Annotated in this window: 48 protein-coding genes (2 of these 48 running past the window's edge); 23 read left to right on the top strand and 25 right to left on the bottom strand. The window is 61.0% G+C overall.

Annotation, left to right across the window (positions count from 1 at the left end):
- A protein-coding gene (locus VL130_RS07585) for a carboxylesterase/lipase family protein (RefSeq protein WP_325362152.1) crosses the window boundary here: on the bottom strand, window positions 1–624 show its start. It extends 1,062 nt beyond the left edge of the window; 624 of the gene's 1,686 nt are visible here — the first part of the coding sequence; the start codon lies at window positions 622–624; its stop codon lies beyond the left edge, outside the window.
- Between the two features lies 1 nt (window position 625).
- Window positions 626–1,546, bottom strand: coding sequence for an ROK family protein (locus VL130_RS07580; protein WP_325362151.1), 921 nt, complete (start codon window positions 1,544–1,546; stop codon window positions 626–628).
- On the opposite strand from VL130_RS07580, the gene VL130_RS07575 reads away from it, so the two are divergent.
- Window positions 1,545–1,673, top strand: coding sequence for a hypothetical protein (locus tag VL130_RS07575; protein WP_325362150.1), 129 nt, complete (start codon window positions 1,545–1,547; stop codon window positions 1,671–1,673). The genes VL130_RS07580 and VL130_RS07575 overlap by 2 nt on opposite strands.
- Here the strand turns inward: VL130_RS07575 and VL130_RS07570 are convergent.
- Window positions 1,657–3,021 carry a sugar MFS transporter gene (locus tag VL130_RS07570; RefSeq protein WP_325362149.1) on the bottom strand — a complete coding sequence of 455 codons (1,365 nt, stop codon included), beginning with the start codon at window positions 3,019–3,021 and terminating at the stop codon, window positions 1,657–1,659. The genes VL130_RS07575 and VL130_RS07570 overlap by 17 nt on opposite strands.
- Window positions 3,022–3,488: 467 nt before the next feature.
- On the opposite strand from VL130_RS07570, the gene pyk reads away from it, so the two are divergent.
- Window positions 3,489–4,952, top strand: a complete 1,464-nt coding sequence (gene pyk, locus VL130_RS07565) for a pyruvate kinase (RefSeq protein ID WP_325362148.1) — start codon at window positions 3,489–3,491, stop codon at window positions 4,950–4,952.
- Between the two features lie 66 nt (window positions 4,953–5,018).
- The gene (locus VL130_RS07560; protein WP_325362147.1) at window positions 5,019–6,299 is read left to right on the top strand and encodes a glycosyltransferase family 87 protein; all 1,281 of its coding nucleotides are present in this window, start codon (window positions 5,019–5,021) and stop codon (window positions 6,297–6,299) included.
- A 12-nt stretch (window positions 6,300–6,311) separates the two neighbouring features.
- Here VL130_RS07560 and VL130_RS07555 read toward each other — a convergent pair whose 3' ends face one another.
- Window positions 6,312–7,256 (bottom strand): Gfo/Idh/MocA family oxidoreductase, encoded by a 945-nt coding sequence (locus VL130_RS07555; protein WP_325362146.1) that lies wholly within the window; start codon window positions 7,254–7,256, stop codon window positions 6,312–6,314.
- Between the two features lie 66 nt (window positions 7,257–7,322).
- A complete protein-coding gene (locus tag VL130_RS07550) occupies window positions 7,323–7,676 on the bottom strand; it encodes an L-rhamnose mutarotase (protein WP_325362145.1) in 354 nt (117 codons plus the stop codon).
- A 237-nt stretch (window positions 7,677–7,913) separates the two neighbouring features.
- Here VL130_RS07550 and fucP point away from each other — a divergent pair, with 237 nt between their 5' ends.
- The 7 genes from fucP to VL130_RS07515 all read left to right on the top strand — a co-directional run bounded on the left by fucP (window position 7,914) and on the right by VL130_RS07515 (window position 14,249).
- Complete coding sequence (gene fucP / locus VL130_RS07545; protein ID WP_325362144.1) at window positions 7,914–9,176, top strand: L-fucose:H+ symporter permease; 1,263 nt, start codon at window positions 7,914–7,916, stop codon at window positions 9,174–9,176.
- Window positions 9,173–10,000, top strand: a complete 828-nt coding sequence (locus VL130_RS07540; protein WP_325362143.1) for an amidohydrolase family protein — start codon at window positions 9,173–9,175, stop codon at window positions 9,998–10,000. Before fucP ends, VL130_RS07540 begins: the two co-directional genes overlap by 4 nt.
- 9 nt (window positions 10,001–10,009) lie before the next feature.
- Window positions 10,010–10,765: an IclR family transcriptional regulator gene (locus tag VL130_RS07535; RefSeq protein WP_325362142.1), complete on the top strand. Its 756-nt coding sequence runs from the start codon at window positions 10,010–10,012 to the stop codon at window positions 10,763–10,765.
- 85 nt (window positions 10,766–10,850) lie between these two features.
- Window positions 10,851–11,879, top strand: a complete 1,029-nt coding sequence (locus VL130_RS07530) for an aldo/keto reductase (protein ID WP_325362140.1) — start codon at window positions 10,851–10,853, stop codon at window positions 11,877–11,879.
- The gene (locus tag VL130_RS07525; protein ID WP_325362139.1) at window positions 11,876–12,178 is read left to right on the top strand and encodes a UxaA family hydrolase; all 303 of its coding nucleotides are present in this window, start codon (window positions 11,876–11,878) and stop codon (window positions 12,176–12,178) included. Before VL130_RS07530 ends, VL130_RS07525 begins: the two co-directional genes overlap by 4 nt.
- A gap of 10 nt (window positions 12,179–12,188) precedes the next feature.
- Window positions 12,189–13,406: a UxaA family hydrolase gene (locus VL130_RS07520; RefSeq protein WP_325362138.1), complete on the top strand. Its 1,218-nt coding sequence runs from the start codon at window positions 12,189–12,191 to the stop codon at window positions 13,404–13,406.
- 114 nt (window positions 13,407–13,520) lie between these two features.
- A complete protein-coding gene (locus VL130_RS07515; RefSeq protein ID WP_325362137.1) occupies window positions 13,521–14,249 on the top strand; it encodes an SDR family oxidoreductase in 729 nt (242 codons plus the stop codon).
- A 115-nt stretch (window positions 14,250–14,364) separates the two neighbouring features.
- Here the strand turns inward: VL130_RS07515 and VL130_RS07510 are convergent, their stop codons facing one another.
- The 7 genes from VL130_RS07510 to VL130_RS07480 all read right to left on the bottom strand — a co-directional run bounded on the left by VL130_RS07510 (window position 14,365) and on the right by VL130_RS07480 (window position 23,213).
- A complete protein-coding gene (locus tag VL130_RS07510) occupies window positions 14,365–15,216 on the bottom strand; it encodes an aldose 1-epimerase (protein WP_325362136.1) in 852 nt (283 codons plus the stop codon).
- 114 nt (window positions 15,217–15,330) lie between these two features.
- Window positions 15,331–16,773, bottom strand: coding sequence for a sugar porter family MFS transporter (locus tag VL130_RS07505; RefSeq protein ID WP_325362135.1), 1,443 nt, complete (start codon window positions 16,771–16,773; stop codon window positions 15,331–15,333).
- 334 nt (window positions 16,774–17,107) lie between these two features.
- Entirely contained in the window at window positions 17,108–18,916 is a 1,809-nt protein-coding gene (locus VL130_RS07500) for an IlvD/Edd family dehydratase (RefSeq protein WP_325362134.1), read from the bottom strand.
- Window positions 18,909–19,853, bottom strand: coding sequence for an SMP-30/gluconolactonase/LRE family protein (locus tag VL130_RS07495; RefSeq protein WP_325362133.1), 945 nt, complete (start codon window positions 19,851–19,853; stop codon window positions 18,909–18,911). The genes VL130_RS07500 and VL130_RS07495 overlap by 8 nt, the downstream gene beginning before the upstream one ends.
- Window positions 19,854–19,965: 112 nt before the next feature.
- Window positions 19,966–20,727, bottom strand: a complete 762-nt coding sequence (locus VL130_RS07490) for an SDR family oxidoreductase (RefSeq protein ID WP_325362132.1) — start codon at window positions 20,725–20,727, stop codon at window positions 19,966–19,968.
- Between the two features lie 44 nt (window positions 20,728–20,771).
- Window positions 20,772–21,965, bottom strand: a complete 1,194-nt coding sequence (locus tag VL130_RS07485; RefSeq protein WP_325362131.1) for a fumarylacetoacetate hydrolase family protein — start codon at window positions 21,963–21,965, stop codon at window positions 20,772–20,774.
- A 183-nt stretch (window positions 21,966–22,148) separates the two neighbouring features.
- A complete protein-coding gene (locus tag VL130_RS07480; RefSeq protein WP_325362130.1) occupies window positions 22,149–23,213 on the bottom strand; it encodes a LacI family DNA-binding transcriptional regulator in 1,065 nt (354 codons plus the stop codon).
- Between the two features lie 247 nt (window positions 23,214–23,460).
- Here VL130_RS07480 and VL130_RS07475 point away from each other — a divergent pair, with 247 nt between their 5' ends.
- On the top strand, window positions 23,461–25,431 hold the full coding sequence (locus VL130_RS07475; RefSeq protein ID WP_325362129.1) for a sialate O-acetylesterase: 1,971 nt from the start codon (window positions 23,461–23,463) through the stop codon (window positions 25,429–25,431).
- On the top strand, window positions 25,428–27,062 hold the full coding sequence (locus tag VL130_RS07470; protein WP_325362128.1) for an alpha-L-fucosidase: 1,635 nt from the start codon (window positions 25,428–25,430) through the stop codon (window positions 27,060–27,062). The genes VL130_RS07475 and VL130_RS07470 overlap by 4 nt, the downstream gene beginning before the upstream one ends.
- Window positions 27,063–27,300: 238 nt before the next feature.
- Here VL130_RS07470 and pstS read toward each other — a convergent pair whose 3' ends face one another.
- The gene (gene pstS / locus VL130_RS07465; RefSeq protein WP_325362127.1) at window positions 27,301–28,368 is read right to left on the bottom strand and encodes a phosphate ABC transporter substrate-binding protein PstS; all 1,068 of its coding nucleotides are present in this window, start codon (window positions 28,366–28,368) and stop codon (window positions 27,301–27,303) included.
- A gap of 128 nt (window positions 28,369–28,496) precedes the next feature.
- Here pstS and VL130_RS07460 point away from each other — a divergent pair, with 128 nt between their 5' ends.
- On the top strand, window positions 28,497–28,967 hold the full coding sequence (locus VL130_RS07460) for a hypothetical protein (protein ID WP_325362126.1): 471 nt from the start codon (window positions 28,497–28,499) through the stop codon (window positions 28,965–28,967).
- On the opposite strand, the gene VL130_RS07455 is transcribed toward VL130_RS07460, so the two are convergent.
- The 3 genes from VL130_RS07455 to VL130_RS07445 all read right to left on the bottom strand — a co-directional run bounded on the left by VL130_RS07455 (window position 28,964) and on the right by VL130_RS07445 (window position 34,963).
- Window positions 28,964–30,442 (bottom strand): hypothetical protein, encoded by a 1,479-nt coding sequence (locus tag VL130_RS07455; RefSeq protein WP_325362125.1) that lies wholly within the window; start codon window positions 30,440–30,442, stop codon window positions 28,964–28,966. The genes VL130_RS07460 and VL130_RS07455 overlap by 4 nt on opposite strands.
- An 89-nt stretch (window positions 30,443–30,531) precedes the next feature.
- Complete coding sequence (locus VL130_RS07450) at window positions 30,532–31,377, bottom strand: sulfite exporter TauE/SafE family protein (protein ID WP_325362124.1); 846 nt, start codon at window positions 31,375–31,377, stop codon at window positions 30,532–30,534.
- Window positions 31,378–31,711: 334 nt separating this feature from the next.
- A complete protein-coding gene (locus VL130_RS07445; protein ID WP_325362123.1) occupies window positions 31,712–34,963 on the bottom strand; it encodes a PAS domain S-box protein in 3,252 nt (1,083 codons plus the stop codon).
- Between the two features lie 234 nt (window positions 34,964–35,197).
- Between VL130_RS07445 and VL130_RS07440 the strand changes: the two genes are divergently transcribed.
- Window positions 35,198–35,635, top strand: coding sequence for a hypothetical protein (locus tag VL130_RS07440; protein WP_325362122.1), 438 nt, complete (start codon window positions 35,198–35,200; stop codon window positions 35,633–35,635).
- 123 nt (window positions 35,636–35,758) lie between these two features.
- On the opposite strand, the gene rpoD is transcribed toward VL130_RS07440, so the two are convergent.
- Both rpoD and dnaG read right to left on the bottom strand, forming a co-directional pair.
- The gene (gene rpoD / locus VL130_RS07435; RefSeq protein ID WP_325362121.1) at window positions 35,759–37,858 is read right to left on the bottom strand and encodes an RNA polymerase sigma factor RpoD; all 2,100 of its coding nucleotides are present in this window, start codon (window positions 37,856–37,858) and stop codon (window positions 35,759–35,761) included.
- A 112-nt stretch (window positions 37,859–37,970) separates the two neighbouring features.
- Complete coding sequence (dnaG, locus tag VL130_RS07430) at window positions 37,971–39,863, bottom strand: DNA primase (RefSeq protein WP_325362120.1); 1,893 nt, start codon at window positions 39,861–39,863, stop codon at window positions 37,971–37,973.
- Window positions 39,864–39,952: 89 nt separating this feature from the next.
- Between dnaG and VL130_RS07425 the strand changes: the two genes are divergently transcribed.
- Window positions 39,953–40,960, top strand: coding sequence for a cellulase family glycosylhydrolase (locus tag VL130_RS07425; RefSeq protein ID WP_325362118.1), 1,008 nt, complete (start codon window positions 39,953–39,955; stop codon window positions 40,958–40,960).
- A gap of 104 nt (window positions 40,961–41,064) precedes the next feature.
- Window positions 41,065–41,406, top strand: a complete 342-nt coding sequence (locus VL130_RS07420) for a hypothetical protein (protein WP_325362117.1) — start codon at window positions 41,065–41,067, stop codon at window positions 41,404–41,406.
- Window positions 41,407–41,412: 6 nt separating this feature from the next.
- On the opposite strand, the gene VL130_RS07415 is transcribed toward VL130_RS07420, so the two are convergent.
- Together VL130_RS07415 and otsB are read right to left on the bottom strand one after the other, a co-directional pair.
- The gene (locus tag VL130_RS07415) at window positions 41,413–42,810 is read right to left on the bottom strand and encodes an alpha,alpha-trehalose-phosphate synthase (UDP-forming) (RefSeq protein ID WP_325362116.1); all 1,398 of its coding nucleotides are present in this window, start codon (window positions 42,808–42,810) and stop codon (window positions 41,413–41,415) included.
- Window positions 42,785–43,564 (bottom strand): trehalose-phosphatase, encoded by a 780-nt coding sequence (otsB, locus tag VL130_RS07410; RefSeq protein WP_325362115.1) that lies wholly within the window; start codon window positions 43,562–43,564, stop codon window positions 42,785–42,787. The genes VL130_RS07415 and otsB overlap by 26 nt, the downstream gene beginning before the upstream one ends.
- A 359-nt stretch (window positions 43,565–43,923) precedes the next feature.
- On the opposite strand from otsB, the gene VL130_RS07405 reads away from it, so the two are divergent.
- The 3 genes from VL130_RS07405 to VL130_RS07395 all read left to right on the top strand — a co-directional run bounded on the left by VL130_RS07405 (window position 43,924) and on the right by VL130_RS07395 (window position 46,758).
- Window positions 43,924–45,723: a glycoside hydrolase family 15 protein gene (locus VL130_RS07405; RefSeq protein ID WP_325362114.1), complete on the top strand. Its 1,800-nt coding sequence runs from the start codon at window positions 43,924–43,926 to the stop codon at window positions 45,721–45,723.
- Between the two features lie 206 nt (window positions 45,724–45,929).
- Window positions 45,930–46,289 carry a metalloregulator ArsR/SmtB family transcription factor gene (locus VL130_RS07400; RefSeq protein ID WP_325362113.1) on the top strand — a complete coding sequence of 120 codons (360 nt, stop codon included), beginning with the start codon at window positions 45,930–45,932 and terminating at the stop codon, window positions 46,287–46,289.
- Window positions 46,270–46,758: an SRPBCC family protein gene (locus VL130_RS07395; RefSeq protein ID WP_325362111.1), complete on the top strand. Its 489-nt coding sequence runs from the start codon at window positions 46,270–46,272 to the stop codon at window positions 46,756–46,758. Before VL130_RS07400 ends, VL130_RS07395 begins: the two co-directional genes overlap by 20 nt.
- 20 nt (window positions 46,759–46,778) lie before the next feature.
- Here VL130_RS07395 and VL130_RS07390 read toward each other — a convergent pair whose 3' ends face one another.
- Window positions 46,779–48,419, bottom strand: coding sequence for a Na+/H+ antiporter (locus VL130_RS07390; RefSeq protein ID WP_325362109.1), 1,641 nt, complete (start codon window positions 48,417–48,419; stop codon window positions 46,779–46,781).
- A gap of 357 nt (window positions 48,420–48,776) precedes the next feature.
- Between VL130_RS07390 and carA the strand changes: the two genes are divergently transcribed.
- Window positions 48,777–49,952 carry a glutamine-hydrolyzing carbamoyl-phosphate synthase small subunit gene (gene carA, locus VL130_RS07385; RefSeq protein ID WP_325362108.1) on the top strand — a complete coding sequence of 392 codons (1,176 nt, stop codon included), beginning with the start codon at window positions 48,777–48,779 and terminating at the stop codon, window positions 49,950–49,952.
- A 45-nt stretch (window positions 49,953–49,997) separates the two neighbouring features.
- On the opposite strand, the gene ispG is transcribed toward carA, so the two are convergent.
- Together ispG and VL130_RS07375 are read right to left on the bottom strand one after the other, a co-directional pair.
- Window positions 49,998–51,113: a flavodoxin-dependent (E)-4-hydroxy-3-methylbut-2-enyl-diphosphate synthase gene (ispG, locus tag VL130_RS07380; protein WP_325362107.1), complete on the bottom strand. Its 1,116-nt coding sequence runs from the start codon at window positions 51,111–51,113 to the stop codon at window positions 49,998–50,000.
- Between the two features lie 77 nt (window positions 51,114–51,190).
- Window positions 51,191–52,384, bottom strand: coding sequence for a helix-turn-helix domain-containing protein (locus tag VL130_RS07375; RefSeq protein ID WP_325362105.1), 1,194 nt, complete (start codon window positions 52,382–52,384; stop codon window positions 51,191–51,193).
- A gap of 165 nt (window positions 52,385–52,549) precedes the next feature.
- On the opposite strand from VL130_RS07375, the gene VL130_RS07370 reads away from it, so the two are divergent.
- A complete protein-coding gene (locus VL130_RS07370) occupies window positions 52,550–52,963 on the top strand; it encodes an acyl dehydratase (RefSeq protein WP_325362104.1) in 414 nt (137 codons plus the stop codon).
- Window positions 52,964–53,023: 60 nt separating this feature from the next.
- Here VL130_RS07370 and VL130_RS07365 read toward each other — a convergent pair whose 3' ends face one another.
- Both VL130_RS07365 and VL130_RS07360 read right to left on the bottom strand, forming a co-directional pair.
- Window positions 53,024–53,818, bottom strand: a complete 795-nt coding sequence (locus tag VL130_RS07365; protein WP_325362103.1) for a SapC family protein — start codon at window positions 53,816–53,818, stop codon at window positions 53,024–53,026.
- A gap of 213 nt (window positions 53,819–54,031) precedes the next feature.
- The gene (locus VL130_RS07360; protein ID WP_325362102.1) at window positions 54,032–56,029 is read right to left on the bottom strand and encodes a TonB-dependent receptor; all 1,998 of its coding nucleotides are present in this window, start codon (window positions 56,027–56,029) and stop codon (window positions 54,032–54,034) included.
- Window positions 56,030–56,229: 200 nt separating this feature from the next.
- Between VL130_RS07360 and VL130_RS07355 the strand changes: the two genes are divergently transcribed.
- Together VL130_RS07355 and VL130_RS07350 are read left to right on the top strand one after the other, a co-directional pair.
- Window positions 56,230–56,727, top strand: coding sequence for a Fur family transcriptional regulator (locus VL130_RS07355; protein ID WP_325362100.1), 498 nt, complete (start codon window positions 56,230–56,232; stop codon window positions 56,725–56,727).
- Window positions 56,728–56,883: 156 nt separating this feature from the next.
- A protein-coding gene (locus VL130_RS07350) for a pentapeptide repeat-containing protein (RefSeq protein ID WP_325362099.1) crosses the window boundary here: on the top strand, window positions 56,884–57,671 show its 5' portion. The gene runs 409 nt beyond the window's last position; only the first 788 of its 1,197 coding nucleotides appear in the window; its start codon is at window positions 56,884–56,886; its stop codon lies beyond the right edge, outside the window.

Raw genomic sequence — 57,671 nt, 5'->3', positions numbered from 1 at the left:
CCGGTATTGCAGGGTGACGATGACGACATCGCGCCTGCCGAGGTCGGAAGAGATGGTGCCCTCGCCCGAACCGGCGCGATTGGCCCCGCCATGGAAGAAAACCATGACCGGCTTTTTCGCGCCATGATTCAGCGATGGCGTGCGGATTTCGAGATAGAGGCAGTCTTCCGAACTGGCCTGAGAGATTTTCGTCTGCCAGCCGTAATCGGCCTGCAAACAGCCCGGCGCGCTGTCTTTGCTGAAACGGACACCCTCCCATGCCGGCACATCCTGCGGCGGGATCCAGCGCAGGTCACCGAGCGGCGGGCGGGCAAAAGGCACGGCCTTGAAGGCGAAGGTGCCGTCGCTCCAGGCCTCGCCGCCGATCTGGCCGCCGGAAACCGGCACGATGACGTCGGGCTTTGGCCCCGTTGGTAAGGGAGCGTCAATCTGCGGCATAGCCGGTGATATATAGGGCTGCATATCGGGTTGGGCGGCTGGCGCTGGCACCGGTTTCGGTGGCGTCTTTCCCGGCAGCACCATGCGGTAGCGGCCATCCGGCCCGCGCATCGGTTCCTGAGCGGTAGCCGGCAGGGCGGTAGCGATCAACGCCAGCAGACAAAAACCGGCCAGCCCCGCTTTCATCCTAGTGGCCCTGCGTCCAGAGATAGGCCGCGCCGCGCACGCCGGACGAATCGCCCCATTTCGCCGGCACAAATCGCGCTTCCCAGCGATCGGTGAAAACCAGCGGTTCGATGCGCGGCGCCAGACGATCATACATTTCGGGAATATTGGACATGCCGCCGCCAAAAACAAAGACGTCCGGATCGAGAATATTGACAACGACCGCCAGCGCCTGCGCCAGGCGGCGCACCCAGCGGTCGAAACAGGCTTCGGCCTCGGCGTCACCGGCGCGCATGGCGGTGATAATCTCTTCGCCCTTGAGCGACCGGCCCGTCACGGCATGAAAATCACGGGCGAAGCCGGAGCCGGATATCCAGGTTTCGAGGCAGCCGTGCAGGCCGCACCAGCATTTCGGGCCGGGGTTCTCTTCCGGCAGGGGCCACGGCAGGGGAATATGGCCCCATTCGCCGGCCAGGCCGTTGGCGCCCTCGACCAGATGGCCATTGATCACCACCCCGCCGCCGCATCCCGTACCAATGATGACGGCGAAGACATTGGCCGCGCCGGCGGCGGCGCCATCCTTGGCCTCGCTGAGCGCCAGGCAGTTGGCGTCATTGGCCAGGCGTATCGGCTGGCCGAGCGCGGCTTCGAGGTCCGTCTTGAAAGGACGGCCATTGAGATAGGTGGAATTGGAGTTGCGCATCAGGCCGTGACGCGGCGAGGCGGAGCCGGGCGAACCGATGCCGATCGTCATTTCACCGAGGTTGGGGTTCTTGCTGCGGGCCTCGGCCTCCGCGCGCGCAATCAGATCGCGGACCAAAATCAGGGCGGCGTCATAATTGCCGGGATTTGGCTCTCTGTGCCGGGAGAGGAATTCGCCAGACGGCGACAGCGCCGCCGCCTCGATCTTCGTTCCGCCAAAATCCACACCGATATTCAACATGCTGCCTCATCCCCGTCATTTTCTTATTTTTATTTTATTTAATCCCAAAAAGCAAACCCCTGAAAACGCCGGGCAGGCATTTTCAGGGGCTTTTTTTGAAGCCTTGGTCTTTAGTGACCGCCGCTGACGCCTTCTTCGATGGCATGGACCTTCGCCTTGCGACAGGCGAACGAGAACCACAGCACGTAGACGTAGCAGATCAGCGGGGCGATAAAGCCCATCGACATGGAACCGGTCATTTCCTGGATCTTGGCGAAGGCCAGTGGCAGAACCGCGCCCCCCGCAATAGCCATGCACAGCAGGCCCGACGTAGCCGAGGTCGGCGCGGTCGAACGTTGCAGCGTCAGGGTGAAGATGGTCGGGAACATGATCGAGTTGAACAGGCCGATCAGCAGGGCGGCGGCGGCCGGGATCAGACCCGATGTCACCGGCACCGACGTCAGGATAACGTTGATGATACCGGTCGGCTCGGTAGGCACCATGTCCTTGGTGAAGATGACGACCAGCGACAGGGCGATGGCGCCGATGGCCACCAGGGTCAGCATGATGTAGTCGCGGACGAACTTCAGCAGGGCCGAACCGGCGAAGCGGCCGATCATGGCGAACAGCATGTAGAAGGTGGTCAGGTGACCCGCCGACTGGGCTTCGAGGTTCAGAATCTTGGCTTGTTCGAGGAACAACAACAGGTTCAGCGAGATAGCCACTTCGGCGCCGACATAGAGGAAGATGCCGATGGAGCCGAGATTGGCCCACTTGGAACCCAGGGCGCTGAACGGCGACACCAGATGGCCGGTCTTCGGCGCGGCGTCTGTGATCCGCTGACGAACGAGGTAGATCAGCAGGATGAAGATAACCAGGGCGATGCCGATAGCGAGATAGACATTGGTGACGAAACCGAGGGCCTGCTGCTTCATTTCCTCAGTGATAACGATATCTTTCTTGAAAATGTCGCCATTGAGCAGGAAGGAAGCGCCGAAGAACAGACCACAGGCCGCGCCCAGCGAGTTGAACGATTGCGACAGGTTCAGGCGGAATGCCGAATCCTCAGGCTTGCCCATCGAAGCGATCAGCGGATTGGCGGCCACCTGCAACAGGGTCACACCCGACGCCATGGTGAACAGGGCGACCAGGAAGACCGTATAGATGTGGAGATTGGCCGCCGCGATGGCGATGAAGCAACCCGCGGCGATGCCGCCCAGCCCCACCATGACCGACTTGGCGTAGCCAACGCGCGACAGGAAGGCCGCCGATGGCAGGGACATGACAAAATAAGCGATGAAAAAGGCGAAGCCGGTCAGCATGGACTGAACCGGTGTCAGGGTGAAAACCGTTTTCATGGTCTTCACGAGCGGGTCGAGGAGATTGGTGACCACCGCCCAGATAAAGAAGAGTATGGTGACATAGACAATCGCCAACACGAGGCCACTGCCTCCCGGCTTGCTTGCCTCTTGGGGCGCTGTTGAAGTTTCGGACATATAACCTGCCTGTTGCGTTGTTATGGTGAAGTGCGCGCAAGCTGCCTTCACGAATTAAATAAATCAAATTGCAAAAAACGTGTTTTTGCGCTGTTGGCAAATGAAAACCGTTGCGCAGTGCAGCAATTCTGCATTCAGCCAGCCGCCAGAGGTATATCCAATTTAATTGTCTGACAAGTCCCCACACCTCTCCGGCGAACGATCCGCCTTGCCGCAACAGGGAAAATTTACAAATGCGCGTAAAACAAGCCTTACCGCGCATTAAGTATGACAATTTCTTAACAAAAAAATAAATTTAGACAGCGCTGTCACACCTTGCAGCGCAGCATAAAATTAAACTTGACCCGGCCGGAGAATAAAGGCTTTGTCGCACGCGAAACGCACCAGATATAAGCGCACAAAGGCACACTGTCTCAAGTCACTGACCAAGCCGTTGAAATGCCTTTCTAAATCCGTGAGAACCTGAATTGAAAATCCTTCGCCGCCGTAAAACCAAGATCGTCGCCACCTTAGGGCCTGCGAGTTCCAACGCCGATATGCTGGCGCAACTGTTCCAGGCCGGCGCCGACGTTTTCCGGCTCAATTTCTCGCACGGCAGCCACGAGGATCACGGCCGCAATATCGACCTGATCCGCGAACTGGAAGCCAAATCCAGGCACCCGATCGGCATCCTGGCCGATGTGCAGGGCCCAAAACTGCGCGTCGGCCGCTTCATGGGCGGCGCCGTGGTGCTGACCAATGGCAATCCCTTCCGCCTCGACCTCAACCCGACGCCGGGTGATTCGCGCCGCGCCAACCTGCCCCACCCCGAAATCATCGCCGCCGCCCAGATCGGCTCGCACCTGCTGCTCGATGACGGCAAGCTGAAACTGCGCGTCACCCATGTGCGCGAGGACCATCTCGAAACCATCGTCATCAATGGCGGCCGGCTATCGGATCGCAAGGGCGTCAACGTGCCGGACGTGGTGCTGCCCATCCCGGCCCTGACGAAGAAGGACCGCGAGGACATGGCGTTCGCACTGGAACGCGGCGTCGAATATATCGGCCTGTCGTTCGTGCAGCGTCCGGAAGACGTGCTTGAAGCGCGCGAAATCATCAAGGGCCGCGCCTGGGTGCTGTCCAAACTTGAAAAGCCGCAGGCGCTCGATAATCTCGAAGAAATCATCCGCCTGTCCGACGCCGTAATGGTCGCCCGCGGCGATCTCGGCGTCGAATTGCCGCCGGAAGAAGTGCCGCTGGCGCAGAAGCGCATCGTGAATGCGTCGCGCGCCGCCGGCAAGCCGGTCATCGTGGCCACGCAAATGCTGGAATCGATGATCTCGGCCCCGACGCCGACCCGCGCCGAAGCCTCCGATGTCGCCACCGCCGTCTTCGATGGCGCCGACGCCGTTATGCTGTCGGCCGAAACCGCCGCCGGCCAGTTTCCGGTCGAGGCCGTCACCATCATGGACCGCATCGTCGCCCGCGTCGAAACCGACGATGGCTGGCGCAACATGACCGACCGTCGTCGTCCTGAACCGGAAAAGACGACCAACGGCGCCATCGCCGCCGCCGCCCGCCAGGTGGCCCAGACCATCGACGCCGTGGCCATCGCCGCCATGACCAATTCGGCCAGTTCGGCCCTGCGCGTCGCCCGCGAACGCCCGACCGCGCCGATCATGGGCCTGACGCCCAACATGGAAACCGCCCGCCGCCTGGCGCTGTGCTGGGGCGTCCATCCGATCCTGACGCCGATCACCCACTCCATGACCGAAACGGTCGCCGTCGCCACCAAACTGGCGCGTTCGGAAGGGATCGCCGAACCCGGCCAGGATATCGTCATCGTCGCCGGGATGCCATTCGGCAAGTCGGGCAGCACCAATTCGCTCCGCGTCGCCCGCGTGTCGCGCACCAATGCGCAGGAAGCCGAATTCGACGACGGCGAGAAGTAAGCGCGGGTAACGTTAAATCAAAGCTTTCTATTTAAGCTCCGGTAGTCAGACCTCCGGAGCTTTTTCATGCCGCCTGCTCGCCTTATATTGGGCCGCCTTATCGATGCGCTTCGCCGCGCCGACTGGCTGAACGCTGAGCGCGGCCGCGTCTACAGCCTGATGGGCGTCGTCGCCTTCATCATCATGGCCCTGTGGTTCTGGCTGCGTTTCGATGTTTTTGCGACCGGACCGGAACCCCTTGGCGGCGATTTCATCAGCTTCTATGCCGCCTCGAAGCTGGCTCTGTCCGGCCATGCCGCCGACGCGTGGAATCCCGCCGCGCACGCGATTGCCGAAGACAGCCTGTTTCGCGGCACGCACGGCTATCTCGCCTTCTTTTATCCGCCGCCCTATCTGCTGCTGTGCTGGCCGCTGGCCCTCCTGCCGTACGGCTGGTCGGCCCTCGTCTGGATGGCCGGCACAACCGCCGCCGCCCTCGGCCTGCTGCGCGCTTATTTCCGCCACCTGCGACCGGAAGGGGCGATCCCGCTGGTGGTGCTGCTGGCCTTCCCGGCGGTATGGATCAATATCGGCTGCGGCCAGAACGGCGCCCTGACCCTGGCAATAATGGCTGGCGGTTTCCTTCTGATGGACCGCCGCCCGATCGTGGCCGGCCTGATCCTCGGCCTGATGGTCATCAAGCCGCAACTGGCCATCGGCCTGCCGTTCGTGCTCGGCGCGGCGGCGCTGGCCGATCCGAAGCGCTGGCGTGTGTTTTTTGCGACCGGCTTCAGTGCACTGGCTATGTGCGGCATCGCTTATCTGGCCGTGGGACCGGCGGGCTACATGGCCTTTTTCGCCAACAGCACCTATGCCCGCGAGGTGCTCAACCAGGGCCTGGTCGATCCCGCCCTGATGCAGAGCTTTTACGCCGGCCTGCGCGTGTGGAACATACCCATGACGGCCGCCTATGCCGCGCAAGGCCTGCTGTCCGCCGGTGCACTCTCGACCGCCGCCTATGTCGCATTCAGATACCGCCCGTCTGGACTGGCGCTCGGCGCGCTGACGATTTCGGCCACCGTGCTGGCCACGCCCTTCCTGCTCGATTACGACCTGCTGGTGACGGCCCTGCCGCTCGGCTGGCTGGTGCTGACCGGCGCGAAAGACGGTTTCCGCAACTGGGAAAAACTTCTGCTGCTGGCCGCCTTCCTGCTGCCGCTGGCCTCACGCAAACTGGCCGTCCTGCTGCATCTGCCCATCGCGCCGCTAGTCCTGCTGATCGTATTTGCGTTCGTCGTCCGCCGCATCATGACCGCAGAAACCGCGTCGACAACACTGCATAAGGGCTGGGCGCCCGCTCAGACCTGATTACTCAATATATTACTCTATGTACTCTGGGGCGGCGATGCGCTTGCCGAGCAGCATGGCGTCGGCAACGATGCGCAGGGGCGAGAAATCGGCGTCAGACTTGCCGGCGCGAATCAGGTCGTGGAAGTGTGCATAAAGACCGGCATATTCGGCCTCCTTCTGCTTGATCACGGTATGGCCGTCGATTTCCAGCTCGGTGCCGCCCATCGAAAGCGTCAGCTTTTCGTAGGACGTGGACTCTATATAGATGCTCCAGGTCTGGACGCCGGTTTGCAGGAAGTCATACTCGGCGCGGATCGGGAAACCGACCTCGGTCATCATGTCCATCTCGACCTGGATCGGCGCGTCGCAATTGACCGGAATATGCAGGTCTGCGCTTTTCACCATCACCGAATCGGCCAGGATGCGAGTCAGGATCGACAGCGAATTGATGCCGGGATCGAAGACCCCCATGCCGCCGGCCTCGAAGATCCACTTCTGGCCGGGGTGCCACTGACGGACATTTTCCTTCCAGTGGATGGTGATGCTCTTGATCTGGCGCTCGGAAACCCACTTGCGCGTCGCCTCTACGGCGGGCGCGAAACGCGAGTGCCACGAGGCCAGCAGCGAAACCCCCTTGGCTTCGGCCAGCATTTTGATCGCCTCGGCCTCACCAAGCGTGGCGGCGGGCGGCTTTTCCAGGAACACGTGGCGGCCGATCGAAATGACCTGTTTGGCGATTTCATGGCGGATCTGCGGCGGCGTGCAGATGGCGATGGCCTCGATCTCCGGGTGCGCCGTCATCATGGCGTCCATGTCGGGGTAGGCGTTGACGCCTTCGGGGCGGGTATGCGGCGAACAGCCAGCCACCAGTTCCAGACGCTTGTTACCGCGAATCGACGGGATATGCTGATCGACGGCGATCTTGCCAAGCCCGATCAGGCCGATTTTCAAAGGCTTCTTACCAAATAATCCCATCGTCACGTTTCCTTGCCGTTCTTTAAGCCGCAGCTTTTGCACTCGTAATTGTATTATAATTAAAAATCAAGCCTGCTCGGCAAGACTATATATCCGTTCCATCGGCAGCCACTTCTGACCGGGTTCGGCTAAAGGTAGCGCCTGCTGGAATTCCCACATCAGGGTTTCCCATTTCTGTACCTCAACGCTTGCCGCATCGGCCGCCGCCTTGGCGACGGGATCGAAGTCCGGCCCCGGCGTCAGGATCATGAACATCCGGTTGCCGACCAGATAGATTTCCAGCGCTGCGATGCCTGCCGCACGGATCGAGTCGTTGATGGCCACCGGCACCTGTCCCGGTGCGTGCCATTGCTTGTAGCGGTCGATCAGCGCCGGATCATCTTTCAGATCCAGGGCATAGACGCGTTTTTCCGTAGGCATCCGTATTTCCCGTTATTCCAAATCGTGCTTGTCACGATTTGGCCAGGGCAAGCGCCCGCCGCCACGCGTGCGGCGAGCCTGCCCGGCCTCTGAGGGCCATATGTCTGAGTATATATTGAAGTTTTCGCGGGAGCGCAAATGGTTCAGAAAATTTCATATTTGACGTTCTGATTCATATGTGATGCTAATGTCCCGACACAAAACAAGGTCTTCGAGACTCAAAACAGGGACAAATGAATGACGCCGACTCCTGCGCCCGCCAAGGGCTTCGCCGCCATCTGGCCGATCATATTGATTACCGCCCTGTTTTTCTTCTGGGGCATGGCCAATAATCTCAACGACATCCTGATTCCGCAATTCAAGAAAACCTTCACCCTGACCGATTTCCAGTCCGGTCTGGTGCAGTCGGCTTTTTATATGGGGTATTTCCTGCTGGCCCTGCCCGCCGGCTTTTTCATGCGCAAATATGGTTATAAAGCGGTGGTCATCACCGGCTTGTGCCTGTTCGCCCTCGGCGCCCTGCTGTTCTATCCGGCGGCGGAAATCCGCCAATATAACTGGTTCCTCGCCGCCTTGTTCGTCATCGCCGCCGGGCTGGCTTTCCTCGAAACCTCGGCCAATCCGCTGATGACCATATTGGGCGATGAAAAACACGCCGCCTTCCGCCTCAACCTGGCGCAGGCCTTCAATCCGCTCGGCTCGCTGGTCGGGCTGTGGGTCGGCCAGACCTTTATCCTCTCCGGCATCGAAAAGCTCAACGCGGCCGATTTCGTACGTGAAGCCAGGGCGGTACAGACGCCTTACCTGATTATCGGCGGGGTCATCCTGCTGTGGGCCATCCTCGTCACCTTCACCAAATTCCCCAAAGCCGCCACCGGCAATACGCACGACGCCGACGAGGCCAGACTCACCACCGGACAAGCGCTCGGCGGCCTGTTGAAGCACAAGCATTTCCTCATGGGCGTAGTGGCACAGTTCTTCTATGTCGGCGCCCAGGTCGGCGTCTGGAGCTACACCATCCGTTACGCCCAGTCGGAAATCGGCATCACCGACAAGGCCGCCGCCAGTTATGTCATCGCCGCCCTTGTCCTGTTCGCTGTCGGGCGTTTCATCGGCACCGCCCTGCTGCGTTTCCTGCCGGCCACCAAACTGCTCGGCGTTTTCGCGGTCATCAATATCGCCCTGACCGCTTATGCAGCGACCGTCGGCGGACTCTATGGCCTCTACGCCATGGTCGCCTGCTCGCTGTTCATGTCGATCATGTTCCCGACCATCTTCGCCACCTCTGTACGCGGCCTCGGCCCGCTGACCAAGACCGGCGCGTCCTTCCTGGTCATGAGCATTATCGGCGGCGCGGTCCTTACCGCCATCATGGGCAAGGTGTCGGACATAAGCCATATCAAGACCGCGATCTTCGTGCCGTTGGTCTGTTTCGTGGTCGTGGCGCTCTACGGTCTCGGCTCGAAATCGGTGACGGTTGATATGAGCAAAAGCCATTGATCATCGACGCCCACCAGCACCTGTGGCGGATCGGCCAGAATGGCCATGAGTGGCCGACGCCGGACCTCGGCGAGATTTACCACGATTTCGGGCCGGAGGATCTCGCCGCTGCCTGCGACGGGCTGAATATCGACGGCACAATACTGGTGCAATCGCAACCCTCGGACGCCGATACAGACTGGATGCTGGCGGTCGCCGCCGCCACGCCGCTGATTCGGGGTGTTGTCGGCTGGACCGATTTCGCCGCAGCGGAGGCTTCGCAACGCATTGCTCACCTCGCGCGGCAACCCAAGCTGAAAGGTCTGCGGCCCATGTTGCAGGGCCTGCCCCAGGACGATTGGATTGTGCGTGAGGACATCCGGCCAGCGCTGGAGGCCATGACCATTCATGATCTCGCTTTCGACGCACTGGTTTATACCCGCCACCTGCCCTTTATCGACCAATTGGCGCGACATAATCCCGACCTGCGCATTGTTATCGATCACGGCGCCAAGCCGCCGCTCGGCCATCCGGAAGACATGGCGCAGTGGCAGGGTGCAATCTCCGCCGTGGCGCGGAACGCCAATGTCAGTTGCAAACTGTCCGGCCTGCTGACCGAGATGCCGGATGAACAGAATGAGGATCTTCTTACCCCCTGCGCCAATCACTTGCTGGCTGTTTTCGGTCCCGATCGCCTGATGTGGGGGTCTGACTGGCCCGTCATACTGCTGAAAGACAGCTATAGCCACTGGTTCAACTGGACATTGCGCTGGCTGACTGACAAACCAGAAACCACACAAACTGCCATAATGGGCGAAACTGCCCGCCGCTTCTACCAACTATAAGGTCGCCCAATGCCCGATAAAGCCACCAGTAAATACCGCGCGCCGGCGCTGGAAAAAGGTCTCGATGTTCTCGAACTCCTGGCCTCCGCCAAATCACCCATGACGCTTTCGCAGATATCGACGCGGCTGGAACGCTCGGTCAGTGAGCTTTTCCGCATGGTCCAGGTGCTCGAAACGCGCGGCTATGTCGGCATGTCGGCCGGCGGCGACGGTTTCGAACTGACCAACAAGCTGTTCAGCCTCGGCATTTCACGCGGCCCCAGCCAGAACCTGCTGGCCAGCGCCTTGCCGCTGATGCAGGCCCTGAGCGAACAGACGCGCCAGGCCTGCCATCTCGCCATCGCCTCCGACGACCGCATGGTGGTCATCGCCCGCATCGAGGCGCCGGGGGATGTCGGCTTCTCTGTCCGTGTCGGTTATCAGCGCCCCCTGGCCCATTCGACCTCCGGCCTGCTGATTTACGCCTTCCAGAAGCCGAAGATCCGCGAACAGTGGCGCGCCCTGTTGAAGCCCGGCCTCACACCCGACGAATGGACCACTTTCGAGGCGCAGGCGGAAAAGGCCGTGGCGCAAGGCCATATCGCCGCCGCCAGCAGCTATATCGACGGCATTACCGATATCTCCTGCCCGGTCACCAATGATGTCGGCACTATCGCCGCGCTCACCATGCCGTGGATTCACATCGAGGATGGCATCACGCTTGATGACGCCCTGGTTCGCCTGAAAGCCACAGCCAAAACTTTAAGCAAGGCCTTGGGCGGATAGCGCTTGATTCATGTTAGCGCTATCGCTATTATTTCACCTATAAGAAAATTTTTAAACTTAAACAGACCAGAGAAGACGCCCCGAAGTGACTCCCGCGTACCCCCTTCCTCGCCGTAAATTGGGCTCGACGGCTGTCGAGGTGACGGCGCTTGGCTTCGGCGCCGCCGCGCTCGGCAATCTCTATCGCGCCATTCCCGACGCCACGGCGCAAGCCTGCCTCGACGCCGCCCTTGATGCCGGAATCGGCTATGTTGACACCGCGCCGCACTATGGTCAGGGGCTTTCCGAGCGCCGGGTCGGCCAAACGCTGGGCGACCGTGCGGGCATTACTGTATCGAGCAAGGTTGGCCGCGTGCTGACACCCGTAGCGCCCTCGCCGGCGGGAACCGAACGTCACGGCTTCATCGATGGCGATCCTTTCGAGCCGCATTTCGACTATAGTTATGATGGCGTGATGCGGTCGTTCGAAAGCAGCCGAAAGCGCCTGAAGCGTGAGCATATCGACATCCTGCTGACCCACGATCTTGGCCGCCAGACTCACGGTGCGGATGCTCCGGCGCATATGAAAGCCTTTCTTGCGGGCGGCTACAAGGCCATGCGCGATCTGAAGGCTCAAGGCCTGATCGGCGCCATCGGTCTCGGCGTCAATGAATGGCAGGTCTGCGAAGAGGTGATGGCCCACGCCGACCTTGACGTCATTCTCCTCGCCGGACGCTACACCCTGCTGGAACAGGGCGCGCTGGAAAGCTTTTTACCCTTGTGCGAAGCCAAAGGCGTTTCGGTGATCGTCGGCGGACCGTTCAATTCCGGCATCCTGACAGGTGGCGACCATTATGATTACGGCCAGGTGCCGCCGGAAATCTGCACCCGTGTCACAAAACTGAAAGCCGTCTGCGCCGCGCATGATGTGCCGCTCGCAGCGGCAGCCCTACAATTTCCGCTCGCTCATCCGGCGGTGGCCTGCGTCATTCCCGGCATGGCCGACGCCGCCGAAGTGACCGCTAACGTGGCCCTGTTCGCGCGCGATATCCCGGCCGCCCTGTGGGACGACCTCAAAACCGAAGGCCTGCTGCACGACCACGCGCCCATACCTAAAGCGCGAGTGCTGACATGAATACCGGACCCTTTCTCCTGCTCCACCCGGACGACAATGTGCTGGTCTGCCGCCAGCACGCCTTCCGCGGCCAGTCGATCACACTCGACGGCGATATCGTCGTCCTGACCGATGAAATTACGGTCGGCCACAAGATCGCCCGGCGCAACCTGAAAACCGGCGACAAGATCATCAAGTACGGCGCGCCGATCGGCTCGATGAAGACCGATGCCGCCCGCGCCGCGCACGTTCACATGCACAATATGCAAAGCGACTATATCAAGAGCCATACGCGCGAGGTCACCGGTCATGGTCATTAAGATTGGGGACATGAATACGTCCTTCCAGGCCTGGCTGCGCCCTGATGGGCGCAAAGGCATCCGCAATGTCATCTGCGTCGCCTATCTCGTCGAGTGCGCCCATCATGTGGCGCGCAAAATCGTCAATACATGCGACGACGGCGAAGTCCACCTGATCGGCTTCCCCGGCTGCTATCCCAATGAATACGCCTACCAGATGATGGAGAGCCTGTGCACCCACCCCAATGTCGGCGGCGTGGTGCTGGTGTCGCTCGGCTGCGAAAGCTTCAACCGCGAGGCCCTGAAGCGCCACATCGAGGCGTCGGGCCGGCCGGTCGAAACCTATGTCATCCAGAATGAAGGCGGCACGCTGGAGACGATCCGCAAGGGCGTCGAGGCCGTCCGTCGCATCCAGGCGATCGCCCGCCAGACGCCGCGCGGCGATATGGATGTTTCCGAGCTGATCATCGGCACCATCTGCGGCGGGTCTGACGGCACATCGGGCATCACCGCCAATCCGGCGGTCGGGCGCGCCTTCGATGCGCTGGGCGCGGCCGGCGCGGCCTGCATCTTCGAGGAAACCGGCGAACTGGTCGGCTGCGAGACAATCATGGCCTCGCGCGCCATCACACCGGAACTCGGCGCCGAACTGGAAGCGGCCGTCATCAAGGCTGAGGCCTACTACACCATCATGGGTTACGGCTCGTTCGCGCCCGGCAATGCCGAGGGCGGGCTGACGACTCAGGAAGAAAAGTCGATGGGGGCCTATTCCAAGTCGGGTTCCGCGCCGATCTGCGGCGTCATCAAGCCGGGCGATATACCGCCATCCGGTGGATTGTACCTGCTCGATGTCGTGCCCGATGGCGAGCCGCGCTTCGGCTTCCCCAATATTTCCGACAATGCCGAAATCGTGGAAATGATCGCCTGCGGGGCGCACCTGACGCTGTTCACCACCGGCCGCGGTTCGGTGGTCGGCTCGGCTATTTCGCCGGTCATCAAGGTGTGCGCCAATCCGGAAACCTACCGCAAGCTGGCGGGCGACATGGATATCGACGCCGGCCGCATCATGGAAGGCCGCGCCACGCTCGATGAGGTCGGTGCGGAGATCACCGGCCTGGTGCTGCGCGTGGCGGCGGGCGAGCAGAGTCTGAGCGAGCAGATGGGCCACCAGGAATTTATCCTGACCTACAAGGCCTTCGACCCCGTAGGACCGGCTTGCTTACCCCTTCGGGGCAAGCCAGCATTTTAGCAGCTCAAACGCCGCATGGCTTACGCGCACCAGAAACGTTTTTGGGCGCGGCGTGCGGTCGCACTTGCCAATTCTCAAAAAGATTTTTGAGACTTGGAGAATATGGAGATTTTAATGGGACGTTTGACCGGCAAGACCGCTTTGATCACCGCTGCCGGACAGGGCATCGGCCGGGCGACAGCGGAGCTTTTCCTGAAGGAAGGCGCCACCGTCATCGCCACCGATATCAACGCCGATACCCTGGCGGATTTCACCGGCGCGACGACACGGGTGCTCGATGTCACCAATGCCGAAGCGGTCAAGGCGATCGCTTTAGAATTTCCGGCAGTGAACGTGCTCTATAACTGCGCCGGCTACGTCCATGCCGGCACCATTCTCGATTGTGACGAGGACGCCTGGCAATTCTCGCTGAACCTCAATGTCACGGCCATGTACCGCATGATCCGCGCCTTCCTGCCGGCCATGTTAGAGGCAGGCGGCGGCTCGATCATCAACATGTCATCGATCGCCTCTTCGGTGAAGGGCATACCCAACCGCTTCGCCTATTGCGCCACAAAAGCGGGGGTTATCGGTCTGACCAAATCCGTGGCGGCCGATTTCGTCACGCGCGGCATCCGCTGCAACGCCATCTGCCCCGGTACGGTCGAAACGCCGTCGCTGTTGCAGCGCCTGCGCGACACCGGCGATTTCGACAAGGCCTACGCCGAATTCACGGCGCGGCAAGCGATGGGCCGTTTCGGCAAGACCGACGAACTGGCCAAACTGGCCCTGTATCTGGCGTCTGACGACTCCTCGTTCACCACCGGTCAGGCCCACATCATCGACGGCGGCTGGGTGAACTAGGCTCTCCGAGAGCTAAACGCGAGGTATTTTTTCTCGTGGCCAGAAGGCTAGCGCCGCAGGTATCTCTTATACCTGCAAGCGACGCCGACGCCGCCACGGGGAAAAAGAACCGCGTTTAGCCGTGGAAAGCGATATCCATCCATATCATCGCCGTTTCGTCGTGCTTCAGGCACTTCAGCCCGGAATTCGGCTGGTTGAACGGATCGGGCATATGATTGACCGGTTCGACACAGAAATAATCGCCGTCCACCGGCACGAAAACATGCAGCCAGTGGCAATCCGGCGAGGCGCGCAGGGTATGCGTCAGGCGGTCGCCGTCATAGATTTCGGCGCGGCCCTTGAAGCCGGTATAGGCGTTATCGATGGTGATGTCGTGCGCCAGCGTATCGCCATGCGTCCAGTCTTTCTTGAACACACCGGCGTGCCAGTTGCGCGGCAGGGTTTCCTCGTCGGAAATCCACACGCCGTCCACCGCCGCCTTGAGGCGCGAGCGAGGCGTGCGGATGAAATAGGGGTGAAAGCCCAGGCCCACCGGCATGGTCGCCTTGGACAGGTTTTTCACATTGAGGAACATACGCAGGCCGCCGGCGCGCAATTCATAGATCAGGGTCGCTTCGTATTCCCACGGCCATTCATCGGCGAAATGATGATAGCCGAGAACCGCACGCGCCGCCGTCGCCTCGATCACCTGCCACGGCTTGCGCCAGCCCTGACCATGCAACGGATGCGGATGGCCGTCACCGAGATTGGGCGGCAACTGGACCTTATGGCCTTCAAAAACGAACTTGCCGTTACGGATGCGGTTGCAGAAAGGCACCAGCGGAAAACAGGCGGTCAGCAACGCGTCCATCGCCCCTTCCGGCGTCGGGCGCATGACGTCGACTCCGTTCCGCATCAGGCGCGAAATGCTTCCGGCCACATCGGGGTTGATGTCGAGGGTCGTATCGGCAGAATTTAAGCGCAGCATTTTTATCTCATTTTGTTTGCGCTGCCGCTATCGCTGCTTGAGCGCCTTTTCGTCGCTTAAAAAGTCAGGGCGAGATCCATGAAAGGACCCCGCCCCTTAATCGTATACCAAAGCTTACGACTTCTTCCAGAGGCCTTCAAGAGCTTCCAGTGTTTTGCCCTTGGTTTCCGGTACGAATTTCCAGACGAACAGCGCCGCCAGGATCGAACAGGCACCGTAAACGTAGAACGGGAAGCCATGATGGAATAACTCGGTCAGTTTCGAGTTGTCATTCAACATCGGGAAGGTTTGCGACACGATGTAATTGGCGATCCACTGCGCCGTGACGGCAATCCCCATAGCCTTGCCCTTGATCGAGTTCGGAAACATTTCCGAGAGCATGACCCAGACAATCGGTCCCCACGACAGCGAGAAGCCGGCGATATAACCCATGGCGATGAAGAGATAGATCAGGCCGGGCTGCTGGTTCGGGTCCTGGTTCTGATACAGCAGACCAAGCGCGATCAGGGTGATGGCCATGATGGCGGCGCCCCAGAACAGCAGTGGCTTGCGGCCCCAGCCATCGACCGTAAACTGGGCGATGATGGTGAAAACCACCATGACAACGCCGAGCGCAACGGTCTGGAACATCGATGAGTCGGTGCTGAAACCGAGCGATTTGAACATGGCCGGCGCATAGTAGAGCACGGCGTTGATGCCGACGACCTGCTGGAAGACCGACAGCAGAACGCCGATGATCAGCACGCCGACGCCAAAGGACAGCAGCTTGCCGCTGTGAGCAGTCAGGCTTTCCTTGATCTCGACCATGGTCTCGCGGGCCACGACTTCACCATCGAGCGCGGTCAGCAGCTTCATGGCCTTTTCATCATGGCCCTTCATCACATACCAGCGCGGCGTATCGGGCATGAACAAGGCGGCAAGGAAGAACAGTGAAGCCGGAATGGCGCACGAAGCCAGCATATAGCGCCAGCCGAGGTTATGCAGCCAACTATCGTCGCCATTGCCTTGCGAAGCGATCTTGGCGTTGACGAAGTAAACCAGGGTGATGCCGAGCACGATAGCGATCTGCTGGAGCGCCACGAGGAAGCCGCGTTGCTTGGCCGGGGCGATTTCAGCAATATACATGGGCGAAATCAGCGAAGCCATGCCGATGGCAATACCCCCGAAGGTCCGGTAAACCATGAAAGGCCACAGGGCGTCGACGCCCAGTTCACCGATCGGCTTGATGAACAGTTCGGGGAAACCCGACATGATCGACGAGACAAAAAACAGCGCGGCGGCCACCAGCATACCGGCGCGGCGGCCGAACTTCGTCGCCAGCGGACCGGCAATGGCGGCGCCGATAGCGCAGCCCAGAAGCGCGATGCCGACCGACAGGCCGTGGAAGAAATTCTGTTTGGTTTCGTCCCAATCGGTATGGGGGACGACGAAATTCAGATTAATCGATTGCTCTGCGCCGGAAATGACGGCGGTATCGTAACCGAACAGAAGACCGCCGAGAGCCGCGCCAATGGCGAGACCCGCGACCAGTCCCATATTCACTTTACTTGAGGACATCCCCAAACTCCCTTGTGAGCGAACGATATGTCCGCCTTCCCTAACCTACGCGCCTTTCGCAGGATCTTTCCCTGTGTCCGGCGTTGCCGGCGCGTTTAATAAAACCTTAATTCGCTCTTTGCCTGCGCGCAAGCATATCCATCGAAAAGAGCGATATAATCTAATAACTTAGGCGAAAACTCACCTGTTTACGCGCACAGATTGTTAACGCTAACAAGAGTGAAGGGATGACGCATTGCACCATCCCTTCGCTATCTCAGTGATTATGGACATTTTACGTTTTGGCATAATCACTGAACCCGCCTTTGGCATTTTAAAACATCCGTCTGATTTATCAGTGATTATGCCGGGGCATCTTTTCGGCAATACGCTTATATTTCAATGCCGGCTCCATGACCGCGCCGGTGTGCAGTTGCGATACCGTGGCGCGGTAGATTTCCTGCCAGGGCGTCATGCTCTCCGGAACGGGTGGTAAACCGTCTTTTTTGCGTGTTTCGATAACATCGGCCTCGACCAGCATATCGCAGGTGCCTTTATTGAGGTCGATGCGGATCATGTCGCCGGTGCGCAACCAGGCCAGTCCGCCGCCGACCGCCGATTCCGGCGAGGCGTTGAGGATGGACGGCGAATCCGAGGTCCCGGACTGGCGGCCATCGCCCAGCGTCGGCAGCGAGGTGATGCCGCGCTTCAGCAGGGCGTCGGGCGGCTGCATGTTGACCACCTCCGCCGAACCGGGCCACCCGACAACACCCGAACCACGGATGACCAGGATGGTGCGTTCGTCGATGCCCAGCGCCGGATCATTGAGGCGGTTGTGATAGTCGGTCGAGCCGTCGAAGACGACCGCCTTGCAATCGAAGACATTCTCATTGCCCGGTTCGCTGAGATAGCGGTCGCGGAATTCCTTCGAGATCACCGAGGTCTTCATGATGGCGAAATCGAACAGGTTGCCTTTCAGCACCATGAAGCCGGCGCGCTCCATGATCGGATCGGCGATTGTCCGTATCATTTCGCGGTCTTTGGTGTGCTTGCCTGCGTTGTTTTCGGCGATCGATTTACCGGTGACCGTAGCCGCCGAACCATCGATCAGGCCGGCGTCGAGCAGTTCCGCCAGGATGGCCGGCACGCCGCCGGCGCGATGGAAGCGCTCGCCAAGATACTTGCCGGAGGGCTGCATGTTGAGGATCAGCGGAATGTCATGCGCCTGCATCCAGTCGGCGTCGGTAATCTCAACGCCAGCGTGGCGCGCCATGCCGACGATGTGCGGCTGGGCATTGGTCGAACCGCCGGTGGCCGCCACCATGGCGATGGCGTTGGTGAAGGACGCCTTGGTCAGGATTTTCGATGGCTTGAGATCTTCATAGGCCATCTCGACGATGCGGACGCCGGTTTCATAAGCCATCTGGCCGCGCTCGCGATAGGGCGCCGGAATGGCCGAACAGCCGGGCAGCGAAAGGCCCATGGTTTCGGCGACGGCGTTCATGGTCGAGGCCGTGCCCATCGTGTTGCAGTGACCGGCCGAAGGCGCCGAGGCCAGGGCGGCGTCGAAAAACTCATCCTCGGTGATCTGGCCCGCCGCCAGGGCGCGGCGCGACCGCCAGATGACCGTGCCGGAACCGACCAGTTCGCCATCATTCCAGCCATCGAGCATCGGCCCGCCGCTAAGCACTATGGCCGGGATATCAACGGCGGTGGCGGCCATGATGCCGGCGGGGGTGGTCTTGTCGCAGCCGGTGGTCAGCACCACGGCGTCGATCGGATAACCATGCAGGATCTCGATCAGCGTCATCATCGACAGGTTGCGGTCGATGGCGGCGGTCGGGCGGCGGCAGTTTTCGAAGATCGGATGGACCGGAAACTCCATGCAGATGCCACCGGCGTCGCGGATGCCTTCGCGTGTACGCTTGGCCAGTTCCATATGGATGCGGTTGCATGGCGACAGGTCGCTGCCCGATTGGGCGATGCCGATGATCGGCCGGCCCGAACGCAGTTCCTGCGGCGTAAGGCCGTAGTTCATGAACCGCTCCAGATAGAGCGCCGCCATGTCGATATGACCGGGGGCCTCGAACCATTCCTGCGACCGGAAGCGGCCGTTTGGCGTGGCAGGGATGCGCTTCGGCTTGTGTTCGTCGTATTTAAACATGTGCAATCTCGTTCTGGGGCTGGCCCGCGATATCGGTCTGGAAGGTGAATAATCCGCCGGCGAGCGGTTGTTTTTGCAAATCGTCGGCGCTCAGGCCCTTGGCGGCCGTGGTGGCGTAGACGGTCTTGAGGTCCGCACCGCCAAAGGTGATCTTGGTGACGTTGGAGACAGGGAATTTGACGCGACGAATCAGGCGCCCGTCCGGCGCATAGCCATTGACGCCCCAGCCGAAGAACAGCGCGTTCCACACATTGCCGGCGCTGTCGACCACCGGCCCGTCCATATAGCCGTCACCGTGTTCGCCGCGCGGCTCGAACTCGCCGGCGTAACAGACCGGACTGGCCACATCGGCGGGTGCATCCTCGTCGAGCCGCGCGAAGATGCGCTTGCCGGAAATCTGGCCATCGAGGCTGAGATCGAAGGCGTAGATAATCTTTTTCAGGGTGTCGTTGTGGTAGAGCGTCTTGCCGTCGGGCGAAACAGCCGGGCCATTGGTGATGACGTAATCGTCATCCATCATCTTCAGGCCGCGGGCGTCATAACGGTAAAGCTTGCCGGTCGGATTGTTCTCGTCGTCGTCCATCGAGCCGAACCACAGGCGGCCCTGATGATCGACATAACCGTCATTCAGGCGGTTCCCCGGCAAGCCCGGCTCAACATGGGTCAGGAAGGTGAATTGGCCGGAAACAGGATCAAAGTCATAAAGGCCGGTCTTGCAGCCAACGATAAAGCCACCGCGCTGTTTCGGCGCGATAAAGCCGCACGGCGACGGCGCCTTGAAGGTCTGGTGGCCACCGGTACGCACATCATAACGGTGGACGTGCTGCTTTTCTATATCGACAAACCAGACAGCATGGTCCTTCGCCGACCATATAGGCCCTTCGCCGAGGGTAGCCTTCAGGTCCCAGATGCAGGTGGGTTGAAAAAGGTCGGTCATGCTTGTCTCTTTGAAAGTAAGAAACCCCACCACCACATCTTACCGCTTTTGCGGCTCGTGCGGTCCCCCTCCCCGACAAGTCGGGGAGGTACAAGTAAGAACTGCGCAGGCTTTACCGCCAGCCGGCGTCGATCCAGTAACCGTGACCGGTGCACAGCGCGGCGTCGTCCGAGGCCAGGAACATCGCCAGGGACGCGACGTTTTCAGCCACGATCCGGCCCGGCAGGCACTGCGCCTCGACGATCTGGCGCTCACCTTCGGGCGTGTACCACTTTTCCTGGCGCTTGGTCTTCACATTGCCGGGAATGATGGTGGTGACGCGGATATTGTCCGGTCCCAGTTCGCGCGCCAGAGCGCGGGTAAAGCCTTCGATGGCCGCCTTGGCGGTCTCATAAAGCACCAGGTCCGGCAGGCCGAGGTGCCATGAGATCGAACCGAAATTGAGAATGGCGCCGCCGCCGGCCGCCTTCATGCCCGGCGCGATGGCGCGGGTGCACATGGCCATATGCTTGAGGTTGACGGCGATATTGGCGTCGAAGAATTCCGAAGTGACTTCGGAGAGCGAATGACGGTCATCGCGCGCGGCATTATTGAGCAGGATATGGACCGGCCCATCGGCCAAAATCGTCGCCAGGGTCTTTTCCAGCAGGGGCGTGTCGGTCAGGTCGCACTTGTGGAAGACCGGCTTCCGGCCGATCACGCCAGTATCCAGCGTGGCGCTGACATCATCGACCAGATCGATGAAATGCACGATCGCGCCCTGACGGACAAAACCAGTGACCAGCCCCGCGCCGATGCCGGAACCGCCGCCGGTGATCAACACCTTGCGGCCCTTGAGACTAGGGTAGATGGCAGACGGCGCGGGGGTAGTCATAGGGACTTTACTCACTTTTGCAGGAGGTATCTTCTCAGTTGTTTTTAGGCAGTCTTTTTATGGGCATGGTCGGCATTGCGCGCCTTGAGCAGGCCGCGGTCGGCAAGATTTTGCATCAGGTCGGCGATGCCGAAAATCCAGTGACGGGCATCTTTCGACGTCGTTACGCGGTTTTCCAGGCAGCCGAGCTTCGGCGACGACACCTTCACGACGTCGCCCACCTTGTGAGTGAAGCCCCGGCCCGGCGTGTCACGGTCCTGGGTCGGCGCGAACAGGGTGCCGAGCATCAGCACGAAACCGTCCGGATAGTGGTGCTCGCTCATCGCCTGACCGATCAGGTCGAGCGGATCGCGGCTGATATCGGCCATGGTCGAGCGGCCGACCAGTTCGTAGCCTTCCGGTCCGTCGATTTTCAGGTCAAGCACGGCCTTGCGGACATCTTCAATGGTGAAGCTGTCGTCGAACATGCGGATAAAGGGACCGAGCGCGCACGAGGCGTTGTTGTCCTTGGCCTTGCCGAGCAGCAGGGCCGAGCGGCCTTCAAAGCAGCGCAGATTGACATCATTGCCGAGCGTGGCGCCGACCGCGCGGCCCGTCGGCGTGACCACCATGACGACTTCGGGTTCAGGATTGTTCCAGGTCGAATCCGAACGGACACCGACCTCATCGCCCCAGCCAACCGACGAGAGCACAGGCGATTTGGTGAAGACCTCGGCGTCAGGGCCGATGGCGACTTCGAGATATTGCGACCACAGGCCGTCCGTGATCAGGGCAGCTTTCAGCTTGGCCGAGGCCTCCGAACCCGGCTTCACCGAGCGGATATCACCACCGACGCGTTCGGCCAGGTCGTTGCGGATGGCCTGCGCCTTGTCGGCATCGCCACGGGCGCGTTCTTCGATGACGCGCTCAACGGCCGAAACGGCGAAGGTGACGCCGGCGGCCTTGACGCATTGCAGGTCGATCGGGGAAAGCAACTGATTGCCGGTGCGGTGGGCGGCCGAGCCATCCCTGGCCCACACCTTGGCGAATTCAAAATCCTCAAAACCGCCGAACGGCAGGCCGCCTTCGGGCACGCCGGTTTCCGGCCAGACTTTCAGCAGTTGCGAAACGGTCGGGGCGATGGCGCTCATATCGAACACTTCGCCATTCTTGATCATGATCGGGGTGGGGCCGTCAGTGGTCTCGATGCGGCCAATAAGCGTCGCCTCACGCCAGTCGACGGGCAGGAAATCAGGCATTATCTCTTATCCTTCAATGCTTGGGCGGATAACCTTATCCGCGTCTTCTCTACCCGTTTGCAGCCGTGATTGGACCTTCGCAGGTCACAGCCTGTTTGTTAGCGCTACCAATCTTGCAGACAGGGGCATATGTCAAGGGAAAATACATACTTTTCGCCTATAAATATAATTTTATATGCACTTTTAGCTGGAAACAACCGGCCCTGCCACGACCGCCGATGACTGGCGCTCGATCAGCGAGAAATCCCGAACCTCGCGCACCGCCTCGAACGGCCGGCCGGAGCGATGGCCCTTTATCTGATCGAGCAGCAGGCGCACCGACAGGCCGGCCATATCCGAAATCGGCTGGCGCACGGTCGTCAGTTCCGGCCAGACGCTCGACGCCATGGCGGTGTCGTCGAAACCCACCACCGTCAGTTGGTCGGGCACTTCCATGCCGAGGCGATGGGCGGCGGCCACGGCGCCGGCGGCCATGTCGTCATTGGAAGCGAAAATGGCGGTAGGCCGTGTCTTGTGGCTCAACAGGCGTTCGGCGGCGTCGAAACCGGAGCGATAGGTGAAATAGCCCTGGCCGACGAAATTGCCGTCAACCTCAAGCCCGGCATTGGCCATGGCCGCCGAAAAACCCTCGAAACGGATCTGGCTGGCATAGGCGTTGGGGTGGCCCTTGATGAAGCCGATATGGCGGTGGCCCAGTTCGATCAGACGGCGCGTCATCGCCGCGGCCGCCTTGAAATCATCGATGGTGACGCAGGACACGCCCGGATCGGGCCGCGCCATAGCCACGCCGACGAAGGGCATCTTCATGTCTTGCAAAATCTTGGCGACCCGCGTCGAATCGGAAAGCGGCGGTGACAGGATCACGCCGTCGCAACCGGCGGCCTTCATCTTTTCCAGCGCCGCCGTGGCGCCTTCGGGGCCTTCGCAGCTTTCGATCAGCAGTTGCGCGCCGCTTTGCGAACTTTCCGACAGGATGCCCAGCAGGAACTCACTGAGGAAGGCGACGGAGGGATTGGAATAGAGCAGGCCAATGCGCGCCGAATCCTGCGTGGCCAGCGAACGGGCGGCCAGATTGGGCGAATAGTTCAGCGCCTCGACCGAGGCCATCACCTTGGCGCGGGTTTCCTCGCGCACGTTCTTTTCGCCGTTGATAACCCTGGAAACCGTCATGGGGGAAACGCCGACGTGGCGCGCCACATCATGGATGGTGACGATATTGCCCCCCCGCCGACCGACCTTGCGCGCCAAACTCAGTACCCCGTTCTATTCCGTTATTTGCGAATCTATAGGATGCAATCGCTTTCTTGGCAAATACTGGAGCAAATCTGATCGCCAACGCAACTGATTTCATCGAATTTTATGAATGAAAATATTTTGGCAAACGAAAAACAAACACAAAAAAGGCTTGAAAACGGTACGATAATTTGACGCTATGCAGATGCGCCGAAAGAGCGCGTCGTTCAAAAAAGAAAATAACTTGAGGGGGAAGCCCGCTATGAAACCCAATACCCGTCGAATCATTACCCTTGTCGCCACCACTGGCCTTCTGACCGTTCTGCCATTTGCCGGCCATGCTCAAAGCTCTGCCCCGCAGTTCGCCAAAATCTTCGGCGACCATGCCGTGCTGCAACACGATCAGCCTGTACACGTCTGGGGCATTGCCTCGCCGAATACCACCCTGACGATCAGCGTGAATGGCAAGACCGCTTCCGCGATCGCCGGGGCCGACGGCAAGTGGCAAACCGCCTTGCCTGCGCTGCCAGCCGGTGGTCCCTACGCGCTGACGGTTTCCGATGGCCAGGCCACGACGACGCTGAAAGACATCCTGATCGGCGATGTCTATCTCTGTTCCGGCCAGTCCAATATGGAGTTTCCGACGCGGCTTTCGACCGGCGCCTGGGGGGAAATCGGCGCCTCGGCCAATCCGAACCTCCGTTTCGTCAATATCGACAAGGACAGCTCAGCCGCCCCGCGCGATGACCTGAAGACCACCCCGGCATGGAAGGTGGCCGGTCCGGACACCACCGGCGAGGCCTCAGCAGTCTGCTATTACATGAGCAAGGCCCTGCAAAAGGAACACAAGGTGCCGGTCGGTTTCATCGGCACCGACTGGGGCGGCACCACCATCCAGAGCTGGATCAGCCCGGCCGCCTTGCGTACCCTGCCCGCCTATACCGCCGGTGTCGATGCCGTGGCGCAGTATGGCGCCAGCCCGGAAAAGGCCAAGGCCGCCCACGCCAAGGCGCAGGAAGCCTGGTGGGATGCCCACGATAAATCTGCCAAGGCTCAGCGCGCCTGGATTTCGCCGGCCTTCAACGACTCGGCGTGGTCGCGCCTGAAAGCCACCGGCGGCTGGAAGGACAGCGGCAATGCCGACCTGGCAAACTTCGACGGCGTGGTCTGGCTGCGCGCCCGCGTGACCCTGACCGCCGACCAGGCCGCAAAGGCCAATGAACTGGCGCTCGGCCCGGTCGATACCTTCGACACGACCTGGGTCAACGGCCAGTGGGTCGGTAGCGGCGGCATCAACTGGGTGTGGCGCGATTATCAGGTGCCGGCGGGTGTCTTCAAAGCCGGGGAAAACGTCATCGTCCTGCGCGTGCTCGGCAGTAACGGCCTGACCGGCAAGCCCGACATGCGCTTCGTCAAGACCAGCGACGGACAGGCCATTCCGCTCTCGGCCGACTGGACCTACAAGACCGGCATGGCGGCTACTGGCCTGAGCATCCCCGCCGCGCCGTGGGATGTGCCGACCAGCCTCAACACCCTCTATAACGGCATGATCGCCCCGCTGGCGCCCTATACGGTCAAGGCCGCCGCCTGGTATCAGGGCGAATCCAATGCCGATGCCGCAACGGAATACCGCACCCTGCTGCCGATGCTGATGGCCGACTGGCGCAAGAGCTTCTCGGCGCCCGACCTGCCCATGCTGATCGTGCAGTTGTCGAGCTATGGCTCGGTTTCCACCGCGCCCGGCGTGTCGCACTGGGCGGAACTACGCGAGGCCCAGCGCCTGACCGTGGACGCCGATCCGCATGCCGCCCTGATCGTCAGCCATGATTACGGCGACCGCAGCGATATCCACCCGACGCAGAAGACCATTATCGGCCTGCGCGCCGCCCGTGCGGTTGATCATCTCGTCTTCGGGCAGGCGATTGCCCCGACCGGCCCGGAAGCGATCTCGGTGACCCGCGCCGGTCCGGACCTCGTGATCAATTTCCGCTATGCCGAGACAGGCCTGAAAACCTACAGCTCGGATACCGCCATTGGCTTCGAGGCCTGTAACGCCGGGGACACCTGCCGTTATGTCACGGCTGTGGCCGATGGCCAGCGCATCGTGTTGAAAGGCGCCAACACACCGGAGACCGTCAAGGTGCGCTACGCCTGGTCGGATGCGCCCTTCACCAATCTTTACAGCAGCGATGACCAGCCCGCCCTGCCCTTCGAACTGAAAGTCAGCCAATGAAACTGAACCGCCGACACCTTCTGGCCACGGCCACAGGCGCCGCCTTTGTCGCGCCCGTTGCCCAAGCCGCCGCAAAACCCGTTTTCAAAGGCTCCTGGGAATCGTTGGCCGAAAGCTACCAGACGCCGGACTGGTTCCGTGACGCCAAGCTCGGCATCTGGGCGCACTGGGGACCGCAATGTGTGCCCGAATGGGGCGACTGGTACGGCCGCCAGATGTACCAGCAGGGCAATCCCTATTACGAGCACCATGTGAAGACCTACGGCCATCCGGCGCAGTTCGGCTTCATGCAGTTTATCGGCCAGTGGAAAGTCGATCAGTGGGACCCGGATCGCCTGATCGGCCTCTACAAGGCGGCCGGCGCGAAATATTTCGTGTCGCTCGCCAACCACCACGATAATTTCGACATGTTCGACTCGAAATACCAGGACTGGAACGCCACGAAGCTTGGCCCGAAGCGCGATGTCGTTGGCACCTGGGCGAAGGCGGCCCGTGCACAGGGCCTCAAATTCGGCGTTTCCAATCACGGCGCCCACGCCTGGCACTGGTGGCAGACCGCTTTCGGCTACGATGCCGAAGGGCCGGTGCGCGGCCTGCGCTACGATGCCTACCGCCTGAAGAAGGAAGACGGCAAGGGCAAGTGGTGGGACGGCTACGATCCGCAGGAACTCTATGTCGGCCCGCAAGGCGACATGGTGCCGCCGGATGGCATCACCACCCTCAAGGACATGCAGACGTACCACGACAACCATTCCGGCCAGTGGCTGGAAACCGTGCCCCCGCATGATCCCTATTTCGTGAAAAAATGGGCGCTGCGTCAACAGGATCTGGTCGACAAGTACCAGCCCGATCTCGTCTATTTCGACGACACAACCCTGCCGCTGGAACAGGCAGGCCTTGACGCCACGGCCTATTACTATAATTCGAGCTATAAATGGCATGGCAAGCTCGATGTGGTGGTCACCGGCAAGAAGCTGAATGACCAGCAGCGCAAAGGCATCACCGAGGACATCGAGCGCGGCTATTCCGATCGCCTGCGGCCGATCCCCTGGCAGACCTGCACCTGCATCGGCAACTGGCATTACGACCGTCCGCTCTATGAGCGCAATGGCTACAAGACGGCCAAGGAGGTCATCCAGCGTCTGGCCGATGTGGTGGCGAAGAACGGCAATATGCTGCTGAGCATCCCGGTGCGCGGCAATGGGTCGATCGACGAAAAGGAAGAGAAAATCCTGGCCGAGATGGCGGCGTGGATGGCGGTCAATGGCGAGGCGATCTTCGCCACCCGTCCGTGGGATATCTTCGGCGAAGGTCCCTTCTCCCCGCCTTCCGAAGGCCATATGGACGAGAACAAGGCCAAGCCGTTCAGCCACGAGGATATCCGCTTCACCACGAAAGCCGGCGCCTTATATGCGCTGGTGCAGGACTGGCCGGAGAATGGGTTCGTGCAGGTTTATGCGATGGCCGAAGGCTCGCCCCAGCGAAAAGGCACGATCGGAAAGGTCGAACTGCTGGGCCATGCCGAACCATTGAAGTTTGAACTCGGCATGGATGGTCTGAGCGTCAGACTGCCAGATGCGAAACCAACCTTTACGCCGGTGCTGAAGATCACCGGATCGGGGCTGGTTTAATTTTCACCTCCCTTGCGAAGCGGGGGAGGTGGCGGGCGAACGAGGCCGCCCGTGCGGTCCCGCCGGAGGGGGCTTCTTTTGCAACTAATGCCCCCTCCGTCAACGACACCAGCCCTTCGGGCTTCGCCCAAAGGACTGGGCGTTGCCACCTCCCCCGTACGCTGCGCTACAGGGGAGGTGGAAAATAAAAAAACCCGCGACCGATGATCGCGGGTTTTTATTTAGGCAGGAGCAGGGTTTACTGCGCCGTATAAACCGGCTTGCCGCCGGCCTGGATCGCCGACCATTGCTGGCGAACCGTTGTCTTGACCGAATCCGGCATCGGCACATAGTCGAGGCTGGCGGCATCGGCATCGCCCGACGTATAGGCCCAGTCGAAGAACTTCAGCACGGCGGCGCCCTTGGCGGCATCGGCCTGGGTCTTGTGCATCAGGATGAAGGTGGCGCCGGTCAGCGGCCAGGCATCGGCGCCCGGCTGGTCGAGCAACAGGATGTAGTTGCCCGGCGCCTTGGTCCAGTCGGCGCTGGCGGCGGCGGCGGAGAATGCAGCGGCTTCCGGCGCCGGGAAGTTACCGGCCTTGTTTTTCAGCAGCGCATAGGTGCCGCCGTTCTTCTTGGCATAGGCGTATTCGACATAACCGATCGAGCCGACGGTCTGCTTGACGAAGGCGGCGACACCGTCATTGCCCTTGCCGCCGACGCCGACCGGCCACTCAACCGCATCCGAACCGCCAACCTTGGACGACCATTCCGGCGATTGCGACGACAGATAGGTGGTGAAGAGGAAGGACGTGCCGGAGCCGTCGGAGCGGTGAACCACTGTGATTGGCAGGGCCGGAATCTTGAGGCCTGGGTTGAGGGCCGCGATCGCCGGATCATTCCAGTTGGTGACCTTGCCGAGGAAGATATCCGCCAGCAGCGGGCCGCTCAGCTTGAGCTTGCCCGGTTCAACGCCGTTCAGATTGACCAGAGGCACGATACCGCCCATGACGGCCGGGAACTGGTAGAGGCCGGCCTTGTCCAGGTCTTCCGGCTTCAGCGGCTTGTCGCTGGCGCCGAAATCGACCGTGCCGGCTTCGATCTGTTTGATACCGCCGCCCGAACCGATGGCCTGATAGTTCAGCGCCGTGCCCGTCTCGGTCTTGTATTTCGCGGCCCAGGCGGCGTAGAGGGGCGCCGGGAAGGTGGCGCCGGCGCCAGATATTCCACCGGCAGCGGCGACAGGTGACGCATCACCGGCCTTATGGGACGGACTACAGGCGGCAAGCGCCAAGACCAAGGTGATAGCAAGAACCTGTTTGAACATGGCGATCTCCACAAATTTCCTAAGGGTGTCCAATAAGGACCTCGATTGTGACACCTGCGCCAATACAGTATAAAAGCGGCGTTCGCAATTTGACTCGAATATATAAGAAAACGGTAAGGAAGGGCGCCATGTTCCACAAAATCATCGTCACAGGCCTCGCCGCTCTGGCGCTGGTTCAATGCTCGCCAAAGCCCGCCGCCCCGCCCGCGCCTGCTTCAGCAAAACCCGTCGATTTCGCCCCCAACTTTGCGTATGATATCGCCCTGCATATCAAGCCCGAAGCCACGGCGAAGGCCAAAACCCTCGTCATCGCCGCCAAGTATTACGGCCTGCCGCGTCCGGAGACGGCCAATCAGGCCACAGCGGCCGGCGTTATCGAATTCAACACCGATACGGTTGAAATCAGCGCGACCGACCAGACCATCCATATGACCGGCGCCGGTATGCCGAAGGATCGCCTCAAGGACATCACCGGCGGCGCGCCGCTGGTGCAGATCACGGTAAAGGATAAAGCCGGCCGGATCGGGTGCAGCGTCTTCCAGGACTATGTGAAAACGGCGCAGGCAAAGCCAGTCGGCATCTGGTGCGGGCTTAATTAGTTCAGGCGTACCGGCCACTGGCGAATGACAATGCGATTGGCTTCGGCCGCCGTCCGCACGTCCGATCGTGTTTTCAAGGCCATGAGCGCGGCGATAAACGCGCCATCCCGGTCGCTGACCGAAATGGGCGGCAATCCCTGCTGCATAAAGGCGATCAGGGTGTCGCGGGTCGCCGGATCGGTCATGGCGGCGATCATGGCTTTCGCCGCATTGTCGCTGTCGCCGGCGCACAGGTAAGGCTTGATCCGCATAATGTCGTGCGTGAGTGTGGCAAGGCTGGCGGTGAAACCGGCCTTGTCGCCTGAATAGCCTTGCGCGCAGGCCTCGGTGGTCGCCAATGTGGCCGCTTGCGCCTCATCCGGCGCGGTGATGCGGCCTTTGACAGCCAGCCCGGCCTGATCCTGCCCGCGATCAACAAGGAAATTCATATAGGACAGCAACAGATCGGTCGATTTTTCCGCACCAAGCACAGCCGCCCCCGCCTCATAGGCCTTACCCGCATCGAGAAAACGGCCGTTGCGAGCGTAAAGCTCGGCCCGCGTCGTCAATAGCCCCGGATAAGCGTCCGGCGACGAAAACTGGTTCAATCCATACTTGTCGACCAGTTCGAGAATGCCGTTAAGCTGCGTCAGGGCCAGGGCGTTCTGATCGTTGGTGCTTTCCAGGTTCATCAGGTAGCTGAGCGCCGAGAGATTCGCTGGATTGGCGGCGATGACGGCCTTCACTTCTTCGATTTCGCGGTTGAGCACCGGCCGGACCGGATCGGCGGGCACACCGGCCGGACTGATATCGCCGTCGCCCTGGCTGACGATATAGAACAGGGTGTCGGCCTTCAAATCGGCGCGATAGAGGTCAGCGTGGACGGTATCACCCGCCTTCACAGACGCCCGCAGGCCTTCGAGACGCAGCAACCCCATCAGCGGCCGTCCGGCTACGTCATGAATCTGCCAGCGGCCCTCTTCCAGACGGTTGAGCATGGCCTGCGCGATTTCTGGTTTCGCTTCGCGGCTGGCGATCAGCACACCGATGACGCTCATATCGGTCAGGTCCGGCGCCTGGGCCGGAAAACGCGTCAGGGCGGCGTCGAGCGTCGTGGTCGCTTCGGCGGTCTTGCCGCTGATCAGTTGCAGGAAGATATGCAGGTCATAGGCGTTGATGTCATAGGCGCGGCTGACGTTCTCGGCCGAAAGCGCCAGGGCGGCCGGTATGCCCTGCACCTGGGCGGTACAGGCGATCAGTTGGAAGCGGAACTGCGCCGCCAGCTTCGGATCATTCTGTTCGAGGTAAGGATCGTGCCACAATTGATTGAGCGGCGTCATGGCGCCCGGACAATCGCCGGACTGCGTGGCGGCCGAGGCCTGCATGATGGCCACGGCGGTGCCGCTGCTGCTGGCGGGCGCTTCGGCCAACGCTGGCGCAGAGAGCACCAGGGTAAGCGCGGCAAGGCCGGTTGTGATTTTTGAAGATACGCGCATAAGCCCCCCAGCCCGACCGCTCACCAGTCGTTAACGCAGATTAACGGTAATCTGGTGCGTCACAAGCGGAATCTGGCAGCGGGCGAAAATCAGGCGGTCACCAGTTTGAAGCCGACCAGGGTCAGGACCGCCGCCAACAGGGCGCGCAGCACCTTTTCCGGCACCTTCGCGGCGAACATCGAGCCGATAATGATGCCAGGGATCGACCCCAGCAGCAGCGAGGCCAGCAGGCTCAGGTCGACATTGCCAATAAAGAAATAGCCCATGCCGGCCAGGAAGGTCAGCGGCACGGCATGGGCGATATCCGAGCCAACGATGCGGACCGTCGGCAATTGCGGATAAAGCAGGATCAAAGCGGTGACGCCCAGCGCGCCGGCGCCGACCGACGACAGCGACACCAGAAAACCAAGCACCAGCCCGGTCAGCAGCGTAAGCATCGCGCGACGGCCGGTATGCAGGGGTTTGTGTTCCGCTTCGGCTTTTTCAAAGCGCTTTTCCGCCAGTTTGCGGATGACACCGCGCAGCAGCAGCAGGGCGGCGGTCACGAACAGGGCATAACCCAGCACATGGGTGATCAACGACGACATGGCGGCGGACTTGCCGAAATGCTGGATGACATAGAGCGTGGCCAGCGTCGCCGGAATGGAGCCGAGCGCCAGCAGGCCGACGATCATCCAGTTGATGGTGTTCTTGAAACCGTGGATAACAGTGCCGACGCCCTTGGTGAGCGAGGCGTAAAGCAGGTCCGTGCCGACCGCGGTCGCCGGATGGATATGGAACAGCAGCACCAGCAGGGGCGTCATCAGGGAACCGCCGCCGACGCCGGTCAGGCCGACGAGCGCGCCAACCAGCAATCCGGAAAGGGAATAGAGCGGATTGATATGGATGTCTGAAACGAGAGTCGTCAGGTACGCGGGCAGGTCGAACTGTGTCATGAAGCAGCGGCTGTCCCGTGTAGGCTGAGCTTTTGGGTTCGTGCACCATAAAGCCCCCGCCGCCTGAAACAAATCAATTAAATTGGCCCTACGGATTAGAGGGACTTACCCACTATTGTTTCGGGTTTGGGCGGCGTACGCTGACTCATGAACAGGTCGCCGCGCCAGCCGGCTTCCGAACGTGTCGGCCACCACACCGATTCCCACAGGGCATTGATCCCATAAAAAGACAACCTGCCCGCCCGAAGCTGAAAAATCTCCCCCTCTTGGAGGGGGAGCTTGGAAATGCCGTCAGGCTATTTTCAAGAGGGGGTAAAGGTTACACGCGCCGAATTTAAACCATCGCACCGTTTTCGATCTTGCGGCGCAGTTCCTCCGGCCGGAAGGGCTTGGGGATATAGTCATCCATGCCGACCGCCAGACAGCGTTCACGATCACCGGCCAGAGCGTGAGCCGTCATGCCGATGATGCGCATACGTGGCCGCCCCTCGCTTTCCTCCCACTCACGGATGCGGCGGGTGGCGTCCAGACCGTTCATGCCGTGCATCTGCACATCCATCAACACAGCGACGTAAGCGCGCGTCTGCACCGCCTCAAAGGCTTCCAGGCCATTATTGGCGACGTCGACGTAATACCCGAAACCTTCCAGAAACGTGGTGGCGACGAGGATATTCGGTTCATAATCCTCGACCAGCAGGACATGCGGACGAACCTGCGCCTCGACCATGCTGTCAGCCGTGGCGCTAAGTGAATATTCCGTGCGCGCCACCTGATCACTTGTGGCCACCTTTAAGGGGATACTGACTTCGAAGACCGAGCCTTTGCCGACTTCGCTTGTCACCGAAATGCCGCCGCCCATGATTTCGGTCAGGGTCTTGGTGATGGCGAGGCCCAGGCCGGTGCCGCCGTATTTGCGGTTGATGCTGGTGTCGGCCTGGACGAATTTCTGGAAGATCGTTTCCATCTTTCCCGGCGCGATGCCGATACCACTGTCAGTCACCGCGATACAGATCATCTCGCTCTCCGGCACATCCGACGGATGGCAGGTAATCCCGACATGGACGCTGCCCTGATCGGTGAACTTGATGGCGTTGCTGCACAGGTTGACGATGATCTGGCGCAGGCGCGTCGGGTCGCCGATGAACATGCGCTCATCGACACCTTCGGCATTGCCTGTAAAGGTCAGGCCCTTGTCGCGCACCGATACCGCCATCATGCTGGCGACCTCCTGCATCAGGCGGGTCAGGCTGAAGGGGATGTGCTCCAGTTCGACCGTGCGGGCCTCGATCTTGGCGATATCGAGCAGGTCGTTGATCAGGGCCAGCAGGCTGTCGGCGCTCATCGACAGGGTGCGGATATAATCGCTCTGCCGCGGGGTGAGCGGCTGGCTTTTCGACAAAATGGTGCTGAGGCCGATGATGGCGTTCATCGGCGTACGGATTTCGTGGCTCATATTGGCGAGGAATTCCGTCTTGGCGATATTGGCGGCTTCGGCGGCGTTGCGTGCTTCAAGCAAGGCCTCCTGCGCCTGCTGCTGAGCCGTCATGTCACGGCAAATCTTGATGAAGCCCTTGACGCGGCCCTCGTCGTCATACATCGCCGCCATTGTGCCGGAGGCGTAGAAACGCTCACCGCTCTGGCGCAGGTGCCAGCGCTCGTCGGAGGCGCGGGTATTGGTCGCCGCCAGGGCCAGTTCGGTGCGCGGCGCCCCGTGGGCGCGATCTTCCGGTGTGAAGATGACCTCGATATGATTGCCGAGCACGTCCTGCGGCTTGTAGCCGAAAATCTTCTGGGCGCCGGAATTCCACAACATGATCCGCCCGGCCTCATCGAGCGAAATGATGGCGTAGTCCTGCACGCTTTCGACCATCAGGCTGAAATAGTCCTGGCTCTCCTTCAGTTTCAGCGCCGCCACCTTGGCCTCGGTGACATCCTGCACCATGCCGACCATGTGCAGCGGGCGGTCGTCCTCACCGCGGATGAATTCGGCGCGGCGGTATATCCAGCGGATGTCGCCGGTATCGGGCCGGCGGATGCGATACTCGGTTTCCGACGGCGTGGTGCCGGCCGACCGGTCATCAGCCGTGGACAGGGCTTCGCGGTCTTCGGGCAGGATCAGGCCGGATACGTCCGCCAGCGACAGATGCAGCGCCGGCGGGAGACCGAAAATCGTGCAAAATTCCTCGGAGACCGTCATCTGGTCGCATCCGGCCGCCACGGCGAAGACGCCGATACCGCCGACCCGCTGCGCCATCTTGAGCTGATAATGGCTCTCGTCGAGCGCCTGTTCGGTGCGTTTGCGGGCGTCGATATCGATCAGGATACCCGACTGGTTGACCGCCCGCCCGTTTGCGTCCAGTTCCGCCTTGCCTGTGCCGTTGACCCACCGCCAGGGCGCGCCATCACCGGCGCTTTCCGGTGACCGCACGCGATAATCGATGATGCAGGTCTCTCCGCTGATCATCGTCTTTTCGATGGCCTCGGTCAGCAATGGCAGATCATCGGGGTGAATGGCCGGCGTCAGGGCGGAAAACGGCACCCCCGCGTTCAGGGCCTCCGGCGTCAGCCCAAAAGTACGGGCGAAGCCTTCATCGCCCGTCACCGTGCCATTTGGCAGGTCCCAGAACCAGGCGCCGATAATGCCGCCGGCGCTTTGGGCCAGGCGCAGCTTTTGGCTGGATTCCTTCAGCGCCTGCTCCGCCAGGGTGCGGTCCGTCATATCGACGCCTTCGACAAAGATGCCGCTGATCGTCCCGTCCGGCTCCATCAAGGGCTGGTAGACGAAGTCGAGATGGCGGATGTCTTCCGGTCCATTGGCCCTGGTCTTCCGGACATACCGAACGCCTTTGGCGACAAAAGCCTCGCCGCTGGCAAAAACCGAATCCAGCAGGGCGGTGAAGCCCTGCTCGACGGTTTCTGGCATGGCCTCGACAACGGTCAGGCCGATCAACTGGCGATCGCCTGCCAGCGTCTGGTAGGCCGGATTGATCATGGCGAACCTGTGTTCCGGCCCGGTAAGCAGCGCCATGAAGCCCGGCGCCTGCTCGAACAGCGCCTTGAACCGCTCGGTTTCCTCGGCCTGCCGCCGCGCCGCCATGACGCTTTCGGTGGTTTCCGTACACAGGACAAGCACCCCGCCAATACCGTTTTCCGCCGCCTCGTCATCAATGGGGCTGTAGCTGTAGGTCCAGTAAACCTCTTCCCGCCGGCCATTGCGCGTTATCGGCACCAGGGCGTTCTTGTGCCAGGTCGCACCGCGGCCGGACATGACCTGCGCGATCTGCGGCCCGATGATATCCCATATCTCGTCCCACACCTCGCGCGCCGGCCGGCCAAGCGAAGACGGATGGCGCTCCGAACCGATGGACTGGCGATACGCGTCATTGTACAGGCAGGCGCTCTCCCTGCCCCACCAGACATACATCGGGTGCCCGGTATTCAGCATCAGCCGCACGACCGTGCGCAGGGCTTGCGGCCAGTTTTCCGGCGGGCCAAGCGACGTTTTCGACCAGTCGTGGGTTCGCATCAGTCCGGCCATCTCGCCGGGGCCATCGAGAAAATGCAGATTCGGAACGGCGGAATTCACTCTGGCCACGCTCCGGCAAGCCATCCGGCTTCTTGCTGTCGATACGGATAAGGCGGCATTGGCCTGTCCCCCAAATACTTAACGCCGCCCGCAGGCGTCGGGCTAATGCGCAAAGAAGAGAGTTTTTGTTGTAAAAGGTCAATTAGGAAATTACGCTCCAGGGGGTATCCTTAAGGCGTGAAACCGCTGACCACCCGATCATCTGAAAATCGCCTCAACCGAATGGATCTAAACATGCTCGGCATCAGCAGCTATACACAGGCCTATATCGGCGAGTGCCGCGCCCGGATCGACGTGCAATTGTCCGCCTATCATGATTTCCTGCTCGCGGCGGAAACGGGAGAGGACAAGGCTGCGCTCGGCGCCGCAAAGGATGCGTTCGAAGCGCCGTTCTTCCGTCATCTCATCCTGGCTATGGACCATTATTTCGATAATCGCCTGCGCACACTGGAACTGAAAGACGGCAATCCGGTCAATGAGGTACGGGTATTGTGCAATTCGATCATGCACAATTCTCACAAGCTGCTGAAGGACTCGCAGATCAGGCTCGATCCCGCAAAGTCGGTGCTGGGCTTGAAGGCCGGTGACGACATCCGCCTGACGGCCCACGATTTCAAACGGCTGGCCGACGCGTTTTTCAACGAGATCAGCGCGAAATACGGCGCTGCCTGAAACGAATGGGGTTTGGGGCCTGTGGCCCCAGGTCCTGCCCTTTCAAGAAAAAGCCCGGTTCTAAAAGACCGGGCTTTCTTGGAATAAAAAAGATATGGGGTCGCGGACCCCAAACCCCATTCGTTACGAGTCGAGGAACGAGCGCAATTTCCGCGACCGTGACGGGTGCTTGAGCTTGCGCAGCGCCTTGGCTTCGATCTGGCGAATACGTTCGCGCGTCACCGAGAACTGCTGGCCGACTTCTTCCAGCGTGTGGTCGGTGTTCATGCCGATGCCGAAGCGCATCCGCAACACACGTTCTTCACGCGGGGTCAGCGAGGCCAGAACCCGCGTCGTGGTTTCGCGCAGGTTGGACTGGATGGCCGCATCAATCGGCAGGACGGCGTTCTTGTCCTCGATGAAGTCGCCGAGGTGCGAATCCTCTTCGTCACCGATCGGCGTTTCCAGCGAGATCGGTTCCTTGGCGATTTTCAGCACCTTGCGGACCTTTTCCAGCGGCATGGCCAGCTTTTCAGCCAGTTCTTCCGGAGTGGGCTCGCGGCCGATTTCATGCAGCATCTGGCGCGATGTCCGGACGATCTTGTTGATCGTCTCGATCATATGGACCGGAATACGGATGGTGCGGGCCTGGTCGGCGATCGAACGGGTGATCGCCTGCCTGATCCACCAGGTGGCGTAGGTCGAGAACTTGTAGCCGCGGCGGTATTCGAACTTGTCGACCGCCTTCATCAGGCCGATATTGCCTTCCTGGATCAGATCGAGGAATTGCAGGCCGCGATTGGTGTACTTCTTGGCAATCGAGATAACCAGTCGCAGATTGGCCTCGACCATTTCGGTCTTGGCCTGACGGGCTTCGCGCTCGCCCTTCTGCACGGTCTGGACGATACGGCGGAAGTCATCGACCGCCACGCCCATGTCGGTGGCCAGGGTCGTCACTTCGCTGCGGATACGGTTGATCGCCGCGCCGTCGTTATCGATGAACTTCTGCCAGCGGATACCCATGTCGCGCACCTTGTCACCCCAGGCGGGATCGAGTTCGCGGGTATAATAGGCGGTCAGGAATTCGGCGCGCGAAATGCCGTAGGAATCGGCGAGACGCAGCAGACGGCCTTCCAACCCCATCAGCTTCTTGTTGATACCGTAAAGCTGCTCGACCAGGGCTTCGATGCGCTGATTATTGAGCTTGAGGGTCTTGAGGTGACGGGTGATCGTCGCCGTCACTTCGTCATAAGCCGCCTTGTCCGCCGGATCGGAAGGCAGGCCCTCCAGCTTGGCGGTCAGCATCTTTTCCTGCGTCTGGCGATAGACTTCAAACTCGCCGGCGATGGCGTCGAGCGTCGCCATTACGCCTTCGCGCAGTTCCGATTCCATGGCCGAAACCGAAGGACCGGCGCCATCGTCGAAATCGTCCTCGTCTTCTTCTTCGACGACCTCAGGCTTCTTTTCTTCCTCGTCCATCGGGACGTAATCATCGTCATCGTCGTCGTCATCGCCCTTGGGCTTTTTCGGCTCGACAGGCTTGGCCTCGACAACAGCCGTGACTTCCGGCTTCGGCGGCACCGGATCGGGAATCTTGATGACCGGCGGCACGAAGCGCTGCGGGCGCGGCCCCGGCTGGATCACTTCCTCGATTTCCTCGCCATCTTCGCCGAGCGCGCCCGGCGGCGGCCCGTCCTGCTGGCCGTAGGTGCCTTCCAGGTCGATGATTTCACGCAGCAGGATACGGCCGGAACCGAGTTCCTCGCGCCAGATCATGATGGCTTCAAAGGTCAGGGCGGATTCGCACAGGCCCCGGATCATGGTGTCGCGGCCAGCCTCGATGCGCTTGGCGATGGCGATTTCGCCCTCGCGGCTCAGCAGTTCGACCGACCCCATTTCGCGCAGATACATGCGCACGGGATCATCGGTGCGGTCGTAATTGGAGGTCTTGGTGGTTTCCACCACCGCGCCGGCTTCCTCGCGGACGACGACTTCGCCGCCTTCCGCCGCCTCTTCCTCGGACTCGATGACGTTCACGCCCATCTCGGTGAGCATGGCCAGGGTGTCTTCGATCTGCTCGGAGGTGAATTCTTCCGACGGCAACACCTTGTTCAGCTCGTCCATGGTGACGTAGCCGCGCATCTTGGCCGCCTTGATGAACTTCTTGACCGCGGAATCGGTCAGATCGAGCAAGGGACCGTCAGACGCCGATTCATTCTCTGGTTTTTCTGTCGCCGTGCTCATTTTGTCACACTCATATGGGTCTCCGCAACGAGCCTGAAATTTCAGGAGCCGCTCATGTGTCTTATTAAGAATAGTCTAAACGAAAGCTTAACCACATGACTCTGCATGTTTTTTAGGTCGCACTCTCGTCGCCATCCTGCCAGATTTGTCCGCTTCTCAAGGACTTTCGCAGGGCATCGCGTTCCAGCTTCAGACGTGAAAAAAATTCTGTGCCCACCTGTTCGCGGGCCGAATTCAAAGCACGATCCAAGGCCGTCAAACGCGAAACCGCGTTGAACGCCTGTAACCAGCGGGTATGGGCATCAGCTAAAGATATGTCCGGTAAGAGGAATGGCGCGCCACTTTTTAGGGCCGCCTTCTGTATCTCGCTTAACAATGCACCAAGTCCTTGTTTGTGCAGATGGCGACTCAAGGCCACCCTGTCAAGCCCTTCGTGCTGAAAACTGAGCGTAATGAGGGCATTTGCCAGCGGACTGAGCGCCTCATCGCCGAATCCGTAGGCCTCCAGACCTTCAACCTGATCCAGCAGCCAGTCCGGATTATCGACCAGACCCTGCGCCAGACCGGCGCTTGTCGGATCGAGCGCGGCGGCCAGCGTGACGGCGGCGCGGCGGGTTTCTTCCATGGCCGGCGGAATGAAGACTTCGCGTTTCTGGCCGGGCTTCCACGGCTCACGCGGCACATACGGCCCGCGCGCCTGAAAATTATTCCCCGTGTTACGCTGCGGCGTTACCAGCCCGTCAAAGCGCTCCAGCAGGTCATGGCGATAGGCTTCGGCGAGATCCTTGTCCTCGATCTGCGCCGCCAGGGCGCGCAGACGCTTCTTGAAGCCGGCCTTGCGTTCGGGTGTATCGAGCGGCTCCAGCTCGGCCTCGCGGGTGAACAACACCTCAACGAACGGCTTGGTTTCCTTCAAGGCCTCGCGCAGGGCCAGCGCGCCTTTTTCGCGCAGCATGTCATCGGGGTCCTGACCGCCGGGCAGCAGGCAGACCTTGAACGAGCGGCCTGGCTTGAGCTTCGGCAGGGCGCGATCGAGCGCGCGGAAGGCGGCGCGCTGCCCGGCCTTGTCGCCATCGAAACACAGGGTCGGTTCCGGGTGACGCCGCCACAAAATTTCGATCTGCTCCTCGGTCAGGGCCGTGCCCATCGGCGCGACCGCCGCCACATGGGCGCGCTGACAGGCCAGCACATCCATATACCCTTCAACCACGACCAGTTCGGCCTTGGTTTCCTCGGCGCCCAGCAGTTTCAGCGCCTTGGGCAGGCCGAACAGCATATTGCCCTTGTGGAACAACGTCGTTTCCGGGCCGTTGAGATATTTCGCCTTGTCGTCAGGGTTAAGCGCCCGCCCGCCGAATGACACGACAATGCCGCGCTGGTCCTCGATCGGGAATATCAGCCGGTCGCGGAAACGGTCATAGGGAGCCGAACCACCTTCGACCTCGATCAGCAGACCGCATTCGACCAGTTCCGACACCTTGGCGCCGCGCTGAACCAGTGCGTCCTTGAGTGCCGTGCGGTCACGCGGGGCATAGCCCAGGCCGAAATTGACGATATCTTCCTTCGACAGGCCGCGCCGTTCGAGATAGTCGCGGGCGTTCTGCGCCGCCGGCGTCTTGTCCTGCAAGCGGCTGACGAACCATTTCTGCGCCAGGTCCATCCAGTCGGTCAGGCCCCGGCGCTTCATTTCGGCGGCCTTGGCCTGCGGCGTATCGACCGGCAGGGACATGCCGGCTTCGGAGGCCAGCTTCTCCACCGCCTCGTTGAAGCTCAGGCGTTCGGTCTCCTGCAAAAACGAGATGATGTCGCCATGCTTGCCGGAGGAAAAGTCATGATAGAAGCGCTTCTCGTCATTGACATAGAAGGAGGGTGTCTTTTCCTTGCTGAAAGGCGACAGGCCGACCCACTCGCGGCCATTCTTGCGCAGCTTGACGCTCTTGCCTATGACCTCCGAGGGCCGCAGACGCGTTTTCAGTTCTTCAAGGAAATGGTCGTCAAAGCGCACGGCCCACTATAGGCGGAGTGCCGTTTTCCGGTAAAGGTTTTTAAAGCCCGATTAACAGCTTCGTCAGGCTTTTCGCGTTAACTGACGCCATGACGCGGGAAAAGCCCCATATTTATCGCTGGCTCGCCATCGCCCTGACCGTGGTTCTGGCGAGCTGCGCCCCCTTGCAGTCGGCCTATGACGTCATTCGCCAGAAACCGGCGCTGGTTTTCCAGACGCGCGGCAGCGATATCCTGACGCCCGACGGCGCGCCCTTCATCGCCCGCGGCATCAATCTGCAATATGGCGATAACCCCAAGGCCGCCCTGCCGGCCATCAAGGCCATTTCATCGACCGGCGCCAATATCATCCGGCTGCAATTGCGCCGCGACACCTCGGCGAAAGACCTGAAAAAGGCGCTCGACAAGGCCGTCGCGCTGAAGCTGCCGGTCATGGTCTTCTACTGGGAAAGCGACATCACCTGCGCCACCGACAGCGCCCGCCTGCGCCGGGACACCCGAGACCTGTGGCTGACGCGCTGGGCCGATGTGCTCAATGCGCGCAAGTACCAGCCGTACCTGATGCTCAATATCGCCAACGAATGGGGCACATCGAAGGACAATTACGCCGGCTATATGGCCACCTATAAAGACCTGATCCGGGCAATGCGCGCGCGCGGCTTTCGTGCCCCGATCGTCATCGACGCCGCCGATTGCGGCCAGGCGACCGGCAGCTTCCTCGAAGGCCGCGGCAAGGCCCTGCAAACCGCCGACCCGCTGCATAACCTGATCGTCAGCGTCCACGCCTATAACCTGCCGTGGAATTCACCGGAAAAGATCGACGGGAACATCGCCGCCCTGCGCGCCGAGGGCGTGCCGTTCCTGCTGGGCGAATTCGGCGACCGCGAACTGGTCGAGGACGGTAACGCCGTCGATCATCTGCACCTGATGGAAAGCGCCGAAAAAACCGGCACCGGCTGGATCACCTGGAGCTGGAAGGGTAATGGCGGCGTCACCCGTGTGCTCGACATGTCCGAAAGCTACGGCAAGGTGCGCCTGACCCGTCGCGGCCATGATATCGTCGATGGCCCCTACGGTCTGCGCGCCACGGCGAGATAACGGCGTTTTTACGCTCTATTTACTTTAACCGCCCGATAAAGAACGCACGTCCTTACAAGGGGAGGCATAGGCTGCCGCTCTCCACCCTTACAAGGACATTCCTCATGAAAAGCTTTCTGCCCCTGGCGGCTATGGCTGCCTTTCTCACCGGCATGGCGGCGCTGCCCGCTATCACCCAGGCGCAATCAACGCCTCCCGCGGATATGCAGGGCGCGGGCGCTTCCAGTTCCAGCGGCTCCATGATGGCCTGTGACAGCATGTCCATGAGCCATATGAGCAGCATGAGTCATATGAGCGGGATGAGCGACAAGAGCGACATGCCCGCTCACGGTTCCATGGACCAATGCCCCGCCAGCGGCATGGGCGGCATGACTATGATGAGCGCCTCCTCCTCTTCAAGCGCATCATCCTCAGATGCCTCCTCTGGCAGTTCATCCTCGCAATAACCGCGCCTACCCCGCCTCCGCCAGTTCGGCGATCGGCGTTTTCAGCATCTCGACGAAACTGTCGCGCCAGCGCGACACATCATTCGTCTCGACGTTTTCCATCAGGGCTTCCCAGCGCGCCTTGCGCTGCTTAAGCGGCATGTTCAGCCCCTGGCGGATAGCCTCGGCGACATCCTCGCGGCTGAGCGGGTTGACGATCAGCGCCTCCTTCATCGTTTCGGCGGCGCCGGCGAATTCCGACAGGATCAGCACCCCCGGATTGGCGGCGTCCTGCGCGGCGACGAACTCCTTGGCGACCAGGTTCATGCCGTCACGCAAAGGCGTCACCAGCCCGATATGGGCGGCACGGTAGATGCCCGCCAGTTCGTCGCGCCGGTAGGGTCGGTTGACATAGCGCAGCGGCACCCAGTCGACCGTGGCGTAGGCGCCGTTGATCTGACCGGAAATGGTGTCGAGCCGGGCGCGCAGGTCCTGATAGGCATCGACCGAATCGCGCGACCGCGTGGCGATTTGCAGCAAAAACAATTCGCCGTGCAGGTCGGGATATTTGTCCAGCAAGGTCTCGTAGGCCGAAAAGCGCTCCTCCAGCCCCTTGGAATAGTCGAGCCGGTCAACGCCCAGGATCATCTTGCGGCCGTCCTGGCTCTTGACCATCAGCTTGCGGTAGTCCTCCGCCTTGTCGCTTTTCAGGGTGGTGGCGAAATCGGCGGCGTCGATGCCGATGGGGAAGGCCTTGACCCGCGACCGGTTGCCGAAGGCCTTGACCACACCGTCTTCGCAGACCTCGGCATTGGCGTCGTGCTGGGCGTAATCGAGGAAGGCTTCGGTATCCTCTCCGGTCTGGAAGCCGATCAGATCGTAGCTGAACAGCGATTCCACCAGTTCGTTATGGCGCGGCAGGGTGGACAGCACGCGGCGCGCCGGCCACGGGATATGCAGGAAGAAGCCGATGCGGTTCTTCACCCCGCGCCGGCGCAGTTCGCGGCCGAGCGGGATCAGGTGATAATCCTGCACCCAGATGATATCGTCCGGCCCGATCAGCGGCAGCAAGGTTTCGGCGAAGCGGATATTGACCCGCTCATAGCCCTCATCGAAGCTGCGCTCGTAATTGACCAGATCGGTGCGGTAGTGAAACAGCGGCCACAGGGTCCGGTTGGCGTAGCCGTTGTAATATTCGTTTTCGTCCTGCGCTTCGAGATCGAGCAGGGCCACCGTGACGCCGCCGACCACCTGCATCGAGATATGGCCGGTATATTCCTCGACGGTGTTGCCGCTCCAGCCGAACCATAACCCCTTGTCCTCACGCAGGGCGGCGGACAGCGCCATAGCCAGGCCGCCGGTAGTGCCCACCCCGGTATCGGCGGGCGGATTGACACGATTAGATACGACGATAAGACGGCTCAACAGCGGCCTCCAGTTCAATATATTGATTCTGCAAGCCGTTTTCCAGCCAGGCGTGGACGGCTTCGACGCTTTCCAGGCGATAGCCGGCCCAGGTTTCGCGCAAGCTCCCGACCAGTATGCCGATGCCGCCAAGGGCGCTGACGACGCGAAAGCCGTCCTCGTCGGTCAGGTCGTCACCGACAAAGACCGGAACGGACCCGGCGAATGGCGGCTCGACCATAAAGGCGCGCACCGCCCGGCCCTTGTCCATGCCGGGCGTCAGGAATTCAGCGACAAAAGCGCCCCATTGCAGTTTCAGACCGGTGCGGCGGGCAAGGTCTTCGGCGAACACCTGCACCACCGGTTCCAGGGCGGGATCGAGCCGATAATGCAGGGCCACGCTAAGCGGCTTTTCCTCGACGCGGATATCGGGAAATCTCCGCGCCAGGGCCAGAGCTTCCTGACGCGCCGGCTCGACGCCGGCATGAAGCGACGCGGTGATCATATCCAGCCGGGCGTCGCGCCGTTGCAGGCCGTGACTGCCCGCCACCGCCGGGATGACGCCTTCGACAATGCGATCGATTTCGGCGATCGACCGGCCGCTGATGATCGCCATGCGGCCAGCCAGCCGCACCGCCATCCGCTTCAACAGGGCATTGCGCGTGATATCCGGCCCCACATCTTCCGGCTGAGACGTGAAAGACGCCAGCGTGCCGTCGAGGTCCATGAACAGGGCCACATCGTCCAGGCGCAGGCGACCCATAGCTGTGCTCACGGCCGCATCCCTGCGCTGCAACGCAATACCTGTCATTAAAAAAACTCCACTTCGAAATTCAAACACAGCAAGAGAGACGGCTTGATAGCCGACAACATTGCTGAATTAAGTATTGATTTGCCCCAATTATGACAAATTATGAATACTTACTGAGATAACAGATAATATTCATGAAAATAAAATTCCGATAAAAACGAAACTTTAAACTTGAGGTCAATGCCACGCACAATTATTAACCTAGCATTTGCAACAATATAGTTTCAACCCACCTCTCGTTTCTGTGATCAATTGTGACTATTTCCGTGAACGGAACCTCTGACCGCAAAAGCGTAACATCGTTATTATCGGAAAACCCACCCATGGCCCCGAAAGCCACGCTCGACCTCGCCCCTATCGGCAATTGCGCCGCCACCGCCCTGATCGACCGCCGGGGCCGGTTCGTCTGGGCCTGCTATCCGCGCATCGATGGCGAACCGGTCTTTTCCGCCCTGCTCGAACCGTCATGCGGCGGACCTGAAGAAGCCGGCTTCTGGTCGGTCGAAATGGCCGATGTCAGCGAGATCACGCAGGACTACATTCGCAATACCGCCATCCTGCGCACCGAAATGCGCGACACCCACGGTGCCGTGGTCGAGATCATCGATTTCGCCCCGCGCCTGCATCACCTCAACCGCACCTACAAGCCCTGGGCCTTTTACCGGCTGGTGCGGCCGGTTTCCGGCACGCCGCGCATCCGCATCCGCATGACGCCGACCGGCAACTGGGGCCGTGACCTGGGCGAGGCCACCTACGGCTCCAGCCATATCCGTTATAAATGCGGCCCGGCCGTGATGCGTCTGACCACCAATGCCCCCCTCACCTATCTGCGCGAAGACCAGACCTTTCGGCTGGAGGGACCGCTTGGTTTCCACTTGGGCCCCGACGAGCCTTACCCCAACGATGTGCTGACCGATGCCGAGCATATGCTGCGCGCCACTGTCGCCTACTGGCAGGCGTGGGTGCGCACCCTGACCATTCCGCTGGAATGGCAGGAAGCGGTGATCCGCGCCGCCATCACGCTCAAGCTCTGCTCGTATGATGATACCGGCGCCATCGTGGCGGCCATGACCACCTCCCTCCCCGAAGCCGCCAATACCGGCCGCAACTGGGATTACCGCTACTGCTGGATACGCGACGCCTATTATGTCGTGCGGGCGCTGAACCGGCTGGGCGCCGCCGACATGCTGGAAAGCTATCTCGTTTACCTGCGCAACCTGACGGACCAATCGGCCGGCGGCCATGTCCAGCCACTTTATAGTGTGTCCTTGCAAGGCGATCTGACCGAGCGTATCGCCCCCGGCATGAAGGGCTATCGTGGCATGGGGCCGGTGCGCGTCGGCAACCAGGCCTACGAGCACCACCAGAACGATGTCTATGGCCAGATGATTCTGCCGCTGACCCAATCCTTCTTTGACGCCCGTTTCCTGCGCGTCGGCACGGTGGCCGATTTCCATGCGCTGGAAAAAGTCGGTGACCGCGCCTTCGCCGTCTATGACACACCCGACGCTGGTCTGTGGGAATTCCGCACCATCGCCCGCGTACACACCTATTCAGCGCTGTTATGCTGGGCGGCCTGCGACCGGCTGGCCAATGTGGCGCTATCGCTCGGCCTCAAGGATCGCAGCGCCTTCTGGAGCCGGCGCGCCGGCATTATCCGCAAGGCGATCGAGACCAAGGCGTGGAACGAGAAACTTGGCATCTTCACCGGCTCCTTCGGCGGCGATGAGGTCGACGCCAGCTTGCTGCAACTATTCGAACTGGGCTTCCTGCCGGCCGACGATCCGCGCTGCGTCGCCACCTTCAAGGAATGCGAGCGGCAATTGCGCAAGGGCGACAACTTCTACCGCTACGTCGAGCCGGACGATTTCGGCGCCCCGGAAACCGCCTTCAACTTCTGCACCTTCTGGTACATCGAAGCCCTGCACCTGCAAGGCCGCACCGATGAGGCGCGCGACCTGTTCGAGGCCATGCTGGCGCGGCGTACCCATTCGGGTCTGCTGTCGGAGGATGTTCAGGTCGAGACCGGCGAACTGTGGGGCAATTTCCCGCAGACCTATTCGCTGGTCGGCCTGATCACCTGTGCCGACCTTCTCAGCCGGACCTGGGCGACCGTGCGATGATCATAAATTCCCTTCTCCCCGTTTGCGGGGAGAAGGTGGGCTGAATGAAATGAAGCCCGGATGAGGGGCCAGCCCAAACCACAGATAGCCCCTCACCCGGTTCGCAAGCGAACCCCCTCTCCCCGCTGGCGGGGAGAGGGGAATTTTGCGCCATGCTAAACAGCCCCCTTGTCAGATGCCTAGTGTTGGGCTATATACTGAACCAAATGGTTCAGTATATAGCCCCTCTCGACACCTCCTTCGCCGCGCTTTCGGACCCTACCCGGCGGGGCGTTCTGGAGCAGCTCGGACGTTCGGACGCCTCGATCACCGACCTGGCCGAGCGGTTCCACATGACCCTTACCGGCATGAAGAAGCACGTCAGCGTCCTTGAAGGTGCCGGCTTCGTCACCACGCAAAAGGTCGGACGCGTGCGGACCTGCCGGCTCGGCCGCCGAAAAATGGCGGAAGAGGCGGCGTGGATCGAACAGTATCAACAGCTCTGGGCCGCCCGGTTCGAGGCGCTGGATGAGATTGTCGAAGACCTGAAACAAAGGGAGATAAGCCATGAGCGAGATACAAAATAACGTCACGACGGCGGAACGGACCTCCGACCGCGAGTTCGTCATAACGCGGACCGTCAACGGCCCGGTGCATATCGTATTCAAAGCATGGAGCGATCCTGAGCTGTTCAGGCGCTGGTGGACGCCGAAGTCGTTCGGCATGACCATACTGTCCTGCGAGATGGATGTGCGGACCGGCGGCGGCTATAGTCTGGTGATCAGCCATCCCTCCATGGAACAGCCGATGGCGTTCTTCGGAAAGTACATCGAGGTGGTGCCGAACGCCCGCATTGTCTGGACAAACGAGGAAGGTGACGAAGAAGGGGCCGTCACGACCGTGACCTTCGAAGACCGCGGGGGCGAGACCCTGGTCGTCTGGCGCGACCTCTATCCTTCGAAGGCAGCGCTCGACGAGGCGATGGTGTCCGGCGCCACAAGCGGCTTTGGCGAGCAGTTCGAGCAACTGGACGCCCTTCTCGTCACCCTTGGATAGCGACGGTAAACCAAGCGCGCCTAACTCCCCGTCAAACGCGCCTCCATCAGATCAGCCTCACGCACCAGCTTCCGTGCCGTTTCGTCGGAGAGTTCGCGCGACCGGCTGAGTTCGTAAAACACCTCGCGTTCGGCGCGCAGGCCGGCCAGCCTCAGCTCCCGCTCAATCTTTTCAAGCCGGCGCAGATGCGTGGCCGCCTCGCCGTGCAGCCCCTGATTATCGATCCGACGGCGATAAAGCTCCATGATCCGCGCGCTGGCTTCGGCATAAAGCTCGGTGTCTTTCTTGCCGATCTTCATGGCGTTCTGGAGTTGCTCGATCGCCTCGATCGCCGCCTCGGCCGCCACGGCGCGCGCCGCATCCTCCTCCGCCAGAGCCTTCGGTTCGGGCGGCAGTTGCAGGCCTTTCAGCAGAAATGGCAGGCAGACACTGGCCAGAACCAGCGACACGACAATAACCGCCGCCGCCAGAAAGATGATCAGGGTGCGCGCCGGGAAGGCCGATCCATCGCCCACGACGAATGGAATGGTCAGAACCCCCGCCAGGGTGATAGCGCCACGCACCCCGGCCAGCGAGGTCGCCGCGATCAGACGCAGACTCGGCTTCTGTACCGGAAGGCCCTTGCGCGCCGCCCGGAACAGGGTGAAACGCAGCGCCACCCACACCCAGGCAAACCGCAACGTCACCAGGGCCAGGCTGATGGCTGCGACATAAACGATCAGCCACAGCGGATCGGTGTGACCCGTCAGTTGCACCACGCTCGCGGCGCGGAAAGCAATGCTCGGCAACTGCTCACCCAGAAGCACGAAGATGATGCCGTTGGCGGTGAACTGGATCATGTCCCACACGGCATTGCGGCGCACACGCGTTTCGGCCAGGGCCTGCCCGCTCTGCTCGGCATAGCTCATGGTTATGCCCCCGGCCACGGCGGCCAGGATGCCCGAACAATGGAACTCTTCGGCCAGCAGGTAGGCGCCGAACGGAATCAGCAGGCTGATCAGCACCTGCGAGCCGGCCTCCTCACCGATACGGCGGAAGATCATGCCCTTGACCCGGGTAATGACCCAGGTGACGCCCACCCCGATGGCGATGCCGCCGATCGCCATCCACAGAAAGGCGCCGAAAGCATCAACCAGCGAAAAGCTGCCGGTCACCACCGCAGCGACCGCGAAACGCATACAGACCAGACCCGACGCGTCGTTCAGCAGGGCCTCGCCTTCGAGGATGTGCATCAGGCGCTTCGGAATCGGCACCTTGGTGGCGATGGCCGATACGGCGATCGGGTCGGTCGGCGAGATGATCGCCGCCAGGGCGAACGCGGCGGCCAGCGGCATGACCGGGATCATCCAGTGGATCAGCAGGCCGATGCCAAGCACCGTAAAGACGACCAGCCCCAGCGCCAGTTGCAGGATGGTGCCCTTGTCGCGGAACAGGCCTTCCTTCGGTATTTTCCAGCCGTCGTAAAACAGCAGGGGCGGCAGGAACAGCAGGAAGAAGACGTCCGGCTTGAGATCAACCGCCGCGCCTGTCGTCAACGCGATAACGGCGCCGAGCGCGATCTGCACCAGCGGCGTCGGCACCGATACCGGCGACAACCGCGACAGCCATCCGCTCACCACTACCGCCAGCAACAGAAACAATGATATGGTGACGCTTTCCATGCGTGCGGAACTCCTGGCAAAAAGTGATATGCAATTAGAGACTGTTTTGAAAATACGTCAGGCTGAGCCGAAACGGGCTGATTTCGAGAACCGGAACGCAGCGTACTTAAGTACGTGAGCACCGGAAGCGCAGAAAGTAGCCCGTTGCAGGCCAGCATCACGCATTTGCAAACAGTCTCTTAGAACTTATTCCGGGAAGCTTGGTCAATGGCGGGATTTCACATCTGCTTACAAAAAACGCGGAATCGTGATGTGTTGACACGAATTAACACTTGATCCGGATGGCCCATGTCCGTATGTGTCCAGCCGTTTGCGCGCCGGGTGGCGAGCTGTAATTTCAAAAGGAGATGATACCCCATGACAACTGAACTTCTGGAAGGTTGTACGGGCGTATTGGTCCTTTCCGACGGCACCGTTTATCAGGGCATCGGTTGTGGCGCGGTCGGTGATGCACTGGGCGAGGTCTGCTTTAACACCGCCATGACCGGCTACCAGGAAATCCTCACCGATCCCTCCTATATGGAGCAGATCGTCGCCTTCACCTTCCCGCACATCGGCAATGTCGGCGTCAATTCGGAAGATATCGAGCAGCTCGGCAATGACCCCAAGCGCGCCGCCAGGGGCGCCATCTTCCGCGATGCCCCCACCCCGCCGGCCAACTGGCGCTCGGATATGAGCTTCAATGACTGGCTGGTGTCGCGCGGCGTTGTCGGCCTGTCCGGCATCGATACGCGCTCACTCACAAAAAAAATCCGCGAGAACGGTATGCCGCACGGCATTATCGCGCACAGCCCGACCGGTGTTTTCGACCTTGATGCCCTCAAGGCGAAAGCCCGCGAATGGGCTGGTATCGGCGGCCTTGATCTCGCGCCAGCCGCCACCTCGGCGCAGTCTTCAACCTACACCACCGACCTGTGGCAATGGCCGGAAGGCTATAAAGACGGCACCAAACACGAGTTCAAGGTCGTGGTCATCGATTACGGCGTCAAGCAGAACATCCTGCGCGCCCTGATCGATACCGGCGCCGATGTCACCATCGTGCCGGCCGAAACCTCGGCGGAGGATATCCTGGCCCGCAAGCCGGATGGCGTGCTGCTGTCGAACGGCCCCGGCGATCCGGCCGCCACGGGTGAATACGCCGTGCCGGTCATCCAGAAACTGGTCGCCTCCGGTATTCCGGTCTTTGGTATTTGTCTGGGCCACCAGATGCTGGCCTTGGCGCTCGGCGCAAAGACCATCAAGATGAGCCAGGGCCACCACGGCGCCAACCATCCGGTCAAGGACGAAACGACCGGCAAGGTCGAGATCGTGTCGATGAACCACGGCTTCGCGGTCGATCGGGAGTCGCTGCCGGCCGGCGTGGTCGAAACCCACATTTCGCTGTTCGACGGCTCCAACTGCGGCATCGCCATGACCGGCAAGCCGGTCTTCTCGGTCCAGCATCACCCCGAAGCCTCGCCCGGACCGATCGATTCGCTTTACCTGTTCGAGCGCTTCGCCCAGAACATGCGCGACGCCAAGGTTTCGGCTTAAAGGCCCACAGGCGATAGCGGTAGCGTGCGGGAAAATTAAAGAAGTTTACAGCTTCTCGGCATGGGCCTCGACCAGGCCAACGATATGCTCGATCATGTCGGCATTGCTCAGCTTGTGGTCGGGCTTGCCAGCCAGGTAGACCATCCCGGAACCCGCGCCGCCGCCGGTGAAACCGACATCGGTATAGAGCGCCTCGCCCGGACCATTGACGACGCAGCCGATGATCGACAGCGACATCGGCTTGGCGATATGGGCCAGGCGTTCTTCGAGCTTGGCCACCGTATCGATGACATTGAAGCCCTGCCGCGCGCACGACGGACAGGCGATGATATTGACGCCGCGATGGCGCAGGCCCAGTGATTTCAGCAGATCGAAGCCGACCTTGATCTCCTCGACCGGATCGGCCGCCAGCGACACCCGCAGCGTGTCGCCGATACCGGCCCACAGCAGGTTGCCCAGGCCGATGGCTGAACGGATCGTGCCCGAACGCAGCGGCCCCGCCTCGGTCACGCCGATATGCAGCGGGCAGTCGATGGCGTCGGCCAGCATGTTATAGGCGGCGACGGTCAGGAAGACGTCCGACGCCTTTACCGAAATCTTGAATTCATGGAAATCGTGGTCGCGCAGGATATTGGCGTGGAACAGCGCGCTCTCGACCATCGCTTCCGGGCATGGCTCGCCGTATTTCTCCATCAGGTCTTTTTCCAGCGAACCGGCATTGACGCCGATGCGCATCGAGCAGCCGTAATCCTTGGCGGCCTGGATGACCTCTTTCACGCGATCGGCCGAGCCAATATTGCCGGGATTGATGCGCAGGCAGGCAGCGCCGGCCTTGGCCGCCTCGATGGCGCGTTTGTAGTGGAAATGGATGTCGGCGACGATCGGCACATGGGCGTTGTCGACGATGGTCTTCAGCGCAGCGGTGGAGTCAACGTCCGGACACGACACCCGCACGATATCGGCGCCCGCTTCCTCCATCGCCGCGATCTGGCGCAGGGTCGCCTGCGGATCGGAGGTCAGGGTATTGGTCATCGACTGGACGGTGATCGGCGCATCGCCGCCAACCGCCACCTTACCGACCATGATCTTGCGGCTCGGCCGGCGCTGGATCATCCGCCAGGGGCGGACGTGCGTATGGTCGTGAGGTTGATGCGTATCCATGAGTACTCTGCGCTATGCTGAAGCATCCCCTATATCAGGATGCGCCCCCTTCGTCACAAGCCGATTTTCAAATTATATTACGGCGCGGGCGAAGATGAAGCCGCCGCTGAAGAGGCGGCGGGCCTTTGGCTCGGCAGATAGGGGATCGGCCCATTCGGCTTGTCCGCCGTCAGCGGGGCGATCTGAGCGGTCACGGCGCGGGGCGCACCGACGATCTGACCCGCCTGGGCCTGCTTTTGGTCAAGCGCCTCGGAAAGCTGCGCCGCCCGTGCGTTCAAGCGGCCGATAGGCGTCAGCGGACCTTCCAGCGCGCCGGCATATTCGCCATTATAATAGATCTCGAACGCCGAAACATCCGAGACATCGATCAGCAGGTTCTGCTGGTTGTTTTCCGGCAGGCGATAAGCTTCGCCTGCGCCAATGGAGTGCGCGAAATAGACCGTGCCGCTCACCGGATCGCGGACAACCAGATTGACCGTCTTGGTCGCCTGGATGGTCACCGAGGAATTTTCCGGCAAGGCGCCGTAAACCGCCCCGCGCGGATTGAAGGCCTTGCGCATCTGCAACACGTCGCTGACCGGTACAGGCGCGGCCGAATTGGCGTTCTTCGCCGCCTCTATCGACGCAAACCCGGCTTCCAGACCCGGCGTGGCATAGGGCACCGGCACATCCTGATCGCGCGGCGCCGGCTGCGGCTGTGACACGAAGATGGCGCCGTTCAGCATATTGGGCACGCCCCTGACCCACGACGAATTACCAAACTGCGCCTCATGGCTGCCATTGCCGAATTTCAGATTGGGCTGGCGCTGCACCACATTCCAGATGACGACCGAGGCCACAAGACAGACCGCCGCTCCGATATAGAGCCGGTAGTTGGGCTTAAGATCATCGAGCGCCGCGCCCGAAGGCGCATGAAGCTTGACCGCGGCAGGCGCGACCTCGCGCTTGTACATATCGGCCAGGGTCTCTTCGTCCAGCCCCAGCGCCTTGGCATAGGCCTTGACGTAACCGATGGCGAAGGCGCGCGGCGGCAGCACGTCATAGGCCGCCTGCTCGAAGGCTTCGAGATAGGCGCGGCGCACCCGCGTCATGCCGGACACATCGCTGAGCGAAAGCCCCTGCGCCTCACGCGTCCTTTTCAGGATTTCAGCCAGATCGAAGCGATCAGGCAGGCGGCCGTCGGTCGTGCCCTTGAAGGCCGAATTCGCCTCACCGCGATAAAGCCCCTGATAAGGCTCGTCCTCGATGATATTTGTATCGGGCGTACTCATAATTTTCCTGGGCTGGGATCGCCAGCGACCAAACCATAGGCGGTTACAATAATCAACACACACATGATCCGGAACCCGTTTCCGTGACGCAAATTTTGGTGTTTGATATCAATGTGAACTCAGTTATGAACAAGCCTTCTTTGGCTTCATTCGGATATTACCGCCATGCCCGCAGCCTTCGACGATCTCTATATCGGCCAGAGTGTTTCCATCGGCGCGGGGGTCATTTCGGAAGCGGAACTGGCGGCCTTTTGCAAATCCTACGCCCCCACCTGGGATGTCAATGACGGGGTGCCTGACGCGCTGATTTTCACCCTGTGGTCGAAGCTGGAAACCGAAGCCGCATCGCACTGGCCACAAACCAAGCGCCTGGCGGTCGACGCCCTGCGCTGGTCACGCAATCCGCCACCGGGTGAACTGCTGCGTGGCCGCCTGACCGTCATGGGCAAGGACGCGGTGGGCGACACCAAGGGCGTGGTCATCGCGCAGAATGATGTGCTCGACGAGGCGGGCCGGCTGGTCTTTTCCTGCCTGACCCGCTCGGTGTTCCAGCGCCTGCCGAAAGCGCCCGTGGAATAGCAATAAAAAAGCTCCGGACTTTCATCCGGAGCTTTTTCAGTATCACCTAAGCCGTAAAGCCTAGTTGGCGTTGGCAGCCGGCTGGGCGTTGTTGCGCTCGATCGTCATGGCGATCAGCTTGTCCCAGGCCAGCAGCGAGTTCAGGTGCGCATAGATGTGTGTCAGGGCGCCGTTGTCGCGCAGTTCGACCAGCTTGTCGCCCGTCAGTTCGGCCAGCTTCTTTTCATCGACGGCGAAGTATTCGGCGATCTTTTGCGGCTCGCCCGGCGTGCCGTCCGGGTTTTGCGGACGATACAGGGTTTCGCGGGCGGCCAGCAGGTCCAGTTCACGCAGCAGGCCGACGAAGCTTTCGGTACGGCGGCGCTCGTTTTCAAAGTCCGAGCAGAACTGCATGGCGTTCTCGACGTAAGGCGTAGCCTTGCCGCCTTCGAAGAACGGCACGTCGGGGTTCGACTTGGCCACCATGGCTGCGCCGGTATCGACGCACAGGATCATGCGCTCCTGGCCTTCGTCATTGGCGAAGACGAACGGATAGCGGCGGGCGAAGGCCGGCAGGTAGCTGTCGGACTTGAAGACGCCTTCGGCTGATACGAACACGTTCTGGCCGGCCGAAAGCCCCATCGCCGCGACGGGCATGTAGTTTTCACCGATAAAGACGATCGGGAAACTGAGCGAAGCCGCGGGGAATTCGGCCACGGTCAGCGGCACGACATTGGTTTCGGCCACGAAGCCATGCGGCGCCGGGATCGACTTGATACCCATGCCGGCGTGAGCTTCCGGACTCAGCGGCTCAGGGGATTTGTAGAAAAGGACGTTTCCGGTGAGCGTCGCATCGTTGGTTTGTTCTTGTGCCATGATCGCTTTTAGAAGGTTGGAATAAAAAGGAGCCTCGCTTCTAGCGCAACCATTTGTATCCGGCAAGCGCCGTGACGGTTTGAGGGAAACGCCCGCCGGTTTTTCAGCTTCCGGCGGGTGTTTGCTGTAAAGCAGGAAACCCCGCCACCGCTGCGCTGCGCCTGAGGGGGACCGCGCCATTCTTCATGGCGTGGGGGTGGGGTGTCTTGCTTCCTAGAAGTTATAAACCAGTCCCACGCGCAGATTACGGCCGGGATCAACCACCGCATCCTTGGTGCTGCTCGTCGCTTCACGCATCTCGACATCACCGATATTGCGCACCTCGGCGAACAGCGAGGTATCCGGCCGTATCTTGTAGGAGGTGAAGATATTGGCCGTGACATAGCCCCCGGTCGGCGTCTCGAAGGCGGCCAGGCGGTCCTTACGGGCATCGACGCCGCGCACTTCAAAGTAGGAATCCCACTTGCCGCCCTTGCTTTCCAGCTTCAGCGTCAGGGCCTGCGGCGGGATGCGGATGATCGGGCCGATGCTGGTCTGGCCGTGGACATAGTCATAGGAGACATCCAGCGCGATGGCCTGGGCGCCCAGCGTAAACAGCCTGGTGTTGGCCTCGATTTCCAGGCCATAGAGATCGGCGTCGGTCTGGACGTACTGGAAGACCGGCAGATCGTCATCCACCGCGCCTGTGGGGCGCAGGTCGATGAAATTGTCGAAATGGCTGGTATAGACATGGGCGTCGATGGCGAAGCGGTTGTCATGATCGATCACCACATGCCCGGTCAGTTCGAGCGAATAGCCGATTTCGGTGCGGAAATCCGGGTCGCCGATGATGAACTGGCTGGTGCCGGCATGCGGCCCATCGGCCAGCAGTTCGACATCGGACGGCGCGCGCTCGGACCGCGTCAGGCTGAGGCCGACAAAGCTGTGGTCCGAAGGCCGGTAGAAGCCGCCGAACGAGGCCGACAGGGTGTTGAAGTCCTTGTCGTAAGCGGTGGCTGCCGAGGTCAGTCTGGTGTCATCGACCCGCGCCCCGCCTTCCAGCCCCCAGGCGCCGTCATCATAACGATACTGGGAGAAGACGCCGGCCTGCTTGGTGGTGGTCGAGGGCACGAAGGCCTCGTCGCCAATGGCTTCGAAATCGCGCTTCAGGCCGGACAGGCCGACCGTGCCGCTCCACTTGCCCTGGCCGTCGCGGATCAGTGCGGTGCGGAATTCACTACCCTTTGACAGGAACTGTGTGCCCAGCGCGCCGTCTTCGATTTCGGCGTGGTCATAGTCGGAATAACCGGCCGAAGCATCAAGACGATTGAAGCCCGCCCAGTTGAGATTGAACGCGCCACGCGCATCCCAGCGGGTCTGGTGCAGGTCGATGGAGACGCCGGAATCGATCGCCGTGCCGTAGAGGTAATCGGTCTTCTTGTAGCTCAGGCCGACAAAGCCGAAATCACCGATATAACTGACCCCGGCTCCGACGTTTTTCATATCCTGGAAGGAGTTGTGCTGCTTCGTGCTGGTGTCGGGCGCTTCACCAGCGGCCTCGGTAAAGGCCAGGGTCTCGGCCGGCACCGGGATGCTGTAATCGGAGGTCTTGTGCTTGAAGGCATCGAAGGTGAAGACCCACGGCCCCTTCCCTGCCTTGATATCGAACGCCCCTTGCAAGCCCTGATCGACCGACGAACCTTGCAGCGCCACCGTGCCTTCATAGCCCTTTGCCGGCGCTTGCGACGGGATACGATCATCAATCACGTTGACGATGCCGCCGATGGCGTTGCCGCCGTAAGCGAGCGCCGACGGCCCGCGCAGCACTTCAATACGCTTGGCCTCGGTCGGCGATGACGGCACCGCATGATCCGGCGACAGGGCCGAGACATCGACCACCCCCATGCCGTTATTGAGCACCAGCACGCGGAAGCCATCGAGTCCGCGGATCATCGGACGGCTGGCCCCCGGCGCGAAGCTGGAGGAGCGGATGCCGGGCAGATAGGCCAGCAGGTCGCCAAGCCCCGCCGCCGGCTTCTGGTCGATCTGATCGCGCGTCAGGATATCGACATGCGACATCAACGCGTCCTTGGAAATCCGATAGCCGGAGCCGGTGATGACGACCTCGGTCGGCTGATCAGGCACAGGCTCATCGGCGTGCGCGGCCCCCGTCGCCAGCGTCAGGGCGAAAACGGACAGGCTGGCGAAAAGGGCGGATTTGGGAAACGACATGCGGACACCTCAGAATATTGCACTGCCACATTTGTTATGTAATACTATAACGTGAGTCAAGGGCCAATGTTACAATATTACATTAATTGCGCCGTTATTACGGTGCGAAATTGCGGCGATTCTTGCGCCGGACGCACCAGCCAGCGATGACAGGCTGCCAGCGGCTTGCGAAATCCCGCGAGTCCTCCTACCTTAGAATTATGAGCCAAAGTTGCGAACATACTCACGACCATGATCATGCCCGAACACCTGACGCCCGCGCGTCACGGCTTGAGGCCGCGCAATTGCTGTGCGCCGAAGCCGGTGAGCGCATGACGTCTTCAAGGCTGCGCACCTACGAACTGATCCTGGCGGCCAATGGCCCGATCAAGGCCTATGATGTCATCGACCGCTTTCACCCCGAAGGCGCGGCCAAACCGCCAACCGTCTATCGCGCCTTGTCTTTTCTTGAGCAGATGGGCCTGATCCATCGTATCGAAAGCCTGAACGCCTTCGTCGCCTGCGATACGCATGATCAGCACTCTGCTTCCGAGCACACGGCCGGTTTCCTGCTATGTGAATGTTGCGGCCAGAGCGAGGAAATCGCCATTCCCAATGTGACCGATATTGAAACCCGCGCCGCCAAGACCGGCTTCAAGGTCAATCACATCACACTGGAAGCGCGCGGCCTCTGCCAGGCCTGCCAAAGCGATCAATAATTGCGCCATAAATCTCACGCTGCGTATAATTTAAAGCGTGATCGCGTTTCTTTGAGAAACTTCTGGATATAACGGCCTTGCCACGACTCACGCGCTGATTCACACAGTCAGGTGAGATCACAATATCGCCGTTACGCGATTCGGTTTAAGGCTGACATGTCCACCACTCTGCAAATGCTCGATCAGGGCGCGCTTCGCCACATTCTGGAAGCACACGCCCTATACAAGCTGCGCAAGCCCGGCGGACGGGTCGCCAATCTGGCCTATATCGACCTGACCGACATCAAGCTGGAAGGCGTGGACCTCAGCGACGCCAACCTGACCGGTGCGCGGCTTCACGGCGCCAGCTTGCGCGACGCCAACTTTATCCGCGCCAACCTCTTCGGTTGCGACCTGCGCAATACCGACCTGCGCTTCGGCCGCCTCGACCGCGCCGACCTGCGCGGCGCCTGTCTGCGCGGGGCTAACCTGACCGCCGCCTCGTTGATCGGCGCTGACCTGCGCGAGGGTCAGATCGCCTTCAAGGACGAGAAGCAGGGCCTGCGCCTGATGAAGCACGAAAAACGGCCGGGCGAACTCGATCACGTCATCTTTAGCGGCGCCGATCTTTCCGGCGCGCGCATGACCGGCATCCTGGCGGTGGCGACCGATTTCAGCGACGCCAACCTGACCGGCGCCATCATGTCGCAGGCGACAATGCGCAAGGCCAATTTCAGCGGCGCCAACCTCACCGGGGCCGATCTCGCTGGCGCGGATGTGGCGGGAGCGGACATGACCGGCGCGATTATGGTCGACACCAAAACCGCCGGCTGCAATCTGCGCGAGGCCGACACCACCGGCGTGTTGAACGCCCCGGCCGATGTCTATATCGACGAACGCCCGCTGACCGATTTCGTCAGCCTGCATGAGGAATGGGCGAAAACAAATGGGGCCAGAGGGACGCG

Source organism: Asticcacaulis sp. (assembly GCF_035497195.1).
GTDB lineage: Bacteria > Pseudomonadota > Alphaproteobacteria > Caulobacterales > Caulobacteraceae > Asticcacaulis.
This window is presented reverse-complemented; position numbering and strand designations above follow the sequence as displayed.

What these genes read in the sequence shown, in the direction of transcription:
- VL130_RS07575 (WP_325362150.1), top strand. Translation starts at nt 1,545, where the DNA reads ATGCTGCCTCATCCCCGTCATTTTCTTATTTTTATTTTATTTAATCCC.
- VL130_RS07580 (WP_325362151.1), bottom strand. Translation starts at nt 1,546, where the DNA reads ATGTTGAATATCGGTGTGGATTTTGGCGGAACGAAGATCGAGGCGGCG.
- VL130_RS07570 (WP_325362149.1), bottom strand. Translation starts at nt 3,021, where the DNA reads ATGTCCGAAACTTCAACAGCGCCCCAAGAGGCAAGCAAGCCGGGAGGC.
- VL130_RS07560 (WP_325362147.1), top strand. Translation starts at nt 5,019, where the DNA reads ATGCCGCCTGCTCGCCTTATATTGGGCCGCCTTATCGATGCGCTTCGC.
- VL130_RS07555 (WP_325362146.1), bottom strand. Translation starts at nt 7,256, where the DNA reads ATGGGATTATTTGGTAAGAAGCCTTTGAAAATCGGCCTGATCGGGCTT.
- VL130_RS07550 (WP_325362145.1), bottom strand. Translation starts at nt 7,676, where the DNA reads ATGCCTACGGAAAAACGCGTCTATGCCCTGGATCTGAAAGATGATCCG.
- fucP (WP_325362144.1), top strand. Translation starts at nt 7,914, where the DNA reads ATGACGCCGACTCCTGCGCCCGCCAAGGGCTTCGCCGCCATCTGGCCG.
- VL130_RS07535 (WP_325362142.1), top strand. Translation starts at nt 10,010, where the DNA reads ATGCCCGATAAAGCCACCAGTAAATACCGCGCGCCGGCGCTGGAAAAA.
- VL130_RS07525 (WP_325362139.1), top strand. Translation starts at nt 11,876, where the DNA reads ATGAATACCGGACCCTTTCTCCTGCTCCACCCGGACGACAATGTGCTG.
- VL130_RS07520 (WP_325362138.1), top strand. Translation starts at nt 12,189, where the DNA reads ATGAATACGTCCTTCCAGGCCTGGCTGCGCCCTGATGGGCGCAAAGGC.
- VL130_RS07515 (WP_325362137.1), top strand. Translation starts at nt 13,521, where the DNA reads ATGGGACGTTTGACCGGCAAGACCGCTTTGATCACCGCTGCCGGACAG.
- VL130_RS07510 (WP_325362136.1), bottom strand. Translation starts at nt 15,216, where the DNA reads ATGCTGCGCTTAAATTCTGCCGATACGACCCTCGACATCAACCCCGAT.
- VL130_RS07505 (WP_325362135.1), bottom strand. Translation starts at nt 16,773, where the DNA reads ATGTCCTCAAGTAAAGTGAATATGGGACTGGTCGCGGGTCTCGCCATT.
- VL130_RS07500 (WP_325362134.1), bottom strand. Translation starts at nt 18,916, where the DNA reads ATGTTTAAATACGACGAACACAAGCCGAAGCGCATCCCTGCCACGCCA.
- VL130_RS07495 (WP_325362133.1), bottom strand. Translation starts at nt 19,853, where the DNA reads ATGACCGACCTTTTTCAACCCACCTGCATCTGGGACCTGAAGGCTACC.
- VL130_RS07490 (WP_325362132.1), bottom strand. Translation starts at nt 20,727, where the DNA reads ATGACTACCCCCGCGCCGTCTGCCATCTACCCTAGTCTCAAGGGCCGC.
- VL130_RS07485 (WP_325362131.1), bottom strand. Translation starts at nt 21,965, where the DNA reads ATGCCTGATTTCCTGCCCGTCGACTGGCGTGAGGCGACGCTTATTGGC.
- VL130_RS07475 (WP_325362129.1), top strand. Translation starts at nt 23,461, where the DNA reads ATGAAACCCAATACCCGTCGAATCATTACCCTTGTCGCCACCACTGGC.
- VL130_RS07470 (WP_325362128.1), top strand. Translation starts at nt 25,428, where the DNA reads ATGAAACTGAACCGCCGACACCTTCTGGCCACGGCCACAGGCGCCGCC.
- pstS (WP_325362127.1), bottom strand. Translation starts at nt 28,368, where the DNA reads ATGTTCAAACAGGTTCTTGCTATCACCTTGGTCTTGGCGCTTGCCGCC.
- VL130_RS07460 (WP_325362126.1), top strand. Translation starts at nt 28,497, where the DNA reads ATGTTCCACAAAATCATCGTCACAGGCCTCGCCGCTCTGGCGCTGGTT.
- VL130_RS07455 (WP_325362125.1), bottom strand. Translation starts at nt 30,442, where the DNA reads ATGCGCGTATCTTCAAAAATCACAACCGGCCTTGCCGCGCTTACCCTG.
- VL130_RS07450 (WP_325362124.1), bottom strand. Translation starts at nt 31,377, where the DNA reads ATGACACAGTTCGACCTGCCCGCGTACCTGACGACTCTCGTTTCAGAC.
- VL130_RS07440 (WP_325362122.1), top strand. Translation starts at nt 35,198, where the DNA reads ATGCTCGGCATCAGCAGCTATACACAGGCCTATATCGGCGAGTGCCGC.
- rpoD (WP_325362121.1), bottom strand. Translation starts at nt 37,858, where the DNA reads ATGAGCACGGCGACAGAAAAACCAGAGAATGAATCGGCGTCTGACGGT.
- VL130_RS07425 (WP_325362118.1), top strand. Translation starts at nt 39,953, where the DNA reads ATGACGCGGGAAAAGCCCCATATTTATCGCTGGCTCGCCATCGCCCTG.
- VL130_RS07420 (WP_325362117.1), top strand. Translation starts at nt 41,065, where the DNA reads ATGAAAAGCTTTCTGCCCCTGGCGGCTATGGCTGCCTTTCTCACCGGC.
- VL130_RS07405 (WP_325362114.1), top strand. Translation starts at nt 43,924, where the DNA reads ATGGCCCCGAAAGCCACGCTCGACCTCGCCCCTATCGGCAATTGCGCC.
- VL130_RS07400 (WP_325362113.1), top strand. Translation starts at nt 45,930, where the DNA reads ATGGTTCAGTATATAGCCCCTCTCGACACCTCCTTCGCCGCGCTTTCG.
- VL130_RS07395 (WP_325362111.1), top strand. Translation starts at nt 46,270, where the DNA reads ATGAGCGAGATACAAAATAACGTCACGACGGCGGAACGGACCTCCGAC.
- VL130_RS07390 (WP_325362109.1), bottom strand. Translation starts at nt 48,419, where the DNA reads ATGGAAAGCGTCACCATATCATTGTTTCTGTTGCTGGCGGTAGTGGTG.
- carA (WP_325362108.1), top strand. Translation starts at nt 48,777, where the DNA reads ATGACAACTGAACTTCTGGAAGGTTGTACGGGCGTATTGGTCCTTTCC.
- ispG (WP_325362107.1), bottom strand. Translation starts at nt 51,113, where the DNA reads ATGGATACGCATCAACCTCACGACCATACGCACGTCCGCCCCTGGCGG.
- VL130_RS07375 (WP_325362105.1), bottom strand. Translation starts at nt 52,384, where the DNA reads ATGAGTACGCCCGATACAAATATCATCGAGGACGAGCCTTATCAGGGG.
- VL130_RS07370 (WP_325362104.1), top strand. Translation starts at nt 52,550, where the DNA reads ATGCCCGCAGCCTTCGACGATCTCTATATCGGCCAGAGTGTTTCCATC.
- VL130_RS07365 (WP_325362103.1), bottom strand. Translation starts at nt 53,818, where the DNA reads ATGGCACAAGAACAAACCAACGATGCGACGCTCACCGGAAACGTCCTT.
- VL130_RS07360 (WP_325362102.1), bottom strand. Translation starts at nt 56,029, where the DNA reads ATGTCGTTTCCCAAATCCGCCCTTTTCGCCAGCCTGTCCGTTTTCGCC.
- VL130_RS07355 (WP_325362100.1), top strand. Translation starts at nt 56,230, where the DNA reads ATGAGCCAAAGTTGCGAACATACTCACGACCATGATCATGCCCGAACA.